Source organism: Meiothermus sp. CFH 77666 (genome assembly GCF_017497985.1).
Classification (GTDB): domain Bacteria; phylum Deinococcota; class Deinococci; order Deinococcales; family Thermaceae; genus Meiothermus.
Genome location: NZ_JAGDFV010000018.1, coordinates 1 through 55804 on the forward strand (window position 1 = coordinate 1; position 55804 = coordinate 55804).

Annotated in this window: 52 protein-coding genes and 3 tRNA genes (1 of these 55 cut by a window edge); 32 read left to right on the plus strand and 23 right to left on the minus strand. The window is 60.3% G+C overall.

Translation table 11 applies throughout. The features are described 5' to 3' along the window. Positions 1 to 144 precede the first annotated feature (144 nt). The 5 genes from J3L12_RS10200 to J3L12_RS10220 form a co-directional block, all read right to left on the minus strand. Positions 145 to 1353: a SpoIID/LytB domain-containing protein gene (locus tag J3L12_RS10200; protein WP_208014953.1), complete on the minus strand. Its 1209-nt coding sequence runs from the start codon at positions 1351 to 1353 to the stop codon at positions 145 to 147. A gap of 171 nt (positions 1354 to 1524) precedes the next feature. Further along, the gene (gene bshC / locus J3L12_RS10205; RefSeq protein WP_208014954.1) at positions 1525 to 3024 is read right to left on the minus strand and encodes a bacillithiol biosynthesis cysteine-adding enzyme BshC; all 1500 of its coding nucleotides are present in this window, start codon (positions 3022 to 3024) and stop codon (positions 1525 to 1527) included. A 355-nt stretch (positions 3025 to 3379) separates the two neighbouring features. Further along, complete coding sequence (locus J3L12_RS10210; RefSeq protein WP_208014955.1) at positions 3380 to 4021, minus strand: Crp/Fnr family transcriptional regulator; 642 nt, start codon at positions 4019 to 4021, stop codon at positions 3380 to 3382. Positions 4022 to 4184: 163 nt separating this feature from the next. Next, complete coding sequence (locus J3L12_RS10215) at positions 4185 to 5003, minus strand: 1,4-dihydroxy-6-naphthoate synthase (RefSeq protein ID WP_208014956.1); 819 nt, start codon at positions 5001 to 5003, stop codon at positions 4185 to 4187. Positions 5004 to 5024: 21 nt separating this feature from the next. Then, the gene (locus J3L12_RS10220; protein WP_208014957.1) at positions 5025 to 5435 is read right to left on the minus strand and encodes a hypothetical protein; all 411 of its coding nucleotides are present in this window, start codon (positions 5433 to 5435) and stop codon (positions 5025 to 5027) included. Positions 5436 to 5590: 155 nt separating this feature from the next. Here J3L12_RS10220 and J3L12_RS10225 point away from each other — a divergent pair, with 155 nt between their 5' ends. Together J3L12_RS10225 and J3L12_RS10230 are read left to right on the plus strand one after the other, a co-directional pair. Then, on the plus strand, positions 5591 to 6301 hold the full coding sequence (locus J3L12_RS10225; RefSeq protein WP_208014958.1) for a S24 family peptidase: 711 nt from the start codon (positions 5591 to 5593) through the stop codon (positions 6299 to 6301). Positions 6302 to 6444: 143 nt separating this feature from the next. Next, positions 6445 to 7224, plus strand: a complete 780-nt coding sequence (locus J3L12_RS10230) for an ABC-2 family transporter protein (RefSeq protein WP_208014959.1) — start codon at positions 6445 to 6447, stop codon at positions 7222 to 7224. Positions 7225 to 7616: 392 nt separating this feature from the next. Here the strand turns inward: J3L12_RS10230 and J3L12_RS10235 are convergent, their stop codons facing one another. The 4 genes from J3L12_RS10235 to J3L12_RS10250 all read right to left on the minus strand — a co-directional run bounded on the left by J3L12_RS10235 (position 7617) and on the right by J3L12_RS10250 (position 11828). Beyond that, a complete protein-coding gene (locus J3L12_RS10235; protein WP_208014960.1) occupies positions 7617 to 8726 on the minus strand; it encodes an MraY family glycosyltransferase in 1110 nt (369 codons plus the stop codon). A gap of 221 nt (positions 8727 to 8947) precedes the next feature. Next, positions 8948 to 9574 (minus strand): uracil phosphoribosyltransferase, encoded by a 627-nt coding sequence (upp, locus tag J3L12_RS10240; RefSeq protein ID WP_208014961.1) that lies wholly within the window; start codon positions 9572 to 9574, stop codon positions 8948 to 8950. Between the two features lie 130 nt (positions 9575 to 9704). Then, positions 9705 to 10556, minus strand: coding sequence for an aminoglycoside phosphotransferase family protein (locus J3L12_RS10245; RefSeq protein ID WP_347708880.1), 852 nt, complete (start codon positions 10554 to 10556; stop codon positions 9705 to 9707). 24 nt (positions 10557 to 10580) lie between these two features. Beyond that, positions 10581 to 11828 carry an MFS transporter gene (locus J3L12_RS10250; protein WP_208014963.1) on the minus strand — a complete coding sequence of 416 codons (1248 nt, stop codon included), beginning with the start codon at positions 11826 to 11828 and terminating at the stop codon, positions 10581 to 10583. 413 nt (positions 11829 to 12241) lie between these two features. Here J3L12_RS10250 and J3L12_RS10255 point away from each other — a divergent pair, with 413 nt between their 5' ends. From J3L12_RS10255 to J3L12_RS10265, 3 genes are all read left to right on the plus strand, one after another. Next, positions 12242 to 13243: a TAXI family TRAP transporter solute-binding subunit gene (locus J3L12_RS10255; RefSeq protein ID WP_208014964.1), complete on the plus strand. Its 1002-nt coding sequence runs from the start codon at positions 12242 to 12244 to the stop codon at positions 13241 to 13243. Positions 13244 to 13842: 599 nt separating this feature from the next. Further along, positions 13843 to 16206: a TRAP transporter fused permease subunit gene (locus tag J3L12_RS10260; protein ID WP_208014965.1), complete on the plus strand. Its 2364-nt coding sequence runs from the start codon at positions 13843 to 13845 to the stop codon at positions 16204 to 16206. A gap of 370 nt (positions 16207 to 16576) precedes the next feature. Continuing rightward, positions 16577 to 17002 (plus strand): disulfide bond formation protein B, encoded by a 426-nt coding sequence (locus tag J3L12_RS10265; RefSeq protein WP_208014966.1) that lies wholly within the window; start codon positions 16577 to 16579, stop codon positions 17000 to 17002. A gap of 5 nt (positions 17003 to 17007) precedes the next feature. On the opposite strand, the gene J3L12_RS10270 is transcribed toward J3L12_RS10265, so the two are convergent. Beyond that, positions 17008 to 17496: a hypothetical protein gene (locus J3L12_RS10270; protein WP_208014967.1), complete on the minus strand. Its 489-nt coding sequence runs from the start codon at positions 17494 to 17496 to the stop codon at positions 17008 to 17010. Further along, positions 17486 to 18397 carry a 2-hydroxyacid dehydrogenase gene (locus J3L12_RS10275; RefSeq protein WP_208014968.1) on the minus strand — a complete coding sequence of 304 codons (912 nt, stop codon included), beginning with the start codon at positions 18395 to 18397 and terminating at the stop codon, positions 17486 to 17488. Before J3L12_RS10275 ends, J3L12_RS10270 begins: the two co-directional genes overlap by 11 nt. A gap of 133 nt (positions 18398 to 18530) precedes the next feature. Between J3L12_RS10275 and fni the strand changes: the two genes are divergently transcribed. Next, the gene (gene fni, locus J3L12_RS10280; RefSeq protein ID WP_208014969.1) at positions 18531 to 19550 is read left to right on the plus strand and encodes a type 2 isopentenyl-diphosphate Delta-isomerase; all 1020 of its coding nucleotides are present in this window, start codon (positions 18531 to 18533) and stop codon (positions 19548 to 19550) included. 45 nt (positions 19551 to 19595) lie between these two features. Here fni and J3L12_RS10285 read toward each other — a convergent pair. Next, positions 19596 to 19672, minus strand: a tRNA-Met gene (locus J3L12_RS10285). A gap of 604 nt (positions 19673 to 20276) precedes the next feature. Between J3L12_RS10285 and J3L12_RS10290 the strand changes: the two genes are divergently transcribed. The 5 genes from J3L12_RS10290 (at position 20277) to J3L12_RS10310 (ending at position 24744) form a co-directional block, all read left to right on the plus strand. Continuing rightward, positions 20277 to 21719, plus strand: coding sequence for a tetratricopeptide repeat protein (locus J3L12_RS10290; RefSeq protein WP_208014970.1), 1443 nt, complete (start codon positions 20277 to 20279; stop codon positions 21717 to 21719). Positions 21720 to 22112: 393 nt separating this feature from the next. Beyond that, positions 22113 to 22652, plus strand: coding sequence for an SPOR domain-containing protein (locus J3L12_RS16735; protein ID WP_347708881.1), 540 nt, complete (start codon positions 22113 to 22115; stop codon positions 22650 to 22652). Between the two features lie 22 nt (positions 22653 to 22674). Then, on the plus strand, positions 22675 to 23316 hold the full coding sequence (locus J3L12_RS10300) for a redox-sensing transcriptional repressor Rex (protein WP_208014972.1): 642 nt from the start codon (positions 22675 to 22677) through the stop codon (positions 23314 to 23316). Continuing rightward, a complete protein-coding gene (locus J3L12_RS10305) occupies positions 23313 to 23714 on the plus strand; it encodes a hypothetical protein (protein WP_208014973.1) in 402 nt (133 codons plus the stop codon). Before J3L12_RS10300 ends, J3L12_RS10305 begins: the two co-directional genes overlap by 4 nt. Positions 23715 to 23784: 70 nt before the next feature. Beyond that, positions 23785 to 24744, plus strand: coding sequence for a polyprenyl synthetase family protein (locus tag J3L12_RS10310; RefSeq protein ID WP_208014974.1), 960 nt, complete (start codon positions 23785 to 23787; stop codon positions 24742 to 24744). Positions 24745 to 24900: 156 nt separating this feature from the next. On the opposite strand, the gene J3L12_RS10315 is transcribed toward J3L12_RS10310, so the two are convergent. Beyond that, positions 24901 to 25260 carry an acyl-CoA thioesterase gene (locus tag J3L12_RS10315; protein WP_208014975.1) on the minus strand — a complete coding sequence of 120 codons (360 nt, stop codon included), beginning with the start codon at positions 25258 to 25260 and terminating at the stop codon, positions 24901 to 24903. 213 nt (positions 25261 to 25473) lie between these two features. Between J3L12_RS10315 and J3L12_RS10320 the strand changes: the two genes are divergently transcribed. The 3 genes from J3L12_RS10320 to J3L12_RS10330 all read left to right on the plus strand — a co-directional run bounded on the left by J3L12_RS10320 (position 25474) and on the right by J3L12_RS10330 (position 29301). Beyond that, on the plus strand, positions 25474 to 26748 hold the full coding sequence (locus J3L12_RS10320; protein ID WP_208014976.1) for a Glu/Leu/Phe/Val dehydrogenase: 1275 nt from the start codon (positions 25474 to 25476) through the stop codon (positions 26746 to 26748). A 65-nt stretch (positions 26749 to 26813) separates the two neighbouring features. After that, positions 26814 to 28091, plus strand: coding sequence for a Glu/Leu/Phe/Val dehydrogenase (locus tag J3L12_RS10325; protein ID WP_208014977.1), 1278 nt, complete (start codon positions 26814 to 26816; stop codon positions 28089 to 28091). Between the two features lie 127 nt (positions 28092 to 28218). Further along, a complete protein-coding gene (locus tag J3L12_RS10330; protein ID WP_208014978.1) occupies positions 28219 to 29301 on the plus strand; it encodes an anhydro-N-acetylmuramic acid kinase in 1083 nt (360 codons plus the stop codon). A 246-nt stretch (positions 29302 to 29547) separates the two neighbouring features. Here J3L12_RS10330 and J3L12_RS10335 read toward each other — a convergent pair. From J3L12_RS10335 to J3L12_RS10350, 4 genes are all read right to left on the minus strand, one after another. Next, positions 29548 to 29624, minus strand: a tRNA-Ile gene (locus J3L12_RS10335). Positions 29625 to 29662: 38 nt separating this feature from the next. Next, on the minus strand, positions 29663 to 30169 hold the full coding sequence (locus J3L12_RS10340) for a DNA cytosine methyltransferase (RefSeq protein ID WP_208014979.1): 507 nt from the start codon (positions 30167 to 30169) through the stop codon (positions 29663 to 29665). A 283-nt stretch (positions 30170 to 30452) separates the two neighbouring features. After that, positions 30453 to 31196 (minus strand): ABC transporter ATP-binding protein, encoded by a 744-nt coding sequence (locus tag J3L12_RS10345; protein ID WP_208015023.1) that lies wholly within the window; start codon positions 31194 to 31196, stop codon positions 30453 to 30455. A gap of 81 nt (positions 31197 to 31277) precedes the next feature. After that, entirely contained in the window at positions 31278 to 32594 is a 1317-nt protein-coding gene (locus J3L12_RS10350) for a S41 family peptidase (RefSeq protein ID WP_208014980.1), read from the minus strand. A 367-nt stretch (positions 32595 to 32961) separates the two neighbouring features. Here J3L12_RS10350 and ftsE point away from each other — a divergent pair, with 367 nt between their 5' ends. The 9 genes from ftsE (at position 32962) to J3L12_RS10395 (ending at position 42166) form a co-directional block, all read left to right on the plus strand. Further along, positions 32962 to 33648, plus strand: coding sequence for a cell division ATP-binding protein FtsE (gene ftsE, locus J3L12_RS10355; RefSeq protein WP_208014981.1), 687 nt, complete (start codon positions 32962 to 32964; stop codon positions 33646 to 33648). Between the two features lie 188 nt (positions 33649 to 33836). Further along, positions 33837 to 34388 (plus strand): ribosome-associated translation inhibitor RaiA, encoded by a 552-nt coding sequence (gene raiA, locus J3L12_RS10360; RefSeq protein WP_208014982.1) that lies wholly within the window; start codon positions 33837 to 33839, stop codon positions 34386 to 34388. Between the two features lie 149 nt (positions 34389 to 34537). Continuing rightward, positions 34538 to 35278 (plus strand): peptidoglycan editing factor PgeF, encoded by a 741-nt coding sequence (pgeF, locus tag J3L12_RS10365; RefSeq protein WP_208014983.1) that lies wholly within the window; start codon positions 34538 to 34540, stop codon positions 35276 to 35278. Between the two features lie 93 nt (positions 35279 to 35371). Then, complete coding sequence (locus J3L12_RS10370; RefSeq protein ID WP_208014984.1) at positions 35372 to 35926, plus strand: YqeG family HAD IIIA-type phosphatase; 555 nt, start codon at positions 35372 to 35374, stop codon at positions 35924 to 35926. Between the two features lie 120 nt (positions 35927 to 36046). Continuing rightward, positions 36047 to 38704, plus strand: coding sequence for an ATPase, T2SS/T4P/T4SS family (locus J3L12_RS10375; RefSeq protein WP_208014985.1), 2658 nt, complete (start codon positions 36047 to 36049; stop codon positions 38702 to 38704). Between the two features lie 666 nt (positions 38705 to 39370). Continuing rightward, the gene (locus J3L12_RS10380) at positions 39371 to 40051 is read left to right on the plus strand and encodes a hypothetical protein (RefSeq protein WP_208014986.1); all 681 of its coding nucleotides are present in this window, start codon (positions 39371 to 39373) and stop codon (positions 40049 to 40051) included. Positions 40052 to 40071: 20 nt separating this feature from the next. After that, entirely contained in the window at positions 40072 to 41433 is a 1362-nt protein-coding gene (locus J3L12_RS10385) for a dipeptidase (RefSeq protein ID WP_208014987.1), read from the plus strand. Positions 41434 to 41565: 132 nt separating this feature from the next. Beyond that, positions 41566 to 41838 (plus strand): hypothetical protein, encoded by a 273-nt coding sequence (locus J3L12_RS10390; RefSeq protein WP_208014988.1) that lies wholly within the window; start codon positions 41566 to 41568, stop codon positions 41836 to 41838. Next, a complete protein-coding gene (locus J3L12_RS10395; RefSeq protein ID WP_208014989.1) occupies positions 41825 to 42166 on the plus strand; it encodes a type II toxin-antitoxin system PemK/MazF family toxin in 342 nt (113 codons plus the stop codon). The genes J3L12_RS10390 and J3L12_RS10395 overlap by 14 nt, the downstream gene beginning before the upstream one ends. Before the next feature lie 316 nt (positions 42167 to 42482). Here the strand turns inward: J3L12_RS10395 and J3L12_RS10400 are convergent, their stop codons facing one another. Then, complete coding sequence (locus tag J3L12_RS10400; RefSeq protein ID WP_208014990.1) at positions 42483 to 42683, minus strand: hypothetical protein; 201 nt, start codon at positions 42681 to 42683, stop codon at positions 42483 to 42485. A gap of 214 nt (positions 42684 to 42897) precedes the next feature. On the opposite strand from J3L12_RS10400, the gene J3L12_RS10405 reads away from it, so the two are divergent. The 7 genes from J3L12_RS10405 (at position 42898) to J3L12_RS10435 (ending at position 48932) form a co-directional block, all read left to right on the plus strand. Next, positions 42898 to 43437 carry a DUF2513 domain-containing protein gene (locus tag J3L12_RS10405; RefSeq protein ID WP_208014991.1) on the plus strand — a complete coding sequence of 180 codons (540 nt, stop codon included), beginning with the start codon at positions 42898 to 42900 and terminating at the stop codon, positions 43435 to 43437. Positions 43438 to 43489: 52 nt separating this feature from the next. After that, entirely contained in the window at positions 43490 to 46054 is a 2565-nt protein-coding gene (gene clpB, locus J3L12_RS10410; RefSeq protein WP_208014992.1) for an ATP-dependent chaperone ClpB, read from the plus strand. Positions 46055 to 46106: 52 nt separating this feature from the next. Then, the gene (gene trxA, locus J3L12_RS10415; protein ID WP_208014993.1) at positions 46107 to 46532 is read left to right on the plus strand and encodes a thioredoxin; all 426 of its coding nucleotides are present in this window, start codon (positions 46107 to 46109) and stop codon (positions 46530 to 46532) included. A 154-nt stretch (positions 46533 to 46686) separates the two neighbouring features. Then, positions 46687 to 47100 carry an Hsp20/alpha crystallin family protein gene (locus J3L12_RS10420; protein WP_208014994.1) on the plus strand — a complete coding sequence of 138 codons (414 nt, stop codon included), beginning with the start codon at positions 46687 to 46689 and terminating at the stop codon, positions 47098 to 47100. Between the two features lie 307 nt (positions 47101 to 47407). Continuing rightward, a complete protein-coding gene (locus J3L12_RS10425; RefSeq protein WP_208014995.1) occupies positions 47408 to 48046 on the plus strand; it encodes a rhomboid family intramembrane serine protease in 639 nt (212 codons plus the stop codon). A 39-nt stretch (positions 48047 to 48085) separates the two neighbouring features. Then, positions 48086 to 48520 carry a nucleotidyltransferase domain-containing protein gene (locus J3L12_RS10430; RefSeq protein ID WP_208014996.1) on the plus strand — a complete coding sequence of 145 codons (435 nt, stop codon included), beginning with the start codon at positions 48086 to 48088 and terminating at the stop codon, positions 48518 to 48520. Next, a complete protein-coding gene (locus J3L12_RS10435) occupies positions 48513 to 48932 on the plus strand; it encodes a DUF86 domain-containing protein (RefSeq protein WP_208014997.1) in 420 nt (139 codons plus the stop codon). The genes J3L12_RS10430 and J3L12_RS10435 overlap by 8 nt, the downstream gene beginning before the upstream one ends. A 143-nt stretch (positions 48933 to 49075) precedes the next feature. Here J3L12_RS10435 and J3L12_RS10440 read toward each other — a convergent pair whose 3' ends face one another. The 3 genes from J3L12_RS10440 to J3L12_RS10450 all read right to left on the minus strand — a co-directional run bounded on the left by J3L12_RS10440 (position 49076) and on the right by J3L12_RS10450 (position 51358). Further along, positions 49076 to 50515, minus strand: coding sequence for a hypothetical protein (locus J3L12_RS10440; protein ID WP_208014998.1), 1440 nt, complete (start codon positions 50513 to 50515; stop codon positions 49076 to 49078). 56 nt (positions 50516 to 50571) lie between these two features. Next, positions 50572 to 50937: a type II secretion system protein gene (locus tag J3L12_RS10445; protein ID WP_208014999.1), complete on the minus strand. Its 366-nt coding sequence runs from the start codon at positions 50935 to 50937 to the stop codon at positions 50572 to 50574. 70 nt (positions 50938 to 51007) lie between these two features. Then, on the minus strand, positions 51008 to 51358 hold the full coding sequence (locus J3L12_RS10450; protein ID WP_208015000.1) for a type II secretion system protein: 351 nt from the start codon (positions 51356 to 51358) through the stop codon (positions 51008 to 51010). Positions 51359 to 51841: 483 nt separating this feature from the next. Here J3L12_RS10450 and J3L12_RS10455 point away from each other — a divergent pair, with 483 nt between their 5' ends. Together J3L12_RS10455 and J3L12_RS10460 are read left to right on the plus strand one after the other, a co-directional pair. Beyond that, complete coding sequence (locus tag J3L12_RS10455) at positions 51842 to 52420, plus strand: Uma2 family endonuclease (RefSeq protein ID WP_208015001.1); 579 nt, start codon at positions 51842 to 51844, stop codon at positions 52418 to 52420. Between the two features lie 41 nt (positions 52421 to 52461). After that, positions 52462 to 52537 (plus strand) — tRNA-Ala (locus J3L12_RS10460). A 70-nt stretch (positions 52538 to 52607) separates the two neighbouring features. On the opposite strand, the gene J3L12_RS10465 is transcribed toward J3L12_RS10460, so the two are convergent. Then, on the minus strand, positions 52608 to 54527 hold the full coding sequence (locus tag J3L12_RS10465; protein ID WP_243455146.1) for a cation-translocating P-type ATPase: 1920 nt from the start codon (positions 54525 to 54527) through the stop codon (positions 52608 to 52610). Positions 54528 to 55023: 496 nt separating this feature from the next. Further along, positions 55024 to 55804 carry the 3' portion of a DUF4388 domain-containing protein gene (locus J3L12_RS10470; RefSeq protein ID WP_208015002.1) on the minus strand. 266 nt of this gene lie beyond the right edge of the window, so the window shows 781 of its 1047 coding nt (coding positions 267-1047); its start codon lies off the right edge, out of view — the gene reads right to left on this strand; the stop codon is at positions 55024 to 55026.

The window sequence follows — 55804 nt, forward strand, 5'->3', positions numbered from 1 at the left end:
TGCTTGGCTCACTGGCTTCCGCCGGCTCACCCGTGATTTCGAACGCTTTGCCCGCACTACCGAGGCCATCATCTACGCCTGCATGACCCGCATCATGCTCGCTCGCCTGGCTAAAATCGTGTGAGGCCGCTATTCAGACACACTCTAGAACAGACCCAGCCCAAAGGCTGTGAAGAGTCGGGTTGCCAATGCTTGCACTTGCGTTGAGGTATGCAGGCCCCAACCGGTGAGCGCTGGGAAGGAGGGGTATCCGGCCCGGTAGAGCCTGTCTTGCAAACCGGTCACCACCTCGAAGCTGCTGAGAAAGGTGCCGGGGTAGTAATAGCCCAGAATCTGCCGGAAGTCCCAGCCCTGCAGAGCCAGCCCTCGAGCGCCCCACTGGCTCATGCCCACCCCGTGGCCGTTGCCCTGTCCGAAGACCTGCCAGCCATCGAAGCGCACCCGGGTAGAGGGAAGTCCCAGACCCCGCAACAGGCGGGTGGACTGGGGAGCGTCAAGCTCCACACTACGGCTGCTGCCCACCACCCGAAGGCGTAAGGGGCGGCCACTTTCGCTAACGAAAAGGGGTGTGACGGCCTGCACGGCGCCGACCTGGATACCCAGACTGGCCAGACTGCGGGCGATGGCTGCGGGTGAAAGGGTGCGGCTCCAGGCGCCGTTTGGACTCTGAGCGAAGGGGTCGGGGCGCGAGACCAGGTAGGGCACGCTGCTGCCCCAGACCTCTGCCGAAGCAGCAGTGTAACCGCCCGAATCGGAATGGTAGACGGCGGTGATGGGTTTTTGATTGTAACTGACGATCAGGCTGCGGGTGGCGTAGACCGCGCTGGTGTGGCGGGGGGTTTCTACCGAGCGACCCAGGTATACCTGGCAACGTTCGCTAGCACAGATGTCGTAAAGACCCTGGGGGTTCAGACGATAGAGCGCGAAGGTGCGGGCCAGAATGGCCTGGGCTTGCAGCACTGCGTCCGGAAAGGAGGCCGGAACCTCGCCGGGAACAACCCCCAATAGGTAGTCCTCGAGCCAGACCCGGTTGATGAAGAGCACCCGCCCGGCCTGCCACACCGCCAGCAGGTTGCCGCGGTAGCTGCGTCCAGCAAAATTGAAGCCATCTGCCGGGACAAACTCCACCCACGGCCCGGCGCTCTGGCCGTCTACCAGTACCTCGCCCGGCCCTGCCGCAACCCGCAGGGTGCCCGCGCCAAAATCCTGGCTGCCGAGGGCGCTGTTGCGCTGGTGTGGCCCCAGTTGAATGCTGCCCCCCGAGGCTTCGGTGAGCAAAACCCGCAGCAACAAGTCCTGCTGAGCGTGGGCGACTCCCCAGAGCAGGAATAAGAGCATCCAGACGCGCAGCATGTCTCTCAGTATACGTTTGGGGTGAGGGCCACCGTGTTCATCTGGCGTTGAGGTAACGGCTGGTCAAGCGCCGGGGGCTTTACTAAGGCATTGCAGAGAGGCTAATACCTTGTCGTAGCTTCCAGGTCACACGTTGCAACTCAAACGGCTTTCGGCTTTGAGCTATCAGCTCTAACTCAGGCTGAGCGTATGGTTGCCCGTTGCGGGGAGTTCCAAAAGCCTGTCCAGCACCCGCTCGCCGTGTTTGAGCAGGTACATCAGGAACGGATAGACCCGCTCCTGCGGGGCTCTGGGGGCCAGGTGGCGCTGCAAGCGGGCAAACTGGGCGCCGATGGTGTTTTCCTGGTGCAGGGCGTTGTCCAGTATTTTGCGCTCGAGACGTTTTAGTTCGTGCTGGACGCGTACCTGGGCGCGGTGGCGGGGGCGGGTCAGGGTGGGGTCGGTGAGGAGGGCTTGTACCTGCTCGAACTCGGCCTCTATGCGCCGCAGGTGGGCCTGGATGGCCTGTACCCGTGCGTCTTGCTGGGCCAGGGCGGCCTTGAAGGCAGCCTCGGGGTCGGCCTGGAAAGCCCAGGCCTCGAGGCCATATTTTTGCAGGATGCGCTCAATGGGGGGCTCGAGGAGCGTAACCCCCATCCGGCGAATAACCGCAGGCGGCTTTAGCCCGTGCAGAGCATAAACCCCGCCCAGCTCGGCCACATATTTGAGTTCCCCAGGCCCCACCACAAAACCGGCAGTGGGCAGCACCGTGTCCTGCAATACGGGCCTCAGGCCCGCCGCCGGGGTAAGGCGGGCGGGGTCGTGGGCCAGAAGGCCCCGCAGGTCGGCAGGGGTGTAATGGCGCTCGCCATCCTCAAAGTGACCTGCGCGAAAGCGTAGCAGGCGTCGAATGCCGTCCGGGCCTTCCAAAAACAGATTGGTGGCGGCCTCACCCCGGCCCAGCACGGGCTCGAGGCCCGCTTTCTTCATGGCCTGGGCGGTGTGGTTGATGGCCTGGGAAGACGCCAGGGGGTCGGCAATTTCCCGCTCCAGCGCCGGCACGAACAGGGGGGCCAGTTCCTTGGCCATGGGGTCAAACACCACCAGCCCATGAGGGCCCAAAAATTCCAGCATCAGCCGGGCAAAAACCTCGCTGTAGCTCCAGTCGCCCAGCATGGCCCGGCAGATGCGCTCGCGCACCTCGGGATACCTGGCAAAGGGCCGGAGCAGGTTGCAGACCTGGGCAAAATAGGGGGCGAAAGCAATGCGCCCGGCGGGGTGAGCGGGGGGGAGCTTGAGCTCCAGGCTGTGTACGCGTTCTTCGAAGTCCAGCAGTTCTACGCTGCGAATTTCGTCGGTGTCGTGATCCTGTGAGGCCACCCAGAAGACTGGCACTACCGGCTGCTCCGCCGAACTATACTCCTGGGCCAGCTTGAGGGCCGCATGGGCCTTGTAAAAGGTGTAGGCCGGCCCGGTCAGCAGCCCGGCTTGCTGTCCGCTCACTACCACCCGGCTGTTCGGGTGGGCCAGTCGCTCGGCGGCCTCGAGGCTGGCCTGGGGGGCGCCCAGCCGCTTGAGGTAGGCCACCAGCCCCGCCCTCAGGGCTTCCCGCGGAGCATCCCTTGGGGTGCGCAGCAGCGCGGGCAGGCTTTCGAGGCCATACGGCAAGAACGAGTGCAGGGGGTCGGACATGGCTAGGGGATTCTATCGCCTGGACGTCCGCCACAGCGTAACTTGTGGCGGTTTTGGTGGCGCATGGAGTGTGAATCGGCAAAGGTGGTTTTCGCCAAAAACCGGTGGCCCGCACTCAAACCAAACGGGCTGCCCCAGACCCCGTGACCCTGTGGATGCCACCAGTACCATCTTTGCATCAATCGTATGCACACTGTGGGAGCAGTGATGTAGAGATTAGGGGGTAGGGGATAGGTGAGGAGACCCGCAATCTACTGTCTACCCCCCACTCCCAGCCAGTGTTTCGTTGATAGTTGGCTACACGACTGGTGTACCCGATAGCCTGGGAATTTTGCCGTCTGGCTGCCCTGTACTTCTACAACGATACTTGCCTCAAGGCATCGGGCTTGAGGATCAGGATGCGCCGGTAGCCCAGTTCGATGGTGTCGTCCAGGGCCAGCTCGCCCAGCACCTTGGTGATGGTTTCGCGGGTGGAACCGGCCAGATGGGCCAGGTCCTGGTGGGAGAGGGTGACCTCGAGCCCCTCCTCGCCCCTGCGCATGGCCGATAGCAGCGCTTTGGCCAGCCGGGGCAACACCTCCTTGAAGCGCAGGTCTCGCAGGCGCTCCTCGGCCTTCCGCAGCCTGCGCGAGAGCAGTTGCACAAAAGCGGCCTGAACCTCGGGAAAGCGGCTTGTGAGGCGCAGCAGGTCTTCCCTCGAGGCCGAGAGCAACTCAGAGTCCACCAGGGGTTCGGCAAACACCCCGTAGCGCTCGCCGGGCAGCAAAGCGCCTTCGCCAAATATGTCCCCGGCCCCCACCACGGTCAGGGTGATTTCTTCCTCCTGGGGTCCAAGCTGGAACAGGCGTACCCAGCCATCCTGGACGAAATACAGGGTCTTGGCTTCGTCCTCGGGGTAGCACACGTGGCTGCTCCGCCGGGCCGTGAAGCTACGGAATACCCGCTCGGCTTCGATCCTGGCTTCAGGGGGCAGGGTAGCGATGAACTCCGGAGTCATACTGATTAATTTAGCGGTTCTACCACGGACGCATTCCTAGCAAGGAATACAGATTGTAAGAAACATACCTTTGGAAGTGAACTGGATGGCTGGCCGCCTTGTTCATAGTATCTCGTGCTAGACAGAGTTTGCGCGTTTTGGGGGGCTGGCATCTACACCGGGTTCAAACAAAGTGGGGCTGGGCGGATGCAGGAAGCAACCCAGCCGCCTCACCGCGCCGGAACAGCTCGGCCACTGCGGCCTCGCCTTCAGGCCCTACATCCAGCGAGAACTCGTTCACATAGGTATGGATGTGCGCCCAGATCACTTCGTCTTGTAGCTCCTGGGCGTGCTGCTTGATGTAGACCACGGTCTCTTCGGGGTGGGCGTAGGCATACTCGAGGCTGGCCCGCACGGCTTGGTCTATAGCCCGAATGGTCTCGGTGCCCAGGTCACGCCGGGCCAGAATAGCCCCCAAAGGCAGGGGCAGGCCGGTTTCTTCTTCCCACCACTCACCCAGATCCAGCACCTTTTGCAGGCCGTACAGGTGATAGGTGAAGCGCGACTCGTGGATGATGAGCCCTGCGTCCACCTCGCCCCTTGCCACGGCAGGCATGATCCGGTCGTAACGCATCTCAACCGGCACAAAGCCCTGGCTATGCAGTGACAGCAGCAGGAAGGCGGTGGTGTGCTGGCCGGGAATGGCGATTCTTTTGCCCTGGAGCGCTCCAAGGGAACTTCTGGCTACCAAGAGTGGCCCTACTCCCCGCCCCATAGCCCCTCCGGCGCGGAGGGCAACATACTGCTCGCGCAGCCGTCCATAGGCAGCGTAGCTGATTTTGGTGAGGGGTAGCTGGCCCTGCAAGGCCCAGCGGTTGAGGGTTTCCACGTCTTCCAGGCGTTCGGTGATGGGGAAGGGGGTGGCTACCTTGCCGTGGGCCAGGGCGTAAAAAATAAAGGTATCGTTGGGGCAAAAGGAATAGCCAAGCTGCATGGTATTCATGCTACCGGCTGGGGGAGGGGGTCACAGTGAGCGGGGTTCCTGCCGGGAGGGCTGCTTTTTGGAAGCGCTGCTTTTGTTCCGGGTTTTCTTGCGGGGGGCTTTGGGAACCTCGAGCTTCATATCGGTCTTCCTGCCCACCATTTTGAGCAAATTGCCCAGGGTGGCTTCAAAGCCGACCCAACCCAAAAGCGTAGCCAACACCAGGAGGCTTTTGGGCGAGAGGGTGAGCCAGTCCGAAACCAGAATGGCCGCCAGGGTGCCCCAGAAAGCGCTGCTGAGGATGCGGAGGGCCTGCTTCCAGAACTTGCTTTGCACGCTTTCAACCAGAAACCTGAGCAGTGCGCCCGCCCCAGCGAACGCGCCGATGATGCCTAGAAGTTGCCAGGCCTCGAGTTTGGAAAGCAGGTCGGTGGTGGGCTGGGCCAGTTCCATGATTCACCTGTACTTTGGAGGAGTGGAGGGTTTATGTTATGTTTATAACATAAAATAGCCTAGTATTAGGTTATTCAAAAAATAATGGTTAGTCAATATGCCTAAAGAGATCGAATCTTAATCAAAATGACTTAGTATGGTTTAGAGGTATTTCCATGCTTCCCCCCCATTGGGCCACCGCCATCCGCCAGCAGCGCCTGCGTCTGGGCTTGTCGCAAACCCAGGTAGCGCAGGCGTCGGGATTGCTCAACCAGACCGAGGTAAGCCGCCTCGAGCGCGGCCTGATTCACCCCACCCTGGACTTGGGGGCGGCCAAACTGCGGGCGTTGCTCTCGGTACTCGGCTGGAGTTTGCCGGAGTTCTCTCAGGCCACGGGCTTGCAGTTGGCATTTGTAGAGAGTGAAGTGCCGGAGGGGGCCCGCCGGCTCGAGGCGGAGCTACACTTTGCCACCTTTCCCGTTCAGGCCACCGCCTCGGCAGGCCACCCGAACACCCCAACCAGCGAGGGCCTGGTCTCGATTCCACTGGAAGACCTGAGGGCGCTGGGGGTGCAGCCTGAAAATGTGCGGGTCTTTGCGGTCAACGGCGATTGCATGGTCTCGGAGAGCGTGCGGGCCATGGGCCAGAGCATCGCCCCGGGCGACCGGGTGGCGGTGGATACCGGGCGGATGCCCAGGGCCGGGGATGTGGTGGTGGCCTGGGATGGCCTGGGTGAGGTGTTGCTCATCAAGCGCTACCGGGAAGAAGGTGAGCACATCGTGTTTTATCCGGCCCGCCGTAGTGTCCCGCCGGTGGTGCGCCACCGCGACGACCCGGTCAAAATCATCGGGCCGGTGGTGTGGCGTGGGGGGCCGTTTAGGGGATAGGAAGGGGAAGCGAAAAGCCCAAAGCCGAAGGCTGAAAGCATCTGGACTTGCGACATGAGACCTGTGACCTGCGACATTTCTTCTCACTAAAGCCAATCCAGAAAACCCCAGTTACCTGTATAGTCCCTTGATACACTGAATCTGTGCGCTACTTGCGAGTGCTGGGCCGCTTTTGGGGGACGGCCCTGGCGGCGGAGCTCGAGTACCGGGGCAACTTTCTGGTGGCCGCGCTCTCGGCGCTGGGAGGCGCTGCCGGGAGCCTCTTTGGGATCTCGCTACTCTACCAGGGGGGCTATCAGCCGGGTGGGTGGAGGTTCGAGGAAGCCTTGCTGGTGCTGGCAGCTTTCCTGATGCTGGATGGCTTTGCCTTTACCCTGCTCTCGCCCAACCTCAACCGGGTGGTGGAGCAGGTGCAAAAAGGCACCCTCGATTTTGTGCTCCTCAAGCCGCTGGACAGCCAGTTCTGGCTTTCCTTTCGCACCCTCTCGCCCTGGGGTCTGAGCGATGGGGTGATTGGGCTTTTGCTGTGGCTCTATGCAGGCCACCGCCTGGGGCTGGGCCTGGCCGACTACGCGGTAGGCTTTGGGCTCCTGGCGGTGGCGTTTGTGATGCTTTATAGCCTGTGGTTCATCATTAGCACCAGCAGCATCTGGTTTGTCAAGGTGGCCAACGCCACCGAGGTACTGCGGGCTTTGCTCGAGGCGGGGCGCTTCCCCATGCAGGCTTTTCCGGTGGCCTACCGCTTCATCTTCACCTTTGTGGTGCCGGTGGCTTTCCTGACTACCGTGCCCGCCGAGGCTGCGCTGGGTCGCCTGACCCCGGCCAACCTGGCCCTGGCAGTTCTGATTGCCCTTTTCTTGCTACTATTTTCCCGGTTTTTTTGGCGCTTTGCCCTGCGGAGTTATACTTCGGCCTCGAGCTAAATACATCGTCGTAGAGATGTCCGTACACCTCCGGGTTTCCGGGAGGGATCGACATAGAGCCCCCTCCCTACGTTGTAGGGAGGGTGGGGGAGGGTATTGGGTGAGGCCCTGAACCGACCTGCTGTGTGAAGGCGCTGCTCAGCAACCCCACCTAACCTCCCCTATACGGTAGGGGAGGAACGAAAAGGTTTCTGCTAAGGCTTTTGCAAGAGCGTACTGCATAGTTCGTGCCGCAATGGACACTTTGTACGGGTATTTATACGACTGTGTACTAAACGCCTCCCGCCTATGTTTTGGATAATTGCATGACCGAAAATCAGTCGGGTATTGCGCCCGGAGCATGATTTTCTAGCACAGCCTGGATTCATCTCTAGACCTTATACGGGCGCAACTTAAACGCTTCCCTGGGCCTGTTGCGCGGTCTCTTTCCACACCGCCCGCAGCTTGCGCCAGACGGTAAAACCCAGCAACGATGCGGTACCGATGGCGGTTATCGCAATAACTGCAAAACCAACCCCTTGAACCCACATTGCGACCAGGTTCAGGCCCAGCGTAACGATCCATAGGGTTACGGTGGTACGGCGCTGGGAGAAGCCCCTGGCCAGGAGCCGGTGGTGGATGTGGTCTTTACCAGGGGTAGACATGGGGTTTTGCCGCTTGAGCAGGCGGCGGATAAACACCTGCGAAGTGTCCAGAATGGGCAGCAGCAAGAACAGAGCGGTAGGAACCAGCGAAAAAACCGTTGTGACCTTGAGGCTGCCCAACAGAGCGGTGGCGGCCAGCACATAGCCGAAGAAATAGGCGCCGGCATCCCCCATGATGATTTTGGAAGGGAAGAAGTTGTGCCGCAAAAAGCCGAGCGCAGCCCCCGAAAGCGCGGCCAGCACCAGGGTGGCCGCAACCCACTGGGGGTTCTGGGCCGAAACCGCCAGCAGGCTCATGGCCGTAATGAAGGCGATACCCCCGGCCAGGCCATCAACCCCATCCATCAGGTTGACCGCATTGGTAATGCCCACCACCCAGGCAATGGTCAGTACCGTTCCCCAAAAGGGATCCAGAGCGGTGCCGAAGGCGGCGTGAAAGCGAATATCCACCGCTACTAGAAGCAGAGCTGCCAGCAACTGCACCAACAGCCGAAATAGCGGCGGTAAGCCAAACTGGTCGTCCACAAAACCCACCAGCACCAGAATGGCTCCCCCCAACAGAATGGCGAGCACCTGTACCTGGACTTCCTGAATCAGAATGGGGCGCAGGGCGGTGGCCACCACCAGGGCGGCCACCACGCCGGCAAAAATAGCCAGCCCTCCAGCATTGGGCAGGGGTTCCTTGTTCAAGCGGCGGGCGTTGGGCTGATCGGCCCAACCTACTTTGAGGGCAAACTGCCGCACCCTGGGCATAAAACGCCAGGTGACCGTCCAGGCCACCAGAAAGGTGAAGACCACAATCAGCCAGCCCGAGCCGGTGGGGTTGGCGATGCCGATAGATTTGAGAAACTCAACCATACCCTGAACCGCTCTAGCTTATAGCGAATGGGTGAGGAATTGTGCAGGCGGGCTTTCACCGTGGGGGGGCAGTCCGGTTGAACCGATTGGGGGATTGGTGCAAAACCGAAAGCCAAACGCTTTGCAGACAGGAGCCATCTAACCAATCACGAAAACCAAAACAGCAGAGATGCCAACTTTAGGCTTTCAGCCTAAGCAACAGGGGCTAGAAAGCGTCCGACTCACTTGGTTCCATAGATTCTGTCGCCTGCATCGCCCAGACCCGGCACGATGTAGCCGTGGTTGTTGAGATGGCTGTCCACAGCCGCTACCACAATTTCTACATCGGGGTGTGCCTCCTGTACCCGCCTGATGCCCTCTGGGGCGGCGATGATGCTCATCAGTTTGATGTGGTGAGCGCCTTTGGCTTTCAGGATCGAGAGGGCATGCACAGCGCTGCCTGCAGTGGCCAGCATGGGGTCGGTGAGGAAGACCCTGCGCTCGGCAATATCGGCAGGGAGTTTGCAGTAATACTCCACCGGGTTGAGGGTCTGTGGGTCGCGGTAGAGCCCGATGTGCCCCACTTTGGCAGCGGGCACCAGCTTGAGGATGCCATCTACCATAATTAACCCGGCCCGCAAAATGGCTACTACCGCCAGTTTCTTGCCCGAGAGCATGTGGGCGGTCATGGTGGTGAGGGGGGTTTCGATGGTGACGGGGTCGAGCTCGAGGTCGCGCATGGCCTCGTAGGCCATGAGCATGGTGACTTCTTCCATCAGCTCGCGGAACTCTTTGTTGCCGGTATTTTTATCCCGAATGATGGCCAGCTTGTGCTGAACCAGGGGGTGGTCTACCACGGTCACCTTCATGTTGGCTGAATCGTAACACCGGAATGTAGGGGAGAGCAAATGACCGCCGAGGCACGCTTGTGGAGTGGTCATGGGCTAGCCAATGGCGGCGAGGCATTGAGCCTTCGGCCTTAGGCTTTCAGCATTCCTATCAGGCTAAGTCCGGGCTATAGTTTTGGTAGAAACGCAAAGCCTTGGGCATTTTGTCGGCTACAGCGGCCTCGAAACCCGTGGGTTCTTTGGTGCGGAACCAGTGCATGTCGTGCAGGTAGGTGAGGGGTACCCAGAAGCGCAGGCGGCGCCAGAGTGCTTTGGGCTCGGGGTAGCCCTGCACGATGCTTTGCAAGGCGGCCAGGGCTTTGTCCTCGCCCAGCAGAACCAGCGTGCCGGTGGTCAGGATGGCCAGGTCGCGGGCGGGGTCGTCGGGCTGGGCCCGCACCCAGTCCACCACCAGGGCTGCGGGCACGCCCTGGGCTTGAGGGTGCTTCAAGAGGATGTTACCGGCGTGGGGGTCGCGATGGCAGAAAGCCTGAGGGGTTCCGGCGACTTCTTCTATATGTTGCCGCAGCCAACCCACCAACTGCTGGGCCTCAGGGAGGTCGTGCAGGGTGCCGCCAAACTGGTTGAGGCGGTCTTGCAGGCGGGATCGGCTCACCACACCGGGCTCCTGGATGGAGTGCAGGCGCACAAAGAATCGGGCTAACTCCTCCAGGGCGGCCTGACTAAAACGTTCGGGGGTGAAGTTGGCCCCAGGATAACGCTTGGTGACCAGAATGCCGTGCTGGTTGAGCGTGTAGGCCTCCACCACCCACTCGCCCAGCCCCGCTTTGGTCATGTTGAGGGCTTCCAGACGGGCGGCGTAGATGCCGCCGGGTTCTGTGGTTTGGGGTGGGTAGACCTTGAACACCAGGCCATCGCCCGCGAAGGTACGGGCTTCCGCCCCACCTACAAGGGGGGTGAGGGGCATCTGGTAGCGGGCCTCGAGGGCCGGAAGAATCTCCACCTTGCACAGCATACCCAGGCCGGGTCAGTCCGAGGCCACCTGGGGGGTGGGCACGGGCGGCTCCACTTTAGGGGCTGGCGCAGGAGCCAGCACTCTGGGCCAAGGAAAGCGGATCATGACCAGGGCAGCCGTCAGGGTGAGCAGACCCATCACGGCCACGCCCCAGCGGGCCCCCAGGGCATCGATCAGAAAGCCTGAAAGATAGGCCCCCAGCGGCCCGGAGCCCAGCAAGACCATTGAGTACACCGACATCACCCGGCCCCGGATGCGGTCGGGTGCAATGAGCTGGACGGTGGTGTTGGAGTTGAGCATGGTGGTGATCATGCCCAGCCCGCCGACGCCCAGCGCCACCGCGACCCAAAGGGTGGGGAGGGGCAGGGCCAGGGTCATGAGAGATAATCCCAGAATCATGCTGCCCAACACAGCCCGTATGGGACGGGCCCTGGAAGCGATGGCCTGCACCAGGGCGGCCACGATGGAGCCGAGCCCCACCGCCGACATCAAGAAGCCGAACCCCTGCGCGTCGAGGCCGAGCTCGAGCCTCGCATAGGAAGGCACGATGGTCTGAAAGTTCATGCCCAGCAAACTGGTCAGCCCCACCAAGATCACCACCTGCCGCACCAGCGCATGCCCCCAGACAAAGCGCAAGCCCTCGAGGGCATCCTCCACAACCCCGCTGTGCTGTGGTTTTATCTTGCTGTCCGGTGTGATGAACAAGACCCCAATCAGCGGAATAAAGGAAAGTGCGTTGGCCAGATAACTCCAGGAGAGGCCAAAACCCGCAATGAGCAGCCCGGCCAGAGCGGGCCCCACGAGCCTCGAGGTGTTGAAGCCAAATGAGTTCAGGGCTATTGCGCCCGGATAGCGCTCCTTACCTGCTAGTTCCACAGTAAACGCTTGTCGCACCGGCAAATCTAATGAGTTGAATAGACCGTACAGGAAAGCGAACACCAGGACGTATTCGTAGCGCACCAACCCGGTCACGATCAGGGCAAACATGCCAAAAGCCAGCACCGCCATGCCGCCCTGGGTGATGAAGAGCAGGTTGCGTCGGCTGTAGCGATCCGAGAGCACCCCTGCAGGAATGGAGAACAGGAGTGAGGGCAAAAACTGCAAGGCGACCACCAGGCCCAGCCGCTCCGCGCTGCCGGTTAGTTCCAGCACCAGCCAACCCTGGGTTGCGGCTTGCATCCAGGTTCCTAGTTGCGAAAGAAACAGGGCAATCCAGTAGGTTCGATATTTGGGGTCGCGTAATAAGGCTAGCGCCAGCACAGACCCATCATACCCCTAAACTGACCGGCGGGTCAGTTTGTTTGCGCCGAATCAGGCTTTTATCGTTTTCCCCTTTCCCTCTCCCCTTGCGGGAGAGGGTGGCGACAGCGCCGGCTGGTAAGGTGCTCCTTTTGCCAAATGAAACAATTCTGCCGGTAACCGCTGTCGCCGGGTGAGGGGTTGAAACAACGATGCCCGAGCAAATGATAAGAGCCTGGCGCCGAATGAACTGGGGTAGCGATCCAGGGCAACCACAAAATGTACCGCTCGTCTGATGTCTGATGTATGCCCCTTGACTTGTTGTAGGTAATCTGTAAACTGTCCACAGCCGGAAGTTTAGCCTGGTTCCATCGAGCTAAAGCGATGGTTCACAATACTTTGAATCTAAGTCCGGTTCGGAGGAGGTTCAACTGATGAGACTCTCGAAGTTGCTCGTAATTTTACTGGTGCTGGTGCTGGGGACTACCCTGGCCCAGCAGCGGCCCCGGGTGGTCATTCCCACCGGTAGCACCGGAGGAGTGTTTTTCTTCTATGGGCAAGCCATTGCCAAGCTGCTGAGCGAGGCGGGTGTGGCTGATGCCACTGCCCAACAGACCGGTGGTTCCTACGACAACCTGCTGCTCCTGCGCGACCGCACCGATCCCGCTTCGCGCACCTACTACTGCGCCCTGGCCACCACCGACTCTGCGCTGGTCACCTATACCGGCGAGGAACCTCGCTTTGCCCAGCGCAAGGCCGATATGCAGCGCATCATGTTCTACATGTACCCCAGCCTGATCCACATCGTGACCACCGAAAGCTCGGGCATCAAGTTTGTGGGCGATCTGCGGGGTAAGCGGGTCTCCACGGGCCAGCCTGGCTCCTCTACCGAAAACCTGGCCCTGCTGGTGTTGAAGGGTGCGGGGGTGGATGTGCGTGAGTTTGCCAAGCGGGAGCGCCTGCCCGCTGCCGAGTCGGCCAAGGCCCTTTCCGAAGGCACCATTGATGCCTACTTCTGGGTGGGTGGGGTGCCTACCGCCAGCGTAGTGGAGCTGGCCCAGAGCCTGACCCGTAAAGGTGACCAGATTAAGCTGGTAGACTCCCCTCGTACCGGCCCTACCGCGCAACTTCTCATGAAGGAGTTTCCTGGCATTATTACTACGGGGGTGCTGCCTAAATCGGCTTACGGAACCAAGGACAACGTGTTTGCGCTGTTTACCGGCAATGTGTTCCTTTGCCCGGCCTCCATGCCCGATGACCTGGCCGCGGCCATCATGAAGGCTGTATTCAGCAACTTGCAAACCCTGGTCACTGCCACTGCTGCCGCTCGCGATACCACCATCAAAAACACTGTTGATCTGGTAAACCAGAAAATGGTAATTCCTTTCCATCCAGGTGCTTTGCGTTATCTGCGCGAGATCGGTGCTATCCGATAAGGCTTGAAACCATACCGGCTCCCTCAAGACCTTTGGGGGAGCCTTTCCCTGACTCAAATCACAACCCGATGGCGGAACCCTTACAGCTTCTTATCCAGATTCGCCTTGTTTCTTGCGGAACTGTGACGAGCCAACCCGACCGGCGAGCGACGCTTTTTTCGCTGGCTGCCAGGAAAGGGTTTGTTCCAGGTTTCAAAAAGACAGTCTCTAGTGGTCTGATAACAAAGTATTTGAGATGGCTTGAATAAACCCAACTCCTGCCCTTGACTTCCTATGGTCATTCCGAGGCGAATGCGGTGCAACGAGGAATCCCGTACTGCAGAGGAATGGTGAATACAGTGGACTGAGGCACAACGGATTCCTCACTCCGCTTCGCTGCGTTCAGAATGACAAGAAAATAAAGTTACCGGAGCACCAGGTTTTGAAAACTGTCTTCTGAATCCGGCATTACACTGAGCTGCTTGCAAGAGACTGCTTCCTGTACAAGCTTTGTTCGAACTGGATAGACAAGCACATCGAATAAACTCGTTGTGTATTCTAAAAACAGTGACAGAAGCAGCGATATAATCTCGGTCAAAATCAGTTTTTTGGGAGGTGACATGGAAATACCTCAAGATAGTACGGGCAGAACCACCCTGATGGGGCGCGTCATCTGGGTTATTCTGCTAGTTGCAGCGCTTTTTAGCTTGTATCTGGTGGTTCACCCTTTTACCCCGCTGAGCCGCCTGGATATCAGCATCCTCGACCAGGTACAGCTACGCCGGGCTACTCATGTTTTGCTGCTCTTGGTAGCAGGGTATCTGATTACCTCTCGTCTTCCCGCTGCCAGGCGCACGGTGGGTTCATGGGTTTTTGCGGCCCTCACCCTGCCTTTTCTCTACACCTTCTGGGTGCCCAATGTGCCGGGAGTGGACATCCCGCTGGCGGGTAAGCTAATGGGAACCCTAGCCTGGGCACTGGCGGTGCTGCCGGTTTTGTTGCCGCAGATACGCCGCTATACCGATATTCTCGCGGCACTGCTGGCCATTGCGCCCTGGGCCTACCAGGTGCGCTATTACGAAGAGCTGGTCAACCGGGCAGTCATTCCGGCTGGCTGGGATATGGCCATGTCCTTCACCATCATTATTCTGGTGCTGGGACTGGTCTCTCGCTTGCTGGGTCCCATCATGCCCTCGTTGGTACTCATTTTCCTGGCCTACAACATGTATGGCCAGTATGTGCCGGGCACGTTTCGTGGGGCGAAAAACGGCATTGATCTGATCCTGGGCAAGACCTACAACGAAACCGAGGCCGGTATCTATGGCCTCATCACCGGGGTATCGGCCAAGTACCTGGTCTACTTCACCATCCTCTCAGGGCTGATTGGTGCGCTGGGGCTGGGGCGGGTAGTGGCCAATATTGCTCTGGCAATGGTGGGTCGCACCCCGCAAACCCCTGGCCGGGTAACCGGTATTGCTTCGGTCTTCATGGGCATGTTCAGTGGCTCGGGGGCAGCCGACACCCAGTTTGTGGCTACCCTGACCAAGCCGCTCTACGAAAAAGCCAACTACGACAAGATGATCGCTGCGGGGCTGGTCGCCACGGCTGGTACCATTGCGCTCATTACCCCCCCGGTGCTGGGCTCAATTGCCTTCGTGATGGTGGAAATTTTGCAGATTAGCTATTTGTGGGTGATCATCATGGCGATTGGGCCCATGCTTTTGTACCTGGCGAGTATCCTTACTTTCAACGAATTCTATGCGCGTAAGGCCAAGTTGCCACCAGTCGGTGCGGATATCGAACTGGGATATCGGTATGCCCTTCGCTACAGCACTATCTTTATCCCTATTGTCCTGATTGTGGTGATGCTCTTTTTGGGCACCGAGGTTTCGACGGCTGTGTACCTAGCTTCCCTAGCCTTTATTCTGATCTGCTACCTTGACCCCACGCTAAGACCTGCACCCCTGGCCGAGGCCATGCGGAGTCCGGCCTACAAGGTGGGGCTGCCCCTAGGCATCGGGCTGGCCCTGGGGGGCGCTTTTCTGCCGGTGCTGGCAGGCTGGGATCTGGGTAAAATACCGGTTTTGCCCGTGACGCTAGCGGTGCTGGGGCTTTTGCTGGGCACCTTTGTTTACCCGACCCTGGCCAGCGGCAAGGTGCGCGGGACCATTGAACCGATTGCGCTGGGCCTGGCCGAGGGATTCCGTCAACTGATTCCCATTGGTTCAGCAATTGTGGCGGCAAACCTGATTTTCGGCATGATGGTGATTACCGGCCTGCCTTCCAAGTTCTCGATATTCCTCGGGCAGGTTTCCGGAGAAAGCCTGTTGCTTGCGACCCTGGTCACGGCTGTCTTCAGCCTGATTCTGGGCATGGGGGTGCCGCCGACGGCGACCTATGTGCTGACCGCCTCGCTGACGGCTCCAGCGATTATCAAGATTGCAGCAGCCAACTTCCAGGGGTATGGCCTCGAGCCCCAGCAGGCGGTGCTGGCTGCAACCCTGGCTACCCACATGTTCCTCTTCTACTACGCGGTGCTGGCCGACGTGACCCCGCCGGTGGCGCTCTCGGGCTACGCAGCGGCCTCGGTGTTCAAAACCAACCCCATTCTTACGGGGGTTTATGCGGCGCGGGTGGCGCTGGCCAAGTACATTATCGGCTTCTTCTTCCTGCTCTCCTTTACCGGAACCGGCCTGCTGATTCTGCCGATTGTGCAGAACGTGCCGGGCATTGAGGGCTGGTTCATCATCCTCGAGCGCTTCTTCTTCACGGGTACAGCCATCGTCTTCCTGGCCGCCGCCACGGTGGGGTACACCCGTCGGCCCCTGCAACGCTGGGAAAGCTGGGTGATGGGTTTGCTGGCAATCGCTCTGTTCTACCCCTATCCCAACCTCTGGATGCCCTTCATTCCCTTCGTGCTGGGACTGCTCTTCTTCCTGCGCGGAGAAAGCACCAAAACACCCCAGCCCCAGGCGGCGGACTAGCGTTGGGTGAGGCAAGCTTTTAGAGCACTCTGCACAAAAATCGAGCCATTCGCGATTAAGAACCCCTTGTCCTGGACAGAACACTGGCCGCCTGGGTGGGCGGCCACGTCTGTGAAGGGCGCTGTAACAACTTTAGGCGTAGAACCAACTTTTAACGGCGCATGAGGTAGGGGCGGAGTGGGAGGTGGGTGGTGGGTCTTAAACACCTACCCCCCAGATCCACGGTATACGATGTGCTCAGGTAAAAGCGGTATTGCACACACCTTGTAAAGCCTTTGGCTTTGAGCTTTCGGCCCTGGAGGTGTCGCCGGGTGAGGTAAGAACGCCCCTCAAAAAACTATCCTGGTAAGTTCGGTATTAGAATGAGCAGGTGCAGACCTCATCTCCCTCCACTTTTGACCGCAACGCGCTTCTGCTGGCGTTTGCCTGGCTGGTCGCGCTGGTAGCGACGCTTGGGAGCCTCTACTACTCTGAGGTACGCAACTTTATTCCCTGCACCCTGTGCTGGTACCAGCGCATCGCCATGTATCCACTGGTGTTCCTGTTGGGCATTGCAACCTGGCGTAACGATGCTGGCATCAGGCCCTATGCCCTGACTCTTTCGCTACTGGGGTTGTTCTGGAGCAGCTATCACCTCCTGGAGCTATGGGTTCCGGGGGTTGCGCCCAATGTTTGCAAGGGCCCCATTCCCTGCAACGTCGAGTACGTGCCCAGCTTTCCCATTCCGCTTCAGGCGGGGATTGCTTTTTTGTTCATCTCGGTAGCGCTATTCTGGGTGCGCCCGGCCCGCCGATAGGGGGGTCAGGCCCATTTGCGTACCCAGCGTGGCAGCCACAGGGTGCAGAATAAAGCCGTCAAAAACGGCAGGGTTAGGGTGAGGGCCAGGGTGGGGTCGGCCAGCCCAAAGAGGGCGCCCAGGCCCATCAGCAATAGAGCTACAAAGGCGAACGCCCGGTGGCCTGTAAGCTGAAGGCGCTGAACAAGCCGGACAAGCCCTGAAGAGCCCTGGGCGCTTGTGGAAGCACCGGGGGTCATGGCTTTGGTCAGGCCCAACATGCCATACCAGGCCAGGAGCAGCATGACCGAAATCACCAGCAACGCATCGCGCCAGGTGCCTACCGTCTGCACCGACAGCACATACACCGCCTGAATCGCTACGGTAAGCCCTACATGGATGGCGCTTTGCAAGCGGTTCTGGGCTTTGCTCAGGCTCACCTCTGCCGAGACCCACAGTGCCATAGCCCAGGCCCCCGCTGCAAATAGCAGGGCCAGGAGCAGGTCAATACCCATCCCGCACCACGTTTTGCAGGGGTTCGCCGCGCACATACCGCGCTACCTGCTCGCGCACCAGCCGGAAGCCCCGCTCGAATAGCTTGGGGGTTGAGCCGGCCATGTGGGGGGTCAAGAACACCTCCGGCAGCGACCATAGGGGATGGCCCTCGGGGAGGGGTTCGGGGTCGGTGACATCGGTGACCAGGCGCACCTGCTTGGCCCGGATGGCCTCTACCAGGGCCTCCTGATCCACGGTTTTGCCCCGCCCAGCATTGACGAACAGCACCCCCGGTTTCATCTGGGCAAACTGGGCCGCCCCAATCAACTTGTCGGTGGCCGGGGTGTGTGGCAGCAGGTTGATGACCACGTCGGCTTGGGGAAGCAGGGCGGGCAGGTCGGCCCAGGCATGAACGCCCTCGCGGGCCGTGCGGGCTACCCGGATAAACTGAAGCTCAAAAGGGGCCAGGCGCTTTTCGGTGGCTCGGGCAATGGAGCCGTACCCCAGAAACAGCACCGTGGAGCCCTCGAGGTCGTCTACCCAGCGGTAGGCCCAGCGCTGCTCCCGCTGGGCATCGCGGAACTCGGGGAAGCGCTTGACGGCGCCCAGCACCGCTGCCACAATCCATTCCGACACCGGAATATCGTGCACCCCCGCCGCATCACACAGCACGATGCCAGGGGGTAGCCGTGGCAGAATCCAGTCCACCCCCGCCGTAAGGGTCTGCACCACCTTGAGCTGCTTCAGGTTGGGCAACTCCGCAAAAAAACGCCTGGCGCCGCCATACGGAGCTACGGCAAACTCGGCCCGCAGGGCCTGCTCCGACAAGGGGGCTTCCTTGGGCAGAAAGGCAATCTCTACCTCGTCGGGGAAGCCCTGCAATAGACTGGGTTCAGTTGCTTCAGGAACCAGGAGTATCATCAGCGTTACTATAAAGCGTTTTGCGAGGGTTTTAGTGCTCGGTGTGGCAGCAAGATTCTATCTGAGACGGCCCATCTAGTTTCTGGGCCTGGCTCGAGGCAGCCCACCCGGGGCCTGTACAATCGCGCTAGCCGTGAGCGATGCATCCGATATTCAAACACGCAAGCGCAAACACCTCGAGGTCTGCCTTCACGAGCCGGTGGAGTACACCCGCCTCACCACCGGGTTTGAGCGCTACCGCCTACGCTACCGGGCCCTACCCGAGCTGGCCTTGCAGGAGGTGCGTTTATCCACCGAATTTCTGGGCAAAACCCTCCAGGCCCCCTTCTTGATCGGGGCCATGACCGGCGGCGAGGCGCACGGCGCGCGCATCAACCGGGCGCTGGCCCAGGCCGCCGAACATCTGGGGGTGGGCCTGATGCTGGGTAGCCAGCGGGTCATGCTGGAGCGCCCCCAGGCCAGGGCCAGTTTTCAGGTGCGCGAGGTAGCGCCCACCACGCTCCTGATTGGCAACCTGGGGCTGGTACAGCTCAACAAGGGCTACGGCCTGGCGCAGCTCGAGCAGGCCGTACAGCAGGTGGGGGCCGATGCCCTCGCGCTCCACCTGAACCCCTTGCAGGAGGCCCTTCAGGTGGGGGGCGATACCGACTTTAGCGGTTTGCTGGACAAACTGGCGGGTCTTTTGCCTCAGGTTTCTTTTCCGGTCATCCTTAAGGAAGTGGGGCACGGCATTGGGCGCGAAGTGGCCGAACAGTTAGCCCCCCTGCCTGTGGCTGCCCTTGATGTGGCGGGCGCAGGGGGTACGAGCTGGGCCAGGGTAGAAGAGCTTGTACACCACGGGCGTATCCTGCACCCCGAACTGGTGGAGATGGGCATCCCCACCGCAGAGGCCCTGGTGGAGTGCCGGCGTATTCTGCCCCACAAGCCCCTGATCGCCTCGGGGGGCATTCGCACCGGCACCGATGCCGCCAAGGCCCTGGCCCTAGGGGCGCAGCTGGTGGCGGTGGCCCGCCCGCTGCTGAAACCGGCCCTGAAGGGCCCGGAAGCAGTGGTGGAGTGGCTCCTGAACTTCCTGCACGAACTGCGGGTGGCCCTTTTTGCCATCGGCGCACGCACCCCCGCCGAGGCTTTTGGGCGCATCGAAAAAGTCTGACCGGATAAAAATAGGAGGGCCCCGGTTTTTTCCGGGGCCTCTGGCTGGTTGCGGGGATAGGATTTGAACCTATGACCTTCGGGTTATGAGCCCGACGAGCTACCAGACTGCTCCACCCCGCGACGGCGGCTGCACGTGACAGCTTTTACATACTAGCGGGGGAGACCCGCTCGGTCAAGATGGTCTGCAATTTGGGTGCGTTCCAAAATCAACCAATGAACCCAGACGGTCAATCCCCCTTGGGGTACTGCACAAAGCTCTATCCAAGCCCCCGTAGGGGTACTCGGTCTGCGCCGGAAGGTCAGTGCCGCTACGGTGATCGGCATCCAGAGGGGTTTCACGACGAGTTGGGGTTGTTGAGGCTGGTTGAAACAGGGACACACCCTGCAATTTTGCCAGGCTTTTATTGTTTTCCCCTTTCCCTCTCCCCTTGCGGGAGAGGGTGGCGACAGCGCTGGCAATTTTGCAATCTCCAATACTGCATGGCCCGAAAGAATCCCCTTTCACCGACCGCAGCAGGAGCGCGCTCCAGGATTCAAAAAGAGGGCCTCCAGGGCTATTGGTTCTGCAATCGGTCTGTTTGCACCCGCAATTGCAGCCCTCGCTTGCAGAAATGCTGCTGAATTTCATGGCCAAATTAGGCTTGACAAGTGCATTTGCCGCTTGAGCAGTTTCTTCACGTGCTACAATGGGCGTCAAGATGAGGATTAACCTGAAGGAGACGCTATGAAACAACTTTTGTGCGCGGCGCTTCTGATTTTTTCGCTGGGCTTAGCGCAGCAAAGTCAGCCCGCCCCTGCTGTTCAGCAAACGCTGCAACAGGCCCAGGCTGCCCTCGAGGCTGGGCGCCTCAACGAAGCCGTGCAGGGTTTTGAGGCGGTCATTGCCCGGGATTTCTCCAATTACAGCGCCCACTTTGGGCTGGGTCTGGCCCTGTACCGCCTGGGCGACCTGCGAGGCGCTGCCTTCGAGTTCACCCAGCTCACCGCCCTCGATCCCAATCGTTTTGAGGGGTGGTTCAACCTGGGGGTGGTGCGCGACCGCCAGGGCCAGGCTGCCGAGGCCGCCCAGGCCTTTGCTAAAGCGGTCGAGGTGGGCGAGAAAGCCAACCTGAGTGCCGCTGATCTCAAACCTGCATACATTGGCCAGGTCAAGGCCCTGCGCACCCAGGGGCAGCACGAAGCCGCTACGGCTGCCGCCCGCAAGGGCTTAGAGAAACTCCCCGGTGACGCCGAGCTGACCTCTTTGCTGGCCGATAGCCTGATCAGGGCCAACAAACCCCTGGAAGCCCTGCCGGTGCTTTACCAGATCCTCGGCAACGACCCCGCCAACGTGCAGGCCATCTCGCAAATTGCCGACATCTACGTAGCCCAGGGGTTACCCTTGCGAGCGCTGCGCGAGATTGACCGGGGCCTCGAGGCCACCAAAGACAACTCGGTACGGGCCCAGCTGCTCCTCAAAAAGTCTTCCCTGCAACAAGGCCGTGAGCAACAGGCTTCACTACAAGAAGCCGTTCGCCTCGATCCCAAGCTGTGGGCTGCTCATTACAACCTGGGGGTAGCCCGCTTGCGCGATGGCAACCCCAGGGGGGCTCTGGAGTCTTTCCAGAGTGCCTATGCCCAGAACCCCGATGAGCCCAAGGTGTTGTTGGGACTGGCCACAGCCTATGACCGTCTGGGCCAGGCCGCCGAGTCGGGGCGCTTCGCTGCGATGGCCGTCAAAGCCAGCCAGGGAGCCGACAGGCTAGATGCTTTGTTCCTGCAGGGGAAGTCCTCGTATGCCTTGCGTCGCTACACCGAGGCGGTCGAAACCCTTTCGCAGGTGACCCAGCAAAGGCCCGACAACGCCGAGGCCTGGTTCTTCCTGGGGGTCTCGCAGTTCAATCTGAAGGACTACGCTGCCGCAGCAGCATCGCTGGAAAAAGCCCAGGCCCTGGCGCCCAGTGCCCCCACAGCGGCCAACCTGGGGGCGGCGCTGTACTCTGCGGGCAAATACTCCGACGCCGAGCGGGTGCTCTCGCAGGCGGTAGCCTTGGATGGCCGTAACTCGGTAGCGTGGTACAACCTGGGTCTCACCCTGCGCTCCTTGGGCCGACTGGCCGAAGCCCGGCGGGCCTGGCAGCGCTCTGCCGACCTGGGTTATGCCCCTGCCCGGGACTTATTGCGGTAGATTGATGGCATGGGTTGGCTTAGAACAAACTGGCTCGATGCGCTGATCTTCCTGCTGGTTGCGGCCATTATGGCGGGTGTGGTGCTTTTTCTGACCGGGGTTAACCCGTTCGCTGGGTCACCGGGGGGGGCTACGCCCCCTTCTAGTGTTCCCCCTTCGGCTCCGCAAGCCCAACCCCCAACCTCCCTCCCTGCACCACAACCCCAGCTGCAAACTGCCCCCGCAACCCCCCAGCCGGGATCCCAAACCCCGCCCGCCGCTCGGCCTCAGCCCCAGCCGGAACCCGAAACGGTGGTCACGGTGTTGCCCGTCCCTCAGGCGCCTGCGGCCCCAACTTCCGTGCCCAAGCCTGTTCCGGCTCCTCCTAAGGTAGAGGACAGACAATCGCAACCGGTGCAGCCGGAGACGGCCCGTCCTGCGTCTGCGCCCAGGCCTGAACGTCCAAATCTGACCGCCGATGCGGGAGGAAGCTGGCGGGTGATGGTGGGCTCGTTTGGCAACCGCGAAAACGCTGAACGCCTGGCCGCAACCCTGCGCCGACAGGGCTATCCGGTGGGCCTCGAGGTCTCCGGTGAACTCACCCGGGTCTGGGTGGGCCCCTATAGCAGCCAGGCTCGAGCCCGCACCATCGCCAACACCCTTGGTCAGTACCAACCCCAGGTCGCTCGAATGGCAGCCAGTACCCCTGCAGCTCCCACCCCCGAACCCCAGACCGAGCCCGCCCCCAGCGCCAGCCGTTTCCTGCAGGTAGGGGCTTTCCGCAATGCCCAGAGTGCTCAGTCGGTGGTTGAAGCGGTGCGGCAAGCGGGCTATCCGGTGGTGCTAGTGGAGGAGGGCGGCCTGGTGAAGGTGCGCGTGGGCCCCCTGGACGATGCCTCGGCGGCTGCTGCGGCCCTGCGGGCCAGGGGCCTCGAGGTTCTGGAGGTTCGCTAGATGTTCCTAACAGGAGTTCTATATGGCTAAAGTACCCAGCGCGGCCATCTCCCGCCTGGTCACCTACCTGCGGATTTTGGAAGACCTCGAGGCGCGGGGTATCAACCGCACCTCCTCCGAACAACTGGCCGAGGAAGCCCAGGTCACCGCTTTCCAGGTACGCAAAGACCTCTCGTACTTTGGTAGCTACGGCACCCGGGGGGTGGGCTACACGGTACAGATTTTGCGCCGGGAACTGCGGCAAATTCTGGGCCTCAACCGCAGGTGGGGACTGTGCATTGTAGGTATGGGCCGGTTGGGCCAGGCCATCGCTGACTATCCCGGCTTCAGCGAAATTTTCGAGCTAAAGGGCCTTTTTGACCGCGACCCCTCCAAAGTAACCACCACCTTCCGTGGCCTCTCGGTTGAAAGCATGGACAACCTGCCCCGGGCCGTGGCCGAAAGACGCATCGAGTTCGGCCTTCTGGCCGTTCCTGCTGATTCGGCCCAGGCGGTGGCCAATCGTCTGGTAGAGTCAGGGATAAAGGGCATCCTGAACTTCGCCCCGGCAGTTCTGGAAGTGCCCAAGGAAGTGGCAGTGGAGAACGTAGATTTCCTGGCCGGACTCAGCAGGCTTTCGTTCTTCGTGCTCAACCCCAAGTGGAGAGAGGAGATGATCGGATGAAAAAGCTTATCGCCCTGGTGGTGACCGCTTTTATGCTGGCTGGGTGCAGCAACTTTGTGACGGACTTTGGTATTCCCAGCGTACGCTTCAGCACCAAGTCCTTTGGCCCGGTCTCGGGGGGTGGTTACGTCATTGAACTCGAGTTGCAGCCTTACCTGGGCAGCCCCTCAGGGCAGATTTCTCGTATCCTGCTGACGCCGTCTCCCAATCAACTTCCCAGCGTTAGCATTCCAGAGTGCCTTCCCCCCACTGCAGCCGATGCCTGCCCCAAAATCTCTTACACCCTAACTTTTGGGGCGAACCCCGGCACGGTGTCCATCACCGGATACGAGGCCATGAGCCTGAACAACACGGTGCGTACGGTAACGCTGCCGGTTCCGCACGTGATCAACCCTTGATAAGCCAGCCCTAAACGAGCAGGTAAGCCAGCCCTACTCTTTTTAGAGTAGTTGTGAATATCATGATGATATGAGCATCAAGGACTTCACCTCGACCCTCGAGGTTCAGTTAGAAGCCTTCGAGGAACAGCTGCGGGCGGTGGTGCGCTCGGAGGTGGAGTTCGTTCGTCTCATCGAGGAAGACCTGGTGACGGCGGGGGGCAAGCGGGTGCGGCCCCGGCTGGTCTTCCTGTCCAGCGAGGTGCTGGGCGGGGTTCCACATGCAATGGAGCTGGCCCTGGCGGTGGAGCTTCTGCACTCGGCCTCGCTCCTGCACGACGACCTGGTAGACGATGCCGAGACCCGGCGCGGTAAGGAGGCGGCCTTTCGCAAGTATGGCAACGCGGTCTCGGTGCTTTCGGGCGACTATTTGCTATCCCGTTTGATGGCCCTGCTGGCCCAGACCGGGCGGATGGAGCTGGTGGCGATGTTTGCCGAGACCGCCCGGCAGCTTTCCGAGGCCGAAGTCCTGCAGTTTCAGGTGGCGGCGCTGCACGACTACTCGCTGGAAAACTACGAGCGCATCATCGACGGCAAGACGGCCTCGGTGATGCGGGTGGCCTGTGAGGGGGCGGCGGTGCTGGGCGAGGCACCGGTGGAAGAGCGGGAGGCCCTGGCCCGCTTTGGCTCCCTGTACGGGCAGGCTTTCCAGATGCGCGACGACTACCTGGACTTGATGGGCACCCCGGAGGTGCTGGGCAAACCGGCCGGCGGCGACGTGCGCGAGGGCAAGGTGACGCTCATCACTTTGCGGCTTCTGGAGGCTTACCCTACCGAAGTGGAGGCCATCTTCAGGCGCAGGGCCAGTGAGCCGAACGATATCGCCCGCCTGCAGGAGCTGGCGGTGCTATCGGGGGCCGACCTCGAGGTCACCCAGGCCATCGCGGCACGGGTTGAGCAGGCCATCGCGGCTCTCCGGGTGCTGCCCCCTTCCATCTACCGCGACGAACTCGAAGCTCTGGCCCGGCGTGAGCTGGTGCGGGTAAGGTAGCCAGAAGTGCACTTCGGTTGAGTATCCATCATCCGAGACATCGGGTGTTTGGAGCGCTCTGCATTCCATAGGAGGTAGGGGATAGGGGGTAGGGGACAGGTGATGGAGACCCACCACCTACCCCCTACCACCCACCCCCGCATGCTTGTTTGGGAGCTACCCATCCACAGGGGTGGGCTTTCCCTGTTCATCAACCGCCACATAAGTCAGGTTTCCCTTGGTCGCCAACATCCGGGGCTCGCGCAGGTTCTCGCGGTAGACCTCGACCTCCACCGTGAGCGAGGTGCGGCCCACTTTCGTTACTCTGGCCACGACCTCGAGCAGATCGCCCACTTTGATGGGCACCTCGAACACCACCTCACCGACCCGTACCGTTACACAGCGCTTGCGGGCCCGGCGGATGGCCGCGTAGGAGCCTACCTTATCCATCAGGCCTAGTACAAAACCCCCGAAGGCGTTGCCCCCAGGGTTGGCGTGTTCGGGAAAGACCAGTTCCAGTGTGCGGGCTTCGCTCATACCATCACCGCACACAGCCTACCGGTTGGCCGCAGGGGTCGGCAATCTACCTGATGCTAAAAGTTTGTGTGTGAACCCGATGCTCCACCCTCGAGCCTTTTCGTTTCTTCCAAACCAGCCTACAGGTATACTCATGAGCGTCGAAATTAGGGTCAAACGCCCATGCGGGCTGTGACAAAATGGCCCCAAGACCTACGAAACGGAGGTTTGCAAATGCCGCTCAGAAATGCCTACCGCCCCCCCGGAGATGCCAGCCTGTGGGATAGCTTTTTGCGCCGCCTCGAGGCCACCATCAAGGTAGCCAAAATCCACCCCGCCACCATCCAGTACCTGACCCACCCCAAGCGCTCGGTGGGGGTTTCGCTGCCGGTGGTGATGGACGACGGCAGTGTGCGGAACTTTACCGCCTACCGGGTGATTCATAACATCGCCCGGGGCCCTGCCCTGGGGGGGGTGCGCTATCACCCGGAGGTCGGGTTGGGCCAGACCTGTGGCATGGCGGCCTGGATGACCCTGAAATCGGCGGTGTTTGGCCTGCCCTTTGGGGGGTCGGCGGGTGGGGTGGTGGTAGACCCGGACAAGCTCTCGAGGCGCGAACTCGAGCGGGTCTCGCGCCGCTACGTGACCGAACTCATTGAACTGATTGGCCCGGATGAAGATGTACTGGCCCCCGATCTGGGCACCAACGATACCGTCATGGCCTGGTTTCAGGATACCTTTACCATGACCCGTGGTCAGACCACCCTTAGCGCCGTTACGGGCAAGCCACCCCAGCTCGGGGGGGTGGCGGTGAAAGACGAAGGCGGTGGCCAGGGGTTGGTGTATGCGCTCTCGGATCTGGCCCAGGTCAAAGGTTGGCCGGTGGTGGGGGCCAGCATGGCCATTCAGGGTTTCGGCCAGGTGGGCAGTGCGGTGGCCCGATACGCAGTCAGGGAAGGGCTAAAGGTGGTGGCCATCTCGACCAGCCAGGGTGGGGTGTACAACCCCGAAGGGCTGGACGTGGCGGCCCTCGAGCAGCACTATGCCGAGCGGGGCAATCTGGAAGGCTTCCCGGGAGGCAAACCCATCACCAATCACGAACTTTTGACCCTGAAGGTGAACTACCTGGTTCCGGCCGCCGTAGAAGGCGTTATAAACGAATACAATGCCAGGCAAATTGCAGCCCAGGTGGTGTTGGAGGGGGCCAACGGGGCCATCACCCCGGAGGCTGAGTACCTGCTCCAGCTCCAGGGTACGCAGATAGTACCCGACATCCTGGCCAACGGTGGCGGGCTGGTGCTCTCGTACCTCGAGTGGGTGCAAGACCTCTCGATGCTTTTCTTTGAAGAAGGCGAAGTGCAGCAAAAGCTGCGCGAGTTCATTCACCAGAGCTTGCAAGCCGTGCTCGAGCGGGCCAAACCCCTGCAGGGCGACCTGCGGGCGGGGGCGTATGCGCTGGCTCTCGAGCGCATCAACGAGGCCAGCCGCTTACGCGGTGTGTATCCCTGAACAGAGGCCGCCGTACTGGTACATCGGCTATCAACTATGAGCTATCCGCATCCGTGGAGGAACGCATGAAATCGGAACCCCTTTCCTACCTTTGCAGCGACAACATCGGCCCCTGGGAAATTTATCTGGCCCAGGTAGACCGTGTCACCCCTTACCTGGGCAAACTGGCTTTCTGGGTTGAAGACCTCAAGCGACCCAAGCGCATTTTGATCGTGGATGTGCCCATCCAGATGGACGACGGTTCGGTGGCCCACTTCGAGGGCTACCGGGTACACCACAACACCTTCCGCGGCCCCGCCAAGGGGGGGATTCGCTACCACCAGGACGTGACCCTCTCCGAGGTGATGGCGCTATCGGCCTGGATGACCATCAAGAACGCCGCGGTGGGCCTGCCCTACGGCGGTGGCAAGGGGGGCATCCGGGTGGATCCCCGCAAGCTCAGCCCCGGCGAGATTGAACGCCTGACCCGCCGCTATACCTCCGAAATCGGGATCATCATTGGCCCGGACAAAGACATTCCGGCTCCCGACATGGGCACCGGGGCCCGCGAAATGGCCTGGATGATGGATACCTACTCCATGAACGTGGGGCGGACTGCCCCAGGGGTGGTCACCGGCAAACCCATCTCGGTAGGCGGTTCGCTGGGGCGGCAGGACGCTACCGGACGCGGGGTGTTTGTGACGGCGGCGGCGGCGGCTGAAAAAATCGGCCTGCCCGTAGAAGGCAGCCGGGTGGTGGTGCAGGGTTTCGGAAATGTGGGCAATGCAGCAGCCCGCATCTTTCATGATCACGGAGCCAAAATTGTTGCGGTCTCGGACGTCACAGGGGCCGTTCGCAACGATGCCGGCATAGACCCCTACGACCTTACCCAGTACGTGCGTCAGATGGGGGGCGTCAAGGGCTATCCCAAAGCCGAGGCCATTCCTGCTGCCGACCTGCTGACCACCCCCTGCGAGTTCCTGGTGCCAGCCGCGCTCGAGAAGCAGATTACCGAGGCCAATGCCTGGAAGGTACAGTGCAAAATCATTGCCGAGGGGGCCAACGGCCCCACCACCCCTGCTGCCGACGATATTTTGAGCGAGCGGGGGATTCTGGTCATTCCCGATGTGATTGCCAACGCCGGTGGCGTGACGGTGAGCTATTTTGAATGGGTACAGGACTTCAACAGCTTTTTCTGGACAGAAGATGAAATCAATGCCAGGCTCGAGCGGCTCATGCGCCAGTCGTTTGAGGCGGTCTGGCAGGTCTCCCAGGATAAAAAGGTCTCGCTACGCACGGCGGCTTACATTGTGGCTGCTACGCGGGTATTGGAAGCACGGTCTTTGCTGGGGTTGTACCCGTAAGTGGGGGTTTTTGGTCTCCGACTGGAGACCTCGGGTCGGTATCTTTACAACGATGGATGTGCGCTCTTCCGGGGCGGTTTGAAGGTTACCCTGAACAACCTGCCTAAATCGCGGTAAAGTAGCAAGTATGCGGGTTCTGGGCCTGATGTCCGGCACGTCCGCTGACGCGCTGGATCTTTTGCTTGCTGAGCTGGACGGGCGGCCGCCAGAGCTGCACTGGCGTGTACTCGAGCACCAAGAAGCTCCCTTTCCAGCCGACCTGCGGGCCCAGATTATCCGTACCCAGAAATCGCAGTCCCTTACCCGCGAGGTAGCCCTGCTGCACCACGCCCTGGGGCGTTTTTATGCCGAAGCAGCGGCCCCTTTCAAAGGCCGGGTAGACCTGGTGGCTTCCCACGGACAGACCGTCTGGCACGAACCCCCGCAGGCTACCTTGCAGATTGGCGAGCCGGCTTATCTGGCCGAGGCCCTGGAAGTGCCGGTGGTGTCGGATTTTCGCCCCTCGGACATGGCCCTGGGTGGAGAGGCCGCGCCCTTCGTGCCCTACCCCGACCTGCTGCTCTATGGGGAAAGGGGGGTCAGTCGCGCCATCCACAACATTGGGGGCATCTCCAACCTGACCTACCTGCCCGCCGACCTGAACCCCGAGAAAGTCCTGGCCTTTGATACCGGCCCGGGCAACGCCCTGCTCGACGAAGCTGCGGCCCGGCTGGGCCTGAAGCAGGATACCGGGGGCACCATCGCCGCTTCGGGCAGGGCCGACCCGTTGCTGGTAGAGCGCTGGCTCACCCACCCCTACCTTGATCGGAAGCCCCCCAAATCCACCGGCCGTGAGGTCTGGAATCTGGAAATGCTGGACGAGGACGCAGCTCTGCCCCCTGCCAACCTGCTGGCCACCCTCACCGAGTTCACGGCCCGCACTATTGCCCGAGCCTACCAGGACTTTGTGCTCCCACACGGCCTGGACGAAATCTGGGTGGCCGGTGGGGGGGCCTATAACGCCACCCTGATGCAACACCTCAAGACGCTGCTGCCCGTGCCGGTGTACACCTTCGAGGAAAAAGGCTTCGATTCCAAACACCGCGAGGCCCTTTGTTTTGCGGTGTTGGGTTACTTACGCTACCTCGAGCTGCCCAACATTCTCAAACAGACCACAGGTGCTCGCAGGGATGCCATTGCTGGGAAAATCTCGCTGCCCTCCACGCCCTGATGCCAAATCCAAACTGAACCCCTTTCCTTCTCCCCTTGCGGGAGAAGGTGGCGACACCCCGCCGGTAGTACAGACCAATAGTGCCGGAAACGTCATTGACTGCGTCTGGGGTGTTGCCGGATGAGGGGTATGTGCTTGTACGGGTAACGTTGGTAGGAGTTCAGCAGAACAGCCTGAAAATGGCGCCACCAGAGTCACCATAACCAGGCTTCTTCCAATGCAGTGCGAGCGCTCTTTTGAAAAAGCTGGTGGGCCGTGCAGGACTTGAACCCGCGACCTGGCGATTATGAGTCGCTTGCTCTGACCAACTGAGCTAACGGCCCCCAAGCAGGGTTTAGTTTAGCGGGTTTGCGGGTTTTGCTCAACGCGGAGGCGGAGGGTGCCTGTCCTGGCCGGTGAGCTGGTCCTCGAGCTCGCCGATGTAGGCGGCCAGGGTGTTGCCGGCCTTCTCGATGTCCTCGCGCAGTTCGTGTTCCACCCGGTCAATGCGCTCGACCACCTCTTGCAGCTTGGCCTCGAGCCCCGCCGGACTCTGGGCCTTGAGGCCCTCGAGTTCCCCTTCGAGCCATTTCTTGAGCTCGGAGAAGCGGCTGGCCTCGGCCTCGTCGGCCAGTTTGCGGGTAGATAGCAGCTCACGCGCGTATTTCTTGACCTCGAGCAAAGCGGCGGTCTCGAGCCCTACCGTGTACAGGAAATAAACCACCACCAGCACCGCCATGATGGAAAGCATCACGATGCCAAAAGGTGCGGTCACCTGGGTAAAAATCAGCGAAAGCGTTTTCTCCTCGCTAAACACCGCCCAGTTGCGCCAGGCGAAAACCGCCATCGCGACGATCAGAACCAACAGAAAAACATTGCGCCCCCGCATCTCTAGCCTCGTAGGGGATTATATCTTTTCCTACCAAGTAAACCTGAGCCGTAACGGTGCTCTAGAGCATATCAAATGGCATTTTGCCCGTTGGAAACACCAAAAACCTCGCCCCATACGGCGCAACTGGATGTGCCTGGGCAGCAAAGGCATACCAGCCTCTCTTTCTGTCCCAGACGAATCTTTTTGGCTGTGTTACGTTTAGAGCAGTCTATCCGTGATGATCGTGAGGGAATACGCCCTTATGACCCGCTAGGCTGTGGCTCTGCAATTCGGGTGAGCCCTAGACCAGCATCGGTTCGGGTTCGTTGGCATCCTCGGTGAGCCGCAGGAAGAACTCCTCCAGATCGGCAGAGCCGTGTTGATGCAGGAGTTCTTTAGGCGCACCCAGGGCCAGCAGACGGCCCCGGTGCACCAGGGCTACCCGGTCGGCAACCTGCTCGGCCAGGTGGAGCTGGTGGGTGGCGTACAGCACCGCCCGCCCGCCCTTGGAGTAGTCGTGGAGCAGGTCTTTGACCAGCCGGGTGGCGTGGGGGTCGAGGCCCACCATCGGCTCGTCCAGAATGAGCGCTTGCGGCGCGTGTAGCAGGCTCAGGGCCAGCGAGAGCTTTTGCCGCATACCGTGTGAATAGGTTTCGATCAGCGAGGAAGCAAAGCGATCCAGGCGAAACTGCACCAGTAGTTCCTCGATGCGGGCCTCAGCTTTGGCCCGGGGAAGCCGGTATACCCCGGCGGCAAAGCGCAAGAGCTCGAGGCCCGACAGCTTGCCGTACAGGTAAGGCCGGTCGGGCACATAGCCAAACTGGGCCTTGGCCCGCACCGGGTCTTTCCAGACATCCACCCCGTTCACCAGCGCCCGGCCCCGGCTGGGCCGCAGCAACCCCACCAGCGCCTTGATGGTGGTGCTTTTGCCGGCCCCGTTGGGCCCCAACAGGGCCAGGGTTTCGCCGGGGCGAACCTCGAGGTTCAGGCCATCCAGCGCCACAAACGGGCCATACCGCTTGCTGAGGTCTTCGAGCAGGATCATCGCCACGATTAAAGCCTAAGGCCGAAGGCCCAAAGCAACGGTGCAAAACCCGCTCTCGAGCCCCGGCCTGTGGTGAAAAACTTACCTTAGCTCTTCCAGCGCCCGGCGCAGGATGGCGTCTTTGTTCAGGTCTACCTCGGCCTGGCCGCGCTCGGCAGGCAGGTTCACGGCAGGGCGGGGCTGGCTGAAGCTGAACTTGCCCTTGTCGTCGGCCCTGGTGGTAAAGGTCTGGCCGCCGATGCTGATGGTCACGCTTTCGCCTGGCTTGGCCCCGGTGCCCTCGAAGGCCACGGGTACCTCGAAGCGGGTGTCCTTGACCTCGATATCGGGCTTGATGCCCTGCTTGTTGATGCCCCGCCGCTTGGGGGTGAGCCACTCGAAGGTGACCAGGGTCAGGTCGCCGCCGTTGGGCAGGTCAATCACGTTCTGCCCCACGCCCTTGCCAAACGAGGTTTCCCCGATCACCTTGGCCCGCCCGGTGTCCTGCATGGCCCCCGCCACGATCTCCGAGGCCGAGGCTGAGTTCCCGTTGATGAGCACCACCATCGGGCCGCTCCAGGTAACCTGTCCGTTGGCGTCGCAATAGAGCCGGGTTTCGTTGCGGGTGCGGGTATACACGATGGGGCCCTCGCGGATGAAGGCCCGGGCCACCTGGCAGCCCTGATCCAGCAGGCCGCCCCCGTTGTCGCGCAGGTCGAAGACCAGCTTTTGCACGCCCCGCTGCTTCATCTCGTTCAGGGCGGCATTTAGCTGCTCAATCACCCGCACGTTGCCAAAGGTTTCCAGGGCCACATAGCCCACATTCCCCGGCAGTATGGTTTTGGAAACCGAGATGATTTCCACCCGTTGCCGGATCATCTCGAAGCGCAAAATGGTGTTGGTGCCATCGCGGCGAATGCCGACGGTGACTTTGGTGTTCTGGGGGCCGCGAATCTTGGCGACGATTTCGTTGAGGTCGAGCTTGGTCATGTCCTCGCCGTTGACCTCGACGATCACATCACCAGCCCGAATTCCGGCGTTGAAGGCGGGCAGGCCTCTAATGACGCCCTGCACCCGTGCGCCCCCCCCGTTTTCGTTGGGGGCCAGGGTAGCGCCAATCCCAAAAAACTCGCCCTGCACGTCCTGGTTGCGCAGGCTGGCCCGTTGGGGCGGGGAGTAGCTGGTAAACTCGTCGTCCAGGGCCCCGAGCATGCCCCGGATACCGCCCTCCAGCACGCGGTTGAGCTTGTCGGCCTCGAGGCGGTTCAGGTACTGGTTCTGGATAAGTTGATACGTTTGAATGATGGCTTGCCCGTTGGGGTTGCGACTGAAAGCCTCGGCAGCTCCGCCAGACAGCTGGGCATAGACCAGGGCGGCCAGAATGCCACCCACCACGATTAACCAGGCTCTGCGCTTCATGGTTTCGTTCACCTAATGCAACAGTGTAGCGGCAATGAATGAGAGCGAAGTGTTCATTGGGGGACAAAAGGGAGGTCAGAAGCCGAAGGCCGAAAAAGCATCGAGACTCCGGCCACGTGACATTTGCGGCGCCCAAACCCGGTTAACCAGGCTCTTATCATTTGCCTCGGCATCGTCGCTTTAACCCCTCACCCGGCGACAGCGGCTACCGCCTGAATTGCTTTATTGGGCAAAAAGAGCACCAAACCAGCTGGCGCTGTCGCCACCCTCTCCCGCAAGGGGAGAGGGAAAGGGGAAAACGATAAAAGCCTGCCCGGTTAACTTGCAATGGCCTGCAAGGCGGTGCTTTGTTGTACCCTGAATACCGATGATTCACTTCCACCGGGTGACGCTCGAGTACCCCCGCACCCAGACCAAAGCCCTATTTGACCTCAGCCTGGAGGTCAAAAAAGGCGAGTTTGTATTTTTGGTGGGGCATTCGGGGGCGGGCAAGTCCAGCCTGCTCAACCTGATTCTGAAGCGCATCGAGCCCAGCTCGGGGGCGGTGTATTTTGCCGGAGAAAACCTCAAAGCCTTGCGCGGCGACCGCATTGCCCTGCATCGTCGCCGGATTGGGGTGGTGTTTCAGGATCACCGTCTACTGAAGGACATGACCGTAGAGGAGAACCTGCTCTTTGCCCTGCGCGTGCTGGGGGTGCCCAAAGCTGAGTGGGATACCCGCACCACCCGGGTACTGCGTCAGGTGGGCATTGTCCACAAGAAGCGGGCCTACCCCGAAGAACTCTCGGTGGGGGAGGCCCAGCGGGTAGCGATTGCCCGGGCGCTGGTGGGCGACCCCCAGGTCTTGCTGGCCGATGAACCCACCGGCAACCTCGACCCGGCCAACGCGCTGGCGGTGCTGGAAATATTCAAATCGGTGCACGCCAGGGGGGCTACCGTGCTGATGGCCACCCACTCCCGCGACCTGGTGGAGGCTTACCCGCAGCGGGTGGTGGTGCTAAAAGCCGGACAGCTGGTGCGTGACGAGCGGGAGGGGAAGTACAGCCTGGTGTAGCAGGCATGGATTTTGGACATATATCCCTCATTGGGTAGTGATAGTATAGGGACACCAGGCTAGAAGGGCATTTTGAAAGCCCAGACCGCAGTTTCGGGACTCCCAGACCCAGTGGAGGTTTCCGAGTAGCCTTCACCCCCCGAAACCCCGCCTGGAATCCCAACTCGGGCTACCATAGGAGGGCGAGCATGAACGTCTACAAGCTGGTTGGTCGTCAAATCGAGATTACCGAGGCCCTCAAGAACTATCTGGACAAAAAAATGGCCCGTCTGGATCGCCACTTCGAAAACAACGCCGAAGCTCGAGTGGTGCTCTCGATGGCCCAGGGGCCGCGGGTTGAACGCAAGGCCAAGGCCGAGATTCAGGTCAATGTGCCGGGGGGTATGGTGCGGGTGGAGGAGGCCGACCCCGATATGTATGCGGCCATAGACCGCGCGATTGATCGGCTCGAGTACCAGCTTAAGCGCTACAAGGAACGTCACTTCCAGCGGGTACGTCAGCCGGTTCCTGAGCCCGTCATGGTGGGTGCAGGACAGGCGGAGCTCGAGGAAGAAGCCACGCCACGCATTGTCCGCACCAAGCGCTTCAACATGAAACCCATGACCCCCGAGGATGCCACCTTTGAAATGGAGGCCCTGGGCCACGATTTCTTCGTGTTCCGCAACTCCGAGACCGAGCAGATTAACGTGATTTACCGCCGCCGCGATGGCAACTACGGTCTGATCGAACCGACTGCGTAACTACGTTATGTTCTAGTGCTCTCACAAACACTCGCCGCTTCAGGCGGGTGTTTGTGGTTACACAGCGCTCTTCACAGGTGTGGCCGACGGGATGGGTGGCCACGTCTGTGAAGAGCGCTGTAAGGATTGCCTGTAGTAAGCTCGAGGCTATGCTGCAAAGCCCACTTTTGGAAGTGCCCCACGGCTTTACCACCCGTGCGGGCGGGGTTTCACCGGCGCCCTTCGAGAGTCTCAACCTGGGATTGTCTACGGCGGATAACCCGTCGAATGTGCTCGAGAACCGTCGGCGGGTACTGGCCCTTTTTGGCAACCCGCCCCTGGCCGGGTTATGTCAAGTTCACGGCAACCAGGTACATGTGGTCGAGACAGCGGGGGAATGGGAGGGCGATGGTTTGCTCACCTCCACCCCCGGATTGCTGCTGCGGGTCAGCGTGGCCGATTGTTACCCCATCCTGCTGCACGACCCCCGGAAAGGCGTGGTGGGGGCCCTGCATGCAGGCTGGCGCGGGGTGGTTTCGGGCATCCTGCCCAGGGCGCTGGAAATAATGCAATCCCACTGGGGGAGCCACCCCGACGATATTCGTGTGGCGGTGGGCCCCGGCATCAGCGGCCCCCATTTTCAGGTGGGGCCGGAGGTACTCGAGCGGTTCGAGCGAGCAGGGCTGGCTTTTGCTGAGCCAGACCCGCGGCATCCGGGCAAGTACCTGCTCGACCTGGAGCGGGCCCTGCGAGCCCAGGCCCAGCAAGGTGGCATTCGCCCTGATCACTACTGGGCCCTGGGGCGCTGTACCTATGCCGACCCCGCGTTCTTTTCGCACCGGCGCGATCAGGGCCAGACCGGGCGCATGTGGGCCCTGATTATGCTGCCAAAAAATGGCAGGGCTGGGTGAACCTGTCTGGAATTTCGGAGCCTTCAGTCAGAATAACAGACCCCGCTTCCGGCTGGCCTATAGTCTTACACAAGTTTTCGTTACACTATGGACGTGCTTAAGCCAAAGGCCCGTCTCAAATCGGTCACGGATATCACCCCTGAGTGGCTTGGGGTGCGGGGGCTTAAGGCAGTTTTGCTAGACCTGGACAACACCCTGGTTCCCTATAAGACCTACGGTGAGGCTCCTCAGGCTTTGCTGGAATGGTTACAAACCCTTAATGAGGCCGGTATTCAGGTCATGCTGGTTTCCAACGGCAGTCGGGGCCGGGTGCGCTACTGGTGTGAGAAACTGGGGGTGCCGGGCTTTGGTCCGGCGGGCAAACCCTGGTTTGGCTTTCGTAAAGCCCTGAAGCGGCTGGCCCTCTCCCCCCGTGAGGTGGCTGTGGTGGGGGATCAGCTTTTCACCGACGTACTGGGGGGGAACCTGATTGGGGCCTATACCGTACTGGTTCCTCCTCTTTCTAAGAAGGAAATGGGCTATACCCGGTTGGTGCGAAAGCTCGAGCGCTGGGTGCTGCAAAACCCCGGCCTTGGGCTTACGACGGGCGCTAATGAGGAATTTGACCCAAAAGACTACCGCCCAGAGCCCACAATAAGCAAAGACTAGAAGGAGGCGAAGCGATGGCTTGCATCACCCGCTACTGCAAAAACAAAACCGGCACCCCGCCCTTTATTTGCAACCACATCACGCCGGGCAGCATCTGCTTCGCATAGGAGGACGGGTCGAATGGCGAATGTCTTGACCATTGGAGACAAACGATTGGGCGCAGCCCTGTTGGACATGGGCCTGCTGGGGGATGAAGAACTCCAGCGGGCCCTCGAGCAACACCGCGAGGTGGGGGGCAACCTCTCGGACATCATTGTCGAGTTGGGGCTGCTCTCCGAACGACGGATTGCCCAGGCCATCGAAGAGACCTTCGGTGTGCCGATGGTGGAGCTGGTGGGCTTGGAGATTGCCCCCGAAGCCAAATCCCTAATTCCCGCCGAGCGGGCCCGCGACCTGGGGGCCATTCCCTTTAGCGTGGAAGGCGGCACTCTGCGGGTGGCCCTGCTCAACCCCCTGGACAACCTGGTGCTGGAGGAGCTGGAAGACCTCACCAACCAGATCATCGAACCCTACCTGACCACCCCTTCCTCCTTCCGCTACGCCCTGGCCCTGCACTACCCCGAGCTCGGCCTGCCGGTGCCCCCGCCACCCTCGGCGGCCTCGCCCGGCGAGATGCAACTGGGCGAAATCCTGGTCGGCAAGGGCTGGTTGAGCCGCGACGACCTCGAGGCCGCCCTGGTCGAGCAGGAAAAAACCGGCGAGCTGCTGGGCCGCCTCCTCACCCACAAGTACAACCTGTCTGAAGAGAAGCTGTACCAGGCTCTTGCAGAGCAGGCGGGCCTGGAGTTCAAGGTGGAGCTCGATAACCTCGAGCTGCAAAACGAGGTCACGGCCCTCCTGCTGCGCCCCGATGCCCTGCGGTATCAGGCGGTACCCATCCGCCAGGACGGCCAGCAGCTGCTGATTATCCTGGCCGACCCCCGCCACCGCCACGCGGTAGCCCAGCTGGTCGAGCGCCCGACCAAGTTCATCCTGACCCTGCCCAAAGTCTGGGAAACCCTGTTCAGCAAGGCGTATCCCGAAAAAAGCCGCCTGGGCGAGGCCCTGGTTCAGGAAGGCAAGCTGGGCCGTGCGGCCCTCCAGGATGCCCTTTCGGTGCAGCGCCGCATGGGCAAGACCCGCCCGCTGGGCGAGGTGCTGGTGGAGCTGGGCTACGTTACCTCCGAGGATGTCGAGGAAGCCCTCTCCAAGCAGCGGCAGGGTGGGGGCCGCCTGGAGGACACCCTGGTGCAGTCGGGCAAGATCAAGCCCGAGATGCTGGCCAAAAGCCTGGCTACCCAGCTGGGCTACCCCTACATTGACCCCACCGACTCCCCCCCCGACCCCTCGGTGCTCACCATGGTGCCCGAGGCCACCGTACGGCGCTATACCATCTTCCCGCACCACCTCGAGGGCAACACCCTGGTGGTCTTGATGAAAGACCCCCGCAACATCCTGGCCATTGACGACCTGCGCATGATCACCAAGCGCGACGTGATGCCGGCAGTCTCGGCGGAGGCCTCCATTACCAAGCTGATTGAGCGTTTTTACGGTGGCTCAACAGGGGTCGAGGAACTCGCCCGCGAGTTCGAGGGCAAAAAGAAAGAAGAAGAAGCGGCGGATACCAGCGGCCTGGACGACAATGCGGTGGTCAAGCTGGTCAACAGCATTATCCGCGAAGCTTTCTTGCAGGAAGCCTCGGACATTCACATCGAGCCGCGCCAGTCCGACATCCTGGTACGCATTCGGGTAGACGGTAGCCTGCGTGAGTACATGCGGCTGCCCAAAGGCGCAGGCCCGGCGATAGCCTCGCGCGTTAAGATCATGTCCAACCTCGACATTGCCGAGCGAAGGCTGCCCCAGGACGGACGGGTGCGCTACCGCGACCGCTCGATTGACCTGGATCTGCGCCTTTCCACCCTACCCACCGTCTACGGCGAGAAGATCGTGATGCGCCTCCTGCGCAAGGCTGCCGACATCCCCGAGATCGAGCAGTTGGGCTTTGCCCAGGATGTGTTCCAGCGCTTCGAGGATGTAATCTCCAAGCCCTACGGCATCTTTTTGATTACCGGCCCCACCGGTTCAGGTAAGTCCTTCACCACCTTCAGCATTCTCAAGCGCATCGCCACCCCCGACAAAAACACCACCACCATCGAAGACCCGGTGGAGTACGAGATCCCCGGCATCAACCAGACCCAGGTGAACCCGGTGGCGGGCCTGACCTTTGCCAAGGCCCTGCGGAGCTTCCTGCGCCAGGACCCCGACATCATCATGGTGGGTGAGATTCGCGACTCCGAAACCGCCAAAATCGCTACTGAAGCCGCGCTCACGGGCCACCTGGTCATCGCCACGCTGCACACCAACGACGCTGCCGGCGCGGTCACCCGTCTGGACGAGATGGGGGTGGAGCTTTTCAACATCTCCGCCGCGCTGGTAGGGGTGCTGGCCCAGCGCCTGGTGCGCAAGATTTGCGAGCACTGCAAAATTCAGGTGGAGCCCGACGCGCTGGTGTTACGCCGCCTGGGCCTCAGCAAAGAAGACGTGCGCGGTAAAAGTCTGTACAAGGGCACCGGCTGCGATAAGTGCAACGGCTCGGGCTACAAGGGCCGTGCGGCCATTCACGAGCTGATGGTGCTGGACGATGAAATCCGCCGGGCCATTGTGGAAGGGCAATCGGCCACCCAGATCAAGGAAATTGCCCGCAAGGGGGGCATGAAAACCCTGCGTGAGGACGGCATCCAGAAAGCTTTTATGGGGCTTACCACCCTGGAAGAGGTGATGGCCCGTACCAACGAGTAGAGTCACACCACACAGGGGCTTCGAGAGTGCCCTATAGGGTTGGTTTCGTTCGTAGCCACCCGGTGAAGCACCAACCCACTTGCCCGAGGTGGGGCGTAGCGGGTAGGGGGTAGGGGAAAAGCGGATAGGTGTAAACACCCACTGCCTACCCCCTACCACCCATTCGCCCCGGTGTGTCGGTTCAAATTGACCATCTAGTCCGGTTCCCACAACTAGTACATCGTCGTAGAAATGTCCGTACACCTCCGGGTTTCGAGAGGGATTGACATAGAGCCCCCTCCCTACCACGTAGGGAGGGTAGGGGAGGGTATTGGGTGAGGCCCTCAACCGCCCGAGTACGCAAAGTCGCTGCTCAGTAACCCCACCTAACCTCCCCTGCACGGTAGGGGAGGAACGAAAAGGTTTCTGCTACGGCTTTTGCAAGAGCGTACTGCATAGTTCGTGCTGCAATGGACACTTTGTACGGGTATTTATACGACTGTGTAATAGTCGGGACGGCGGTTTTTGCTGTACCGACCACAATATGACGCACCGCGTGTGTCGCATTGGTGGGAAACGCGATATACGACTAAAACCGACCAAAACGATAAAGCCCTGGAGAGTCCGCCCACCGGTGCGATATAGTACAACATGCCAAGAGCCAAGCCTTCCTATGCGGTTTGCAAGATGTGTGGGTACCGGGGCACCAAGGCCAGCATGACCAAGCACCTGGTCAAGTGCGTGGAGAGCCATCCTGCCAAGGCCAGGGGAAAACCCGTCCGGTTGTTGCACATTCGGGTGGAGGATGCTTACCAACCCTCGCCTTTCTGGCTGGATGTGGAGGTTCGGGCCAGCGCCCCCTTGCGCAAGCTGGATCAGTTCTTGCGGGATATCTGGCTCGAGTGCTGCGGGCATCTGAGCCAGTTTGAGATTAATGGGGTGAGCTATGAAGTGTTCCTCGACCGTTCCTGGGGGCCCAGCGACTCCAGATCCATGCGGGCCAAACTGGGCGAGGTGGTTGGGGTGGGCAGTCATTTTTATCACGAGTACGATTTCGGCTCCACCACCCGGCTAAAACTCAAGGTGCTGGGCGAACGCGAGGGTTATCAGGACAAAAGCCTGCGCTTGCTGGCCCGCAACGAAGCCCCGGTCTGGCTCTGTAGCGTCTGCGGTCAGCCGGCCACCCAGATCGACACCGAGTGCGCCTACGAGATGGAGAGCCCGTTTTTCTGCGACAAACACGCCCGGGAACACGTCAAGAAACAACACGATGGCGACGACTACATGCTTATGCCTGTGGTCAACTCGCCACGCATGGGGGTATGCGGCTACGTGGGGCCGGACGACGAGGCCCCCTATCTGCCCTGAGGCGGTAGAATCGCCTTGCCATGAGCTGGAAAGACTACCTGACCCTTCACCAGGCCACCCACCTCGAGGACTTCCGCACCTTTCTCTCGATCCCCAGTATCTCCGCCCAGCCCGCCCACCGGGACGACGTTCGCCGGGCCGCAGAGTGGCTGGCTGCGCGTTTCAAGCAGGCCGGTTTCCTGCATGCCGAGGTTCTGCCCACCGCAGGGCATCCGGTGGTGCTGGCCGAGTACTGCCCCTACCCGGACAGGCCCACGCTGCTCTACTACGGCCACTACGACGTACAGCCCGCCGACAACCCCGAGCGCTGGAACTCTCCGCCCTTCGAGCCCACCGTGGTAGATGGGCGCATTGTGGCGCGGGGGGCCTCGGACATGAAAGGCCAGGTAATGGCCTTTTTGCTGGCTGCGGAGGCGCTGATTGCCAGCGGTCAACTGCAACTCAACGTCAAGGCCCTGATTGAGGGGGAAGAGGAGATCAGCAGCCCCAGCCTGCCCGCTTTTATCGAGCAGCACAAAGAGCGCCTGCGCTGCGACATGATTATCAACGGCGACAGCGGCCAGCTTTCCGAGACGGTGCCCCTGCTGGGACTGGGGGTGCGGGGCATCTGCGGCCTCGAGTTCGACCTCACCGGCCCCAGCCACGACCTGCACTCCGGCACCTGGGGCGGCCAGGTGCAAAACCCCCTGCACGCGATGGCTGAACTGATTGCCTCGTTGCACAACCCCGATGGCAGCGTAGCGGTAAAGGGCTTTTACGACGACGTGGAGCCCCTCAGCCCCGAGCTGCGGGAGTGGTACCAAAAAATCCCCTGGAACGAAGAAGAGATGCGCCAGAAGTTGGGGGTGAGCGAGTTCTACGGCGAAGCCGGCTACGGCCCCTGGGAGCGCACCACCGGGCGGCCTACCCTCGAGGTCAACGGCATGTGGGGCGGCTACACCGGCCCCGGCGGCATGACCGTAATCCCCTCCACCGCCCACGCCAAGATTACCTGCCGCCTGGTGCCCCACCAGAACCCCGAAAAGATTGTTTCGCTGGTCAAGGCCCACCTGGAAACCCACCTGCCCAAAGGGGTGCGCCTCACGGTGCGGGTCAAGGAGTCGGGCGCTAGGGCCTTCCGCATGCGGGCCGACCACCCGGGTTGCGCGGCTGCCAGGGAAGTGCTCGCCGAACTCTATGGCGTGCCCCCGGTCGAGACCATGTTTGGCGGCTCGGTGCCCATCCTGGGCACCCTCAAGGAGCTGCTGGGCCACGACCCGGTGAGCTTTGGTTTTGGCCTCGAGGACGAGCTCATCCACTCGCCCAACGAGTTCTTCCGGCTTTCCAGCTTCGAGAAGGGCAAGCAGGGCTACGCCATGTTGCTGGGTCGGCTGGCCCGGTAGTGGTGAGAAAAGGTTGCAGGCCGTCACTGGTGGGGGCGCTCGAGGCTCCCTTGTGCGCCCCGAACGCCTCCGAGCAAGGTAGTTCATCATGGTATTACCAATAAGTATGACTTTTGGGTCATACTATTCATGATGAAGACCGCTATATTCATCCCCGACCCCATCTTTGAAGAGGCCGAAAAATTAGCCCAGCAGCGCGGCATCAGCCGCAGCCAGCTCTACACCGAAGCGCTACAAAAATTGCTCGACGAGGAAGTCACGGCGCAACTGAACCGCGTTTATGAAGGTCTGGCCGCCCAAAGCGACCCTGTACTCGCCCGGATGCAGACTCTCTCCATCGAACCCGAGGTGTGGGAGGAAGCGCCCAGGCGCAAGCCAGCAGGGGTAAGCCGTGCAAAGAGGTGAGCTTTGGTGGGTGGACTTGCCCGCACCTCGAGGCTCGGAGTCGGCCTACACCCGCCCCGCCCTGATTATCCAGTCCGACCTGTACACCCGCAGCGCCCTCAAGACCGTGGTGGTGGTAATGCTCACCAGCAACCTGGCCCTGGCTGCCGCCCCCGGAAATGTGTTTCTTCAGGCAGGTTCGGCGGGTTTGCGCCGTGACTCGGTGATCAACGTGACGCAGACCGTCACCCTCGATAAACAGTTTTTTATAGAGCGTATCGGTACCGTAGATGCCCGAACCATGGAGCTGGTGGAGTCGGGGATTAAGCGGGTGTTGGGTTTGAGGTAAGCAAGACCCCCTGTGAAAGGCCTAGGCCCTACCCAAAAAGGCTTGGTGAGGCTCGAGGCCCTTCAACCGTTTACCAGCCGATCGTATTCATCGTGCGGCCCAACCCAAAACCACAAGTAGCCTTCCGAAACTTCCACTGCTAAGGCGCGAAGGCTGTAGGAAACTCGAGCCGACCAAAAACGCCCCACCTTCTTGAAGTGGAGCGACGGGTGCGAAGGGTTAGTCTTGAGAAGCTCGAATGCTTTATCAGCCAGTTCTTGTTGCTCAGGAGATAACTTGGCGTAGCAGTCCCAGAAGCGTGGGCTGGTGTAATGGTTCACAGCTTCTTGAACTTCCCTTGCTCGAACTGGGCAATGGCTTCGTCGGCAAACTGATCCAGCTTCCCTGCTTTGGCGTCGGCCTCGATTTGTTTGTCCCAAAGCTCAGCTTTGAACTCGGCAAACCAGCGCTCAAACTGGGTAAGTTCGTCCCAACTGAGCAACTGAATTTCCCGCTCGAGCATCTCCAGACGGCTCATATTTCTGAGTTTAGCACGGCTGGTGAAAAGCGCTCGAGGCCCTGCTCAAGAAGGCTTGGCCAGGCTCGAGATCAGCAAGAGGCATAGAAGTTTCGTGCAAACCTCGAACAGCCCAGGCCACTGGGGGCAAAACGGTTTTACTGCAAACATTGAAACTTGGGTTGTAAGGACTCTAATAAGAACGCCGCATGACTCCATCCGCTACGATAGGTTCATGCAACTGACCAAACACCAACGCCGCCCCAGGCTGGAACTCGAGAACCCTCCCCGCCCCGACAACCTCCACGCCCTCTATCGGGATACAGAAGACTCTATTGAGCAAAGCCAGGGGATGCTAAAGGATTGGATCAGAAGGATTTCTTATAACATTGATTGTATGCAAAGAGACATGGATCTCATCAGACAAATTTTGCTGAGGGTAGAGGCTACAAATGATCGACGAGAGGAACCAAATTTAGTCTTTGATAACTACAGAAGCCATCAGGTTGCCTATCACGTCTGGTTACTCGTAGACGCCGGCTTCCTTAAGGGTGATGTCCAATACTATCAGAGTGATTATGTGGATTTTCTCGTACATTCTCTAACCTGGAAAGGTCATGAGTTTTTGGACAGCACTAGGGACGAAAACATATGGTCAAAAACCAAAGGAGCAGCGAAAACGATAGGGTCTTTTTCAGTTGAGCTCATATTTGACCTGGCCAAAGGCTTTCTCAAACAAAAAGCCAAAGAGTTAACTGGGCTGGATATAGGGTGAACGGCTCATCTGACTTGACAATATCACACTCAAGTTTCATACTATTTCTAGTATGAACCTCGAGCGTTGGACCGAACAAGCCCGTCAAGCTATTGCCCAGACCCAGGTGCTGGCCAGGGAGAACTCGAACCAGCAGATGGATGTGGGGCATCTGGCCTCGGTGCTGTTCCGCGACCCCTCGGGGCTGCCGGCGCAGCTTTTGAAGCGGGCGGGGCAGAACCTGCAGGCGGTGCAGCAGGCCGCCAGCCGCGACCTGGGGAGCTACCCCAGGGTTTCCGGGGCCGAGGGGGGGCAGTATCTGTCGGGGAAGCTCTCGAGCGTCCTCGAGCGCTCGGAAAAACTGGCGGCAGAGTTCAAGGACAAGTTTGTCGCCATAGACACGCTCACCCTGGCCCTGGCCGAGACCGGCTACGGGGGGCTGAATGCTAGCGCCATACGGTCGGCGCTGCTGGAGATGAGGGGAGGTAAGAAGGTGGAATCCGAACATGCCGAAGGAACCTACAATGCCCTCGAGCAGTACGGTATAGACCTGACCAAACTGGCCGAGCAGGGCAAGCTCGACCCCGTGATTGGGCGCGACGAGGAAATCCGGCGCACCATCCAGATTTTGCTGCGCCGCACCAAGAACAACCCCGTGCTGATCGGCGAGCCGGGGGTGGGCAAGACCGCCATAGCCGAGGGGCTGGCCCAGCGCATCGTGAAGGGCGACGTGCCCGAGGGGCTCAAGGGCAAGCGCATTGTGAGCTTGCAGATGGGCTCCCTCTTGGCGGGCGCGAAGTACCGGGGCGAGTTCGAGGAGCGGCTCAAGGCGGTGATGCAGGAGACCATCCAGAGCGCGGGGCAGATTATTCTGTTCATTGACGAGCTGCACACCGTGGTGGGGGCCGGCAAGGCCGAGGGTGCGGTGGATGCGGGCAACATGCTCAAGCCCGCGCTGGCCCGGGGCGAGCTGCACCTGATTGGGGCCACCACCCTGGACGAGTACCGCGAAATCGAGAAGGACGCCGCCCTCGAGCGCCGCTTCCAACCGGTGTTTGTGGACGAGCCCAGCGTGGAAGACACCGTGAGCATCCTGCGCGGCATCAAGGAGAAGTACGAGGTGCACCACGGGGTGCGCATCTCCGACCCCGCCCTGATTGCCGCCGCCCAGCTCTCGCACCGCTACATCTCGGATCGCCGCCTGCCCGACAAGGCCATAGACCTGATCGACGAGGCCGCCGCCCGGCTGCGGATGGCGCTGGAAAGCAGCCCTGAATCCATAGACACCCTCAACCGCAAGAAACTCCAGCTCGAGATCGAACGTGAGGCCCTCAAGAAGGAGACCGACGCCGAGAGCAAGTTCCGGCTGGGCGAACTCGAAAAGGAAATTGCCGAACTCACCGAGGAGATTCGCAAGCAGCAGGCCGAATGGGAGGCCGAGCGCGAGGTGATGCAGAAGCTCCGCGCGGCCCAGCAGCGCCTGGATGAAGTCCGCACCCAGATCGAGCAGGCCGAGCGGGCCTACGACCTCAACAAGGCCGCCCAGCTTCGCTACGGCGAGCTGCCCCGGCTCGAGCAGGAGGTCAACGAGCTCTCCGACCGCATGGCGGGTGCCAGGTTCGTGCGGCCCATGGTGGCCGAGGAGGACATTGCGGGCATCGTGAGTCGCTGGACGGGTATTCCGGTGAGCAAGCTGATGGAGGGCGAACGGGAGAAGCTCCTGCGCCTCGAGGAGGAACTCCACACCCGCGTGGTGGGGCAGGACGAGGCCATCAGCGCGGTGGCGGACGCCATTCGCCGGGCCCGGGCGGGCCTCAAAGACCCGAGCCGCCCCATTGGCTCCTTCCTGTTCCTGGGCCCAACGGGCGTGGGCAAGACCGAGCTGGCCAAGACCCTGGCCGCGAGCCTCTTCGACACCGAAGAAAACATGGTGCGCATCGACATGTCGGAGTACCAGGAGAAACACACCGTGGCGCGGCTGATTGGGGCCCCTCCCGGCTATGTGGGCTACGAGGAGGGGGGCCAACTGACCGAGGCGGTGCGCCGCCGCCCCTACTCGGTCATCCTCTTCGACGAGATCGAGAAAGCCCACCCCGACGTGTTTAACACCCTGTTGCAGGTGCTCGACGATGGCCGCCTCACCGACGGGCAGGGCCGCACGGTGGACTTCCGCAACACCGCCATCATTCTCACCTCCAACATCGGCTCACCCCTCATCTTCGAGGGCATCCAGTCCGGCCAGAGCTACGAGACCATCCGCGAGCGGGTGTTTGGCATCCTGCAACAGCACTTCCGCCCCGAGTTCCTGAACCGCCTCGACGAGATTGTGGTCTTCCGCCCGCTCGAGCGCGCACAGATTGCCGCCATTGTGGAAATCCAGCTCAAAGCGGTACGCCAGCGGCTGGCCGAGCGGCGCATTGGCCTGGAAATGTCGCCCGAAGCCTTGCAGTTCCTGGCCGAGCGCGGCTACGACCCGGTGTTTGGGGCCCGGCCCCTCAAGCGGGTGATTCAGCGGGAGCTCGAGACCCCGCTCTCGCGCAAGATTCTCTCGGGTGAGGTGCCCGACGGCGCCACCGTCTACGTGACCACCGGCCCGCTGGGCTTGCAGTTCGAGACCCGTAAAATGGCAGTGGCATAAGGCCCTGTAGGGACGCAGGCGCTGCGTCCCTACCCTCTCCGTAAACTGATTTATGGCTACAAACGACAATATCTCCGTTTGCATCCATTGCGGTGCCAAAAACCGCCTCAGCACACCCCCTGCGGGCCAGGTGCCGGTCTGCGGGGCCTGCAAAAAGCCCTTGCCCTGGCTGGTCAACGCCAACCAGGGACTGACCCCCGAGCTAAACGCTTCGGTGCCGGTGCTGGTAGACTTCTGGGCCGAGTGGTGCGGGCCCTGCCGGGTGATTGCGCCGGTGCTCGAGGAAATTGCCCGCGAGTACGCAGGCAAGCTCAAGATCGTGAAGCTCAACGTGGACCATCACCCCCTGGCCCAGAGTGCCTACCACGTGCAGGGCATCCCCACCCTGATTTTGTTCAAGGATGGGCAGCCCGTGGAGCGCGTGGTGGGCGCTGCGCCCAAGCACCTGCTGCTGCAAAAACTACAACCCCACTTGTAACCTGCGGCTCTCAAGCACTTTCGCAGGTCTCTTCGTGCCAGTGATAATACGCAGGAAGGACACTACCTTCCTGCGATTTTATGAGTCCGATGACTAACTATACTTGACAATAGTACGCTCAGGTTTTATACTTTTTCCTGTAAAGGAGGTTGCTATGATTAGATACAACCCATTCCGTGAAATCGAACAACTCCAGAATGCGCTGCTGCGTAACTTCTTCACCCCCACTACTGAAAGCGCCAACACCCCGTTGGTGGATGCCCTCGAGGATGCCCAGGGGGTACATTTGGCGGTCTACCTGCCGGGTGTGGAACCCAGCCAGGTCGAGGTAACCACCGAGAACAACACCCTCACCATCCGGGCCGAGCGCCCCTTCAACAAACCCGAGAATGCCAACCAGTGGCGGCTGGAGGGGGTCTATGGCAAGTTCGAGCGCAGCTTCGTGGTGCCCAACACCTACGACCTGAGCAAGATTGAGGCCAGCTTCAAGCACGGCATTCTGTACCTCGACATTCCCAAAGCTGAAGCGGCCCAGCCCCGTCGCATTGAGGTGCGTACTAACTCCTAAACTGCACTCAGAACAATAAGCCCCCCGTTTGGGGGGTTTTTTGTTGGTTTTGGTTCATGGTTCGGGCCGTTGAAGGCCAGGGCGGCTGCACAGATAGTGCACTCTTCACAAATATCGAGCCATCCGGTAAGAATCCTTTATCCAGAGAGAACAGTGGCCGCCGGGAAACTCGAAACCCAAGCACCCGTGGGCCGGGCCCGACCAACGCTTGGGTAACATGCACCCGGCTTCAGAGGCATTATCGTTTTCTTGGGCGGCCACCTCAGTGAAGTACACCATAGCTCGGGGTATGCGGTAGGCTGAAGGCATGTTCCCGCTGCACGACATTAACCGGGCCCATCGGCGCCCGTATGTGGTCTACGGGCTGATGGTTCTGAACCTGCTGGGCTTTGTATATGCTTTTTTCCTGACAGACCCCGCCGCGGTAATTCAAACCTATGGTTTTGTGCCCGCGCGGTTTCTGGCCGACCCTCTGGGCGAGTGGGTTACGCTGTTCAGCAGCATGTTTCTGCACGGGAGCATCCTGCACATTCTGGGCAATCTGTGGTTTTTGTGGGTGTTTGGCGACAATGTCGAAGATCGCCTGGGCCACTGGCGCTTTTTGGAGTTTTACCTGCTGGGGGGCGTGTTGGCGGCCTTCATGCAAGGCCTGATGAGCGGCTTTTCTAGCGAAGTACCCATGATTGGCGCCTCGGGGGCCATCTCGGCCTTGCTCGGAGCGTACATTGTGCTTTACCCCAGGGCCCTTATTCTGTCGCTGGTGGGCTGGATTCCCGTCCCCATACCGGCGGTGCTCTACCTGGGCTACTGGCTCCTGATTCAGTTTGTAGGCGACTTTATGGGCGAGGAAGGCATTGCCTTCTGGGCCCATATTGGGGGCTTTGTGGCGGGGGTGGTGCTGATACGGTGGTTTGAGCGCAGATCCAGGGCCCAGTACCGGCGTTGAGCGGCAGGGCAGCACAAAACGTGTGCGTACAATGGTGCTATGGCAGCCGTAGCGGAAGAAACCCTCGAGGTCATCCTCGCACACATTCGAGCGCGGCTTTCACCCCTGGCCATTTACGTGTTTGGCTCTCAGGCCACCGGTCAGGCCCAACCAGGTAGCGACCTGGATCTAGCCGTTTTGGGCCCTGCTCCCTATGACCCCTGGACACTATTCATGCTATCAGAAGAGCTGGTCTCCCTGCAGGAACACTACCCCCAGAACGGCCCGCTCAGCGAGTTAGACCTGCTAGACCTGAATGTCGCGCCTCCTGCCTTGCAAGCCAGCATCGTGACCCAGGGCCGACGGGTGTTTTGTGCAAACCGCCCGCGCTGCGATTTGTTCGAGATTCGGGCACTAAAGGAGTACTGCTATCTGCAAGACGAAAGGCGGCCCATCCTGGAAGACATCCGCCGCAGGGGGCGGATTTATGGATGAAGTGCTTTTGGGCAAGGCGGCTACCATCGAGCGCTGCTTGAAGCGTATTGGGGAAGAGTATCGAGGCTACGAAGACGAGCTATTTGTGAATTTCATGTGCCAAGGTGCCATTATCCTGAACCTTTTACGGGCTTGTGAGGCCTCTATTGATCTGGCCATGTATATGGTGCGCTTGCACCATCTGGGACTCCCACAAAGCTCGCGTGATGATTTTCGCCTATTGCAGGATGCGGGCTTTATTTCAACCGATTTGGCGCGCCCAATGCAGCGTATGGTTGGCTTCCGCAATGTAGCCGTTCACGACTATCAAGCGCTATCCCTGCCGATTTTGAAGACCATCCTGGAGGAACGCTTGGGCGATTTTCTCGAGTTTACTTCTGCGTTTTGGTACCGGGACAACCCAGAGGGCTAAAGCCGGTCAACGTTGCTGGGGCGAGTAAAGTGGCTGCTCCCTGGCCCCACTTTGAGGGCTTTGTGGCGGGGGTGGTGCTGATTCGGTGGTTTAAGGGAGGGACGCCGTTACAAACCTCGATGATGACAGGACTCTCTCATTTGTTATACACTTACCTCGAGGTCGCTGCTCGTGTTTAATGGAGGCAACACTGAGGTTGCCCAAATGCCAGCTATCAAAATCATGTAGATGGGTTCCAGCTGAATAACTGGAAACCACGCCAGGTAGTAAATGCCTATTGCCGGCAATATCAACCAGAGTGTGGTGTTGTGTAGCTTTTTTTGCCTCCAAACCAGATAAACAGGGTAAGTGAGCAGAATCAGCCATATCAGGCTTGCAAAAATACCAAAAGCCACCAGGCGGTCAAGGAGCATATTGTGCACTTTATCGAGCCTAACTAGATAGGCTCCTTGAACGTCTTTTTGGTCGCCGTACTGAGAAAAATAAACCCGCAGCAGCCTGTCGCGCCCCATATCTGGAGGGTCAAAGGACTTCATTTCCTTGATTGTGGTATTCGCGGGCCACTGATGCTCAACTCGGTAGAAATCCAGAAGCCGTTCGGTACTAAAGTGTTTGGTTAGGGTTAGGAGAAAGGCATCTGGCCCACCACCAATCAGAGGTGCTCCAGGGATGTACCGTAGAGATTCGTAAGCCAACTGCCAAATCACAAAGCGCGATGCTAAAGTTGCAGTATTTGTATAACCACGCTCGATGTTATGTTTGTTAGGTAGCAATTGTGGAACAGGGAAAGTTGCGAGCAACATTCCAACGCCGATCAGAAGACGCTGTGGTGAAAAACCAATCAGAGTAAAAAGCACCACTGAACCCACAAGCGCATAGGCTGCTGCGCGATTCTGGGTTATGCCCAATCCCAGTGAGACAAACAAGATTCCCAGTAGCACCAGATAGAACAGGGTTTTATGCGAACGAGTAAAGTTTAGCAAGCTCAGAGATGCTACAGCTACCACCAGCAGAAACCCCGCAGCCACACCAATGTGCCCCATGCTGCCCATATACTCCTTGAAGCTGCTTCCACCGATAATTGGCCCAACAAGGTCTATACCGAAGGTCTGCAGCACAACCAGGAGGGCTTGCAAAATACCAGAGACCAGCAAAGCCCATAGTAGCCGGGGTAGCAAGTGGGGGGATTGGCGTATGGCTCCATAGGCCGCAATTCCTAAAACTACAAGTGCGAGCTGATAAAGTAAACCATCCATCCGAATTTTCGGCCCGAAGGTTGTAAAAACCCAACCTGCAGGATCATGGGCATTAAGTGAGCTAATCACGACTGTTATTGCAAACCCCCAGAGGAGTGTCGGGAAAAAGCCTTTTGTAAACCAAAACCGCCAGCCCAGTATTGCTACGGCGAAAATAAGCAAAAGCCGAGGTATGAGATGAACTGTCTCTGGATTTGGAATAAAAATGCTATTACTCTTACCTTCGAACATGAAAGCGGGGTAGATGAATATTGGCAGAAGAATAATAAACACAGATAGTAAATCTATGTAGCGTTTGCCAAGAGATTTCTTTTTGCTGTATTCCATGTGTTAAATATATAGCCCGGGCAGGTTTTGCTCGGGCTATCTGCACTTCACTTAGATTACTGACCAACAGACTGGGTATTTGTGGTACCACCATTATAAAATACAGTAACCATAGAGGCTCCTGTTGTGTAAGTGCAGTTAGTAGCTCGTAGAAAGTTGTTCGGCGCAGGTACACTGTAGGCTCCAAAGCTCGCTCCACCCATACAGTTGCCACTTGGAATAACATGTACGAGAGGATTTTCACCCAAATATGCTTGGGCGGCTTTGTATACATTTTGTGCATAACTCAGTGCGGCTCGATCCATCGCAACTTGACGAGCACGGATTAAGTTGGGAACAAGTACAGCCGACAATATCCCAATGATTGCAACTGCTATGAGGAGTTCTATTAAAGTGAAGCCTACGCTTTTTGTACTCCTCACTTCTACCCTCCGCTCTAACTTAAAGAGGCCAACCGGATTGGTTGGCCTGAAGAAACTTTGAGTGGTTACCTCACTGCAAAACGTAGGTGCCGGTAGTTCCGTTGTTGTAGTTGACGGTAACAGAAGCCATACCGGAGGTGTAGGAACAACCAGTTACAAATGCACCGGGGTCGCCAACTACATACTGGCCTGAACCAAAGTTAACGCCGTCCGTGCAAGTACCTGCGCTAATGGTGTTGTTTGGGTTCTCGGCTAGGAAGGCTTGCCCTGCCTTGTAGACGTTCTGGGCAAAGGTTTGGGCAGCACGGTCGTTAGCGACAGCACGAGCGCGGAGCAGGTTGGGGACCAGCACAGCGGCCAGGATGCCAATGATGGCAATCACAATCAACAGCTCGATGAGGGTGAAACCGGACTTCTTCATGGTTCTTCTCCTAAGGTTCCGCACCGGTTGAAATATGGGTATGGGTGCGGCATTTCGTAGTGCAACTAGATGGCTTTGGGCTTCGTGGGAGCGGGCCTATTCCCGAACTCCAAGAGTCAGTATAGCCCCTGGTTTTGTAGGGTGTGTGGAATTTGACCCAACCTGGCCCCCCTTAGCGTTACGTACGCGGCTACCCGCCCAGGCTTCGCTTTTGTTGTCCTGGACAGTAAAAAACCCCAATCCCCCGTCATTGCGAGGAGGCCGCGCCGACGAAGCAATCCAGGAGGGGGTCGCCAAACTACCTAACCGGAGCGGTGCACTGGATTGCTTCGCATCCTGCGGATGCTCGCAATGACTACGTTCCCCGCCGTCGTTGCGTGAAAGCCACGGGCCGACGCGGCAATCCACAAGGGGTTTGCAAAGTCAACTGGCCGATGGGCGCGCTGAAACGGCGGCGGTTCCTGTGGCTGCTACACTGAGGGTATGGGGGCAGCCAGACGGGTGCATTTGCTGAGTTTTGAGGAATACCTGGCCCTGGAAGAAAAGGCCCGGCGCAAGCACGAGCTGGTGGATGGGGTGCTCTATGCGATGGCGGGGGCTAGCAGCAACCACAATCTGCTGGTTACGAATGTTGCAGGCTTGTTGTGGAGCAGGGCTCGAGGTGGTGGGTGTAGGGTTTTTAGCAGCGACATGAAGCTACGGGTAGACGCTTTTACCAGCTACTACCCCGATGTAATGGTGGTGTGTGAGCCGGACAGGGCCGAATACTACAAGGAGCGGCCCTGCCTGCTGGTAGAGGTGCTCTCGAGTTCCACAGAAGCCACCGACCGGCGGGAAAAGCTCGCCAAGTACCGCCAGATTCCCAGCTTGCGGGCGTATGTGTTGATAGACTCCCTCTCGCGCCGGGTCGAAGCCTACTACCGCGAGGGCCAGCACTGGCTGTACCTGGACGTGGCGGGGGAGGGCAGTGTTCCCATTCCCTGCCCGGAGATGAGCCTGAACCTGGACGAGATTTACGAGGGTGTGGAGGTTCCCTACGAGCGCCCCACCGACGAGGCTTGACGAGACCGGCCTTGCCCCCTATACTTTCCCTTGCTGTTTGCGGGGCTGTGGCGCAGTTGGGAGCGCGTCTGAATGGCATTCAGAAGGTCAGGGGTTCGAATCCCCTCAGCTCCACCAGAAGAATGAAACCCGTGGATAAACGCCACGGGTTTTTGTTTGTTGAGGATGGCTAGACTCTGGGGAAGCGCTAGCGAACCCGGTGGGCCAGCAGGCGCAGCCCCACCAGCACCACGAACACCGTGCCGCCCTCGTGGGCCACCACGCCCATCGGGAGGGGCACCTTTCCGGCCAGGGCAAAGGCGCCCACAATGACAATTACCCCCAGGGCAAAGCTCAGGTTGAAATAAACGGTGCGGGCGGTGGCGCGGGCCAGCTTCTGGGCGCCTACCAGGCGGGTCAGGTCGTTTTTCATGAGCACCAGGTCGGCGCTCTCGAGGGAGACGTCGGAGCCGGCGGCCATCGAGACCCCCACGGCGGCGGCGTTCAGGGCCGGGGCATCGTTGAGGCCGTCGCCCACCATTACCACCGTGCCTTCCTGGCCTAGCTGCTGGATGCGCGTAAGTTTATCTTCTGGTAGCAGCTCGGCGTAAACCTCGGCAATGCCCACCTGGGCGGCGATATGGTCGGCCACCGCTTTGCGGTCGCCGGTGAGCATGACCACCCGTGCGCCTTGCTGTTGGAGCCGGGCCACGGCCTGAGCGGCCTCGGGGCGGGGGGTGTCGGCCACGCCCAGCAGGGCTATGGGGTGATGATTGGCGCCTAGAACGGCGGTGGTCAGGCCCCTGGACTCCATGGCCCGCATCCGGGCTTCGACATCGGGTGGTAGGGACACGCCCAGGCTTTCCAGCAAGCGCCGGTTGCCCACCCAGACCTGGGTACCATCGGCCAGGACGCCCAGCACCCCGTGGCCTCGGATCGCCCGAATTTCGCTTACCTCCGGGGTGGGGCCATCCCAGCCCTGGGCAATGGCCTGGGCAATGGGGTGTTCGCTGTAGCGCTCGATGCCGGCGGCCAGGGCCCTGGCTTCGGCTTCGGCGCCTTGCAGTACCGCTACCTCCACCAGCTTCATGCGACCCTCGGTGAGGGTGCCGGTCTTGTCGAATACAAAGATGTTGGCCCGGGCCAGCGATTCCAGTGCGGCCCCGCTCTTGAACAGGGCGCCGGCCCTCGCGCCTGCCGCCATGGCCGATAGCACCGCCGCAGGGGTGGCGATCACCACCGCACAGGGGCTGGCTACCACCAGAAAGGTCATGGCCCGGTACCAGGCCTGGGCGGCCTCGAGGCCCACCACAAAGTGCGCCACCACAAACACCACCGGGGCCGAAAGCAGCACCGCAATGGTATAGGGCCCCTCGAAGCGCTCGGCAAACCGCTCGGTTCGGCTCTTGCTGGCCTGGGCGCTTTCCACCAACTTGATGAGCTTGGCCAGGGTGCTTTCGCTCGCGGGGCGCTCCACCCGCACCCGCACCACCCCGTGTCCGTTGAGGGTACCGCTCTTGACGGGGTCGCCGGGCTTCTTGTCCACCGGCACGCTCTCGCCGGTGAGGGCGCTCTCATCTACATCGGTGTACCCCTCCAGCACGGTGCCGTCGGCGGCGAAGCGCTCGCCGGGGCGTACCACCAGCAGGTCGCCGGGGCGCAGGGCTTCCAGGGGCTTCCACTGCTCGCTGCCATCTGGCAGCAGCACACTGGCCCCTTCGGGGTGCAGGGTCATAAGGGCCTCGATGGCGCGTCGGGTGCGGTTCATGGCCCAGCTCTGCAGGGTGTTGGAGAGGCTGAACAAAAAGAGCAAAATGGCCCCATCGCCGGCCTGACCCACCGAGGCAGCCCCCAACGCGGCCACCACCATTAGCAGATCCACGTCCAGCTTGCGGCTCTGGAGCAGGCTACGCACCGCTTTGATGGCCGAGGGAACCCCCCCGGCCAGAAAAGCCAGCACCCAAAGGCTATTCTGGAGCCAGACCAGCCCGTAGGCCCCTGCCACAAAGCCCCCCACCACTCCCAGCAGGGTCAGGCCGGAGAGCAGAAAGCCCCGCTTGACTTCATGGTTCCAGAACAGTAGCCAGGGGTTTTGTGGAGGGGTGGTTGATACCGCGATAGTGCTCATCGTTTGTTCCTCTGATTTGAAACGTTGTTGAAAACAGTAATCATTATCAATAAGAGTATTCCATGCCGAGGAGTTGAATGCAACCCCAAACCCGAGTAGTTTAGTGCGGATTCTTCCCGTTCCGCACGTAAATTCTACCGCTTTACACTCAGGACATTCGGCATCCTGGCAAGCGTTGAGGGTATTAGATCGCTTTTTTGCAGATGTGTCCGCCCATCCTGGCGGCCACTGTTCTGTCCAGGACAAGGGATTCTTTGTCCTGGATCGTTCGGTATTTAGTAAGAGCGCTTTAGTGTTCTGGGAACAAAGTATTCGGGATGCCTCCAATGAACCTAACTTCTGCACTTGACTACTTGTCGTCATTCCAAGGCGCACACAGTGCAACGGGGAATCTCGTGCCGCACGGGTATTGTGAATGCTGTGGATTGAGGCGCATCGGATTCCTCACTTCGCTTCGCTCCGTTCGGAATGAAGCCAAAATTTGCTTATCAGACCACTAGATTGGACGCTTGACAACGGAGAGGGCCGAGAGCAAGTCTTCTTCGCCAAAAGGCTTGGGGATATGGGTGACTCGAGCGTTTCTGACCCAAAACCCCCTGGGGGGCTGCTCGGCAATCAGCCAGATGGGTAAGAAGCGCCCCCCTGGTAAAGCTCGAAGCTGGCGTACCTTGTCTGGCAGGTCGGCGCCCTCGAGCAGCACGCCGTGAAGCCGGTGGTGCTCCAGGATGCGTTTGGCGCTCTCCAGGTCGGGGGGCAGCATGACCCGGTAGCGGTGGCGCTCGAGGGTGACCAGCAGGAGCCGCCGGATCAGGTTGGAGTCACACAAGACCATCAGCAGGGGGTCGTGGGGGCGCACATCGGCTTCCATCAGAATCCCCCGGCTCTTGAGTTCGTAAAGCAGATGGTAGACCTGCTCCTCGGGCAGGTCGCATTCCAGCGCCACCGAGCGGGCCCGCTTGACCCCGTCTATGGCTTCCAGCACCGTCCAGGCATCGGGCGAGAGGGCGTGGCGGGTGGGGTCGCCGGCCAGTTGTAGCACGGTTTCGGGTTCTACCTTGCCCCGCATCCACTCGTCCAGGCGGCGCAGGGCCTCCATCAAAATGGTGCTGGTATCGGTGATGCCCGGCAGCAACACCTGCGAGGCGTCTATGGGCGGGGTCTCGGCCACCAGCTCGCCTTCCGGCTGGCTCAGAATGGTAGCCAGGGCCTCGAGGATTTGCGCGTGCAACACGTCGTTGAGCTCGTCCTCGGTGACCATTTTCTGTTGCAGGGCCAGA

What these genes read in the sequence shown, in the direction of transcription:
- J3L12_RS10200 (WP_208014953.1), bottom strand. Translation starts at nt 1,353, where the DNA reads ATGCTGCGCGTCTGGATGCTCTTATTCCTGCTCTGGGGAGTCGCCCAC.
- bshC (WP_208014954.1), bottom strand. Translation starts at nt 3,024, where the DNA reads ATGTCCGACCCCCTGCACTCGTTCTTGCCGTATGGCCTCGAAAGCCTG.
- J3L12_RS10210 (WP_208014955.1), bottom strand. Translation starts at nt 4,021, where the DNA reads ATGACTCCGGAGTTCATCGCTACCCTGCCCCCTGAAGCCAGGATCGAA.
- J3L12_RS10215 (WP_208014956.1), bottom strand. Translation starts at nt 5,003, where the DNA reads ATGAATACCATGCAGCTTGGCTATTCCTTTTGCCCCAACGATACCTTT.
- J3L12_RS10220 (WP_208014957.1), bottom strand. Translation starts at nt 5,435, where the DNA reads ATGGAACTGGCCCAGCCCACCACCGACCTGCTTTCCAAACTCGAGGCC.
- J3L12_RS10225 (WP_208014958.1), top strand. Translation starts at nt 5,591, where the DNA reads ATGCTTCCCCCCCATTGGGCCACCGCCATCCGCCAGCAGCGCCTGCGT.
- J3L12_RS10235 (WP_208014960.1), bottom strand. Translation starts at nt 8,726, where the DNA reads ATGGTTGAGTTTCTCAAATCTATCGGCATCGCCAACCCCACCGGCTCG.
- upp (WP_208014961.1), bottom strand. Translation starts at nt 9,574, where the DNA reads ATGAAGGTGACCGTGGTAGACCACCCCCTGGTTCAGCACAAGCTGGCC.
- J3L12_RS10255 (WP_208014964.1), top strand. Translation starts at nt 12,242, where the DNA reads ATGAGACTCTCGAAGTTGCTCGTAATTTTACTGGTGCTGGTGCTGGGG.
- J3L12_RS10260 (WP_208014965.1), top strand. Translation starts at nt 13,843, where the DNA reads ATGGAAATACCTCAAGATAGTACGGGCAGAACCACCCTGATGGGGCGC.
- J3L12_RS10270 (WP_208014967.1), bottom strand. Translation starts at nt 17,496, where the DNA reads ATGGGTATTGACCTGCTCCTGGCCCTGCTATTTGCAGCGGGGGCCTGG.
- J3L12_RS10275 (WP_208014968.1), bottom strand. Translation starts at nt 18,397, where the DNA reads ATGATACTCCTGGTTCCTGAAGCAACTGAACCCAGTCTATTGCAGGGC.
- J3L12_RS10290 (WP_208014970.1), top strand. Translation starts at nt 20,277, where the DNA reads ATGAAACAACTTTTGTGCGCGGCGCTTCTGATTTTTTCGCTGGGCTTA.
- J3L12_RS10300 (WP_208014972.1), top strand. Translation starts at nt 22,675, where the DNA reads ATGGCTAAAGTACCCAGCGCGGCCATCTCCCGCCTGGTCACCTACCTG.
- J3L12_RS10305 (WP_208014973.1), top strand. Translation starts at nt 23,313, where the DNA reads ATGAAAAAGCTTATCGCCCTGGTGGTGACCGCTTTTATGCTGGCTGGG.
- J3L12_RS10310 (WP_208014974.1), top strand. Translation starts at nt 23,785, where the DNA reads ATGAGCATCAAGGACTTCACCTCGACCCTCGAGGTTCAGTTAGAAGCC.
- J3L12_RS10315 (WP_208014975.1), bottom strand. Translation starts at nt 25,260, where the DNA reads ATGAGCGAAGCCCGCACACTGGAACTGGTCTTTCCCGAACACGCCAAC.
- J3L12_RS10320 (WP_208014976.1), top strand. Translation starts at nt 25,474, where the DNA reads ATGCCGCTCAGAAATGCCTACCGCCCCCCCGGAGATGCCAGCCTGTGG.
- J3L12_RS10325 (WP_208014977.1), top strand. Translation starts at nt 26,814, where the DNA reads ATGAAATCGGAACCCCTTTCCTACCTTTGCAGCGACAACATCGGCCCC.
- J3L12_RS10330 (WP_208014978.1), top strand. Translation starts at nt 28,219, where the DNA reads ATGCGGGTTCTGGGCCTGATGTCCGGCACGTCCGCTGACGCGCTGGAT.
- J3L12_RS10340 (WP_208014979.1), bottom strand. Translation starts at nt 30,169, where the DNA reads ATGCGGGGGCGCAATGTTTTTCTGTTGGTTCTGATCGTCGCGATGGCG.
- J3L12_RS10345 (WP_208015023.1), bottom strand. Translation starts at nt 31,196, where the DNA reads ATGATCCTGCTCGAAGACCTCAGCAAGCGGTATGGCCCGTTTGTGGCG.
- J3L12_RS10350 (WP_208014980.1), bottom strand. Translation starts at nt 32,594, where the DNA reads ATGAAGCGCAGAGCCTGGTTAATCGTGGTGGGTGGCATTCTGGCCGCC.
- ftsE (WP_208014981.1), top strand. Translation starts at nt 32,962, where the DNA reads ATGATTCACTTCCACCGGGTGACGCTCGAGTACCCCCGCACCCAGACC.
- raiA (WP_208014982.1), top strand. Translation starts at nt 33,837, where the DNA reads ATGAACGTCTACAAGCTGGTTGGTCGTCAAATCGAGATTACCGAGGCC.
- pgeF (WP_208014983.1), top strand. Translation starts at nt 34,538, where the DNA reads ATGCTGCAAAGCCCACTTTTGGAAGTGCCCCACGGCTTTACCACCCGT.
- J3L12_RS10375 (WP_208014985.1), top strand. Translation starts at nt 36,047, where the DNA reads ATGGCGAATGTCTTGACCATTGGAGACAAACGATTGGGCGCAGCCCTG.
- J3L12_RS10380 (WP_208014986.1), top strand. Translation starts at nt 39,371, where the DNA reads ATGTGTGGGTACCGGGGCACCAAGGCCAGCATGACCAAGCACCTGGTC.
- J3L12_RS10385 (WP_208014987.1), top strand. Translation starts at nt 40,072, where the DNA reads ATGAGCTGGAAAGACTACCTGACCCTTCACCAGGCCACCCACCTCGAG.
- J3L12_RS10390 (WP_208014988.1), top strand. Translation starts at nt 41,566, where the DNA reads ATGAAGACCGCTATATTCATCCCCGACCCCATCTTTGAAGAGGCCGAA.
- J3L12_RS10400 (WP_208014990.1), bottom strand. Translation starts at nt 42,683, where the DNA reads ATGAGCCGTCTGGAGATGCTCGAGCGGGAAATTCAGTTGCTCAGTTGG.
- J3L12_RS10405 (WP_208014991.1), top strand. Translation starts at nt 42,898, where the DNA reads ATGCAACTGACCAAACACCAACGCCGCCCCAGGCTGGAACTCGAGAAC.
- clpB (WP_208014992.1), top strand. Translation starts at nt 43,490, where the DNA reads ATGAACCTCGAGCGTTGGACCGAACAAGCCCGTCAAGCTATTGCCCAG.
- trxA (WP_208014993.1), top strand. Translation starts at nt 46,107, where the DNA reads ATGGCTACAAACGACAATATCTCCGTTTGCATCCATTGCGGTGCCAAA.
- J3L12_RS10420 (WP_208014994.1), top strand. Translation starts at nt 46,687, where the DNA reads ATGATTAGATACAACCCATTCCGTGAAATCGAACAACTCCAGAATGCG.
- J3L12_RS10425 (WP_208014995.1), top strand. Translation starts at nt 47,408, where the DNA reads ATGTTCCCGCTGCACGACATTAACCGGGCCCATCGGCGCCCGTATGTG.
- J3L12_RS10430 (WP_208014996.1), top strand. Translation starts at nt 48,086, where the DNA reads ATGGCAGCCGTAGCGGAAGAAACCCTCGAGGTCATCCTCGCACACATT.
- J3L12_RS10435 (WP_208014997.1), top strand. Translation starts at nt 48,513, where the DNA reads ATGGATGAAGTGCTTTTGGGCAAGGCGGCTACCATCGAGCGCTGCTTG.
- J3L12_RS10440 (WP_208014998.1), bottom strand. Translation starts at nt 50,515, where the DNA reads ATGGAATACAGCAAAAAGAAATCTCTTGGCAAACGCTACATAGATTTA.
- J3L12_RS10450 (WP_208015000.1), bottom strand. Translation starts at nt 51,358, where the DNA reads ATGAAGAAGTCCGGTTTCACCCTCATCGAGCTGTTGATTGTGATTGCC.
- J3L12_RS10455 (WP_208015001.1), top strand. Translation starts at nt 51,842, where the DNA reads ATGGGGGCAGCCAGACGGGTGCATTTGCTGAGTTTTGAGGAATACCTG.
- J3L12_RS10465 (WP_243455146.1), bottom strand. Translation starts at nt 54,527, where the DNA reads ATGAGCACTATCGCGGTATCAACCACCCCTCCACAAAACCCCTGGCTA.